Raw genomic sequence first — 57,671 nt, 5'->3', positions numbered from 1 at the left:
ACTTCAAGGAGCAGATCATCAACGCCTTTAACGATGGAATGAAGCACCGTCCGGACTCGACCTTTGGCACTGTCAACGACGACGTGCTTGCGCTGAAGGACGTGGGATTCCGTCGAAAGAACTTCTGCAGCATCATTCTTGGGAATGCGTGGAACGATTCGAATTACGCGTGCACTTGCAACGATCCGGCACATAAGCACGGTTGAGCACGCATGCATGACTAACGCGTAGCGCAAGCTTCAAAGCCAAAGTGCCGGCGAGGCGTGTCCCACAACACTCGTCGGCGTTCGTCGGCATCTGGAATCAGGCGCTCGACGAGCGTGAGCAGCGGAGCGTAATCAATCCGCACCGGCGAGCGCAGAAACGGCCAGTCGGAACCCCACACACAACGATCCGGCCCAAACGTGCTGAGAAGCTGCGTCGCGAAGGTCTGCGCGTCTTCATATGGGTATTCGAGCTGCGAAAATTTTTGCAACCCGGAGATTTTGACGACGATGCGATCCGTATCGGCCAGTCGGAGAAGCGTCTGGAAGCCCCGCTGCTTCATGCCGGCCGCAATGTCCGGCCGACCGCAGTGGTCGATCAGTATTCGCGTCTCCGTACATTCGATTAGCGGCTCCAGTGCGACCAACTGATCGCCCGTTACCTGAATCTGCGCGAACATATCGAGGTCGGCCAGGATATTGAAGAGCGCGTGGGCATCACGCATGGCATCGACGCCCAGCATCGCCGGATTAAAGGCCGCGCCAACCACGCCCGCGCGTTTCATCTCGATCATGTCTTCGCGGCTCGCATTGTGGTCCACCACGGCGATGCCTTTGAAACGGGTGCCATAACGCGCCAGCGCATCCAGCATGCAGCGATTGTCGGTGCCATAGCCACTGGTCGGTCCGACGAGCAACGCGTGTTGCACACCGCATGCGTCCATCACATGGGCAAACTGTGCAGCGGTGCCGATTTCCTGCATCGACGGCCTGTACGCGGTGTCGGCGCGATAGGGAAAGCGAGCGGGATCGAAAATATGGTTGTGACAGTCGATCTTTTTTTCGTCGAAGATAGTCATTGACGAGACGCTCCGCGAGATTCGCGCCGAAGGCGCGCGGCATCGAGCATGGTGCGTGTGCTTCGATACGCGAGTTTGAGGCGATCTCTCGCAGGCAGCGACGGCAACGGCATTTCCACACTAAAAGCGGTATCGGCAGGCAGCGCGTCCAGCAATTCGCTTAGCGGCAGCGCCCCTTCGCCTGGCGGCAAGCGGCCCGTGCGCGCTTCGAGAATCGTCGCGTCGACTCCTACCGGATCGTTCGGCGAGGCGTCGCACAGTTGCACCGCGCGCACCATGCCGGCGGGCAATGCGCGGACGTCGTCCGGATTGCCGCCCGAGCGCGTGAGATGCAATGCGTCGACGAGAACAGCGAGGTTTGCGCTCCCCACGTTCTCCACGATCGACCGCGCCTGCTGCAAGGTGGCGACGTGGCGCCAGCGCATGAATTCCAGATCGACACGCAAGCCATATCGCGCCGCGAGTTCGCAAAGAGCCGCCAGGTTGGCGGCGAGCCGCGACGCGTTGGGGTCGTCGCCCGAAACTGTCACGCACCGGGCACCCAGGTCGGCCGCCGCATCGAACATGGGCGCATACGATGCCACGTCGATATCGGGCAGCATTGGAATGAACTCGACGTCATGCACCGTCATACCTTCGTCGACAAGTACACGCCGCAGATCGAGATGCGCCGGGCTGCCCACAGGCGAGGCATAGGCAATCGCACCTGGTGAAGTCGGATGGAACCTGAGCCCAACTGCGTCGAACCCGGCGCGAGCGGCTTCGACCACCCATTCCATAGGCCCAAGTTCAAGTGCGGTGAGATGCGCGACTGCAAGCTTCGGTGCTGCAATGATGGCGTTCAATACGTGGCCCTCCCACCTGTCAGATCAAAGGTAAAGCCGCTCGTAAAGCTGCATTCGGGGCTGGCGATCCAGCTTACCATCGCACCGACCTCGTCAATCTGCAGGAAACGGCCCATTGGAATCTTGGCCTTGCTCGCCTCGATATGAGCGTTGGACATCTCGCTCAAAAGCTCGGTTTCGACCATTGCGGGCGCGACACAATTGATGAGCACATTGTCCTTTGCCAGTTCTTTAGCGGCCGCCTTGGTGAACGCTATGACACCTGCTTTCGCCGCCGAGTAGCCTGAGATGAACTGAACGCCTTCTTTGCCGGCAATCGATGCCACATTGACAATGCGGCCGCCGCCGCGCGCGCGCATGTGCGGAATCGCGACCCGGCAGCAATAGAACACGCTGTTCAAATCCACTGCTATCACGCGCTGCCAGGCGTCCACTGGATACTCCCAACACGGCGCTACCGGCCCATTGATCCCTGCGTTATTGACGAGGATATCCACCTGCCCAAGCGTACCGAGCGTGGCCGCGAAAGCCTGTTCGACTGAACTGATGGAGGCGACGTCCACCTGTTGAATGTGATCAGGCTCAAACTGTAGCCGTTGCGCGCCGCAGTCGCTCACATCGAGGTCCCACACCGCCACGCGCGCGCCGTCCGCTTTCAGTTTTTGCGCGATGCCGAGCCCGATGCCGCGCGCGGCGCCTGTGACGATGGCGACTTTCCCGTTGAGAGAGCGAGTCATATGGGGTTCTTTCCTTTGCTGAAAAATGTTGTTCACAACTCGATGCGTTTGATATCGCCAACCACGAAGATGTACGAAAGCGCCCCGGCTAGCGTGACGGCTGAGATGAAGCCCAACGCATAAACGAACGAACCTGTTGCGTTGACAATCAGTCCGATTACGAGCGGCGTGACGATGCCCGCCGCATTCGCGAAGAGATTGAAAATGCCGCCGCTCAAACCAAGCAATCCCTTTGGCGCAATGTCGGAAACGATCATCCAGGCGAGTGCGGACATGCCCTGTGCAAAGTAGGCGACGCAAAGAATCGCAATAACCGTTGCCGTCGATTCCACGTAGTTCGCGAGGACTATGCTCGACGCGGCGAGCAGACCGGCGATAACGGGCAGTTTGCGCGACCAGTTGAGGGAAATACCCCGCCGCAACATGGAGTCGGAGATCCAGCCGCCTGCAAGTGTGCCCACCGATGCGGCGATGAACGGAAGCACGGCAATCAGCCCGACCTTCAACCACGGCATATGGCGCTCTGTCACGAGGTAAGTCGGGAACCATGTGAGAAAGAACACGTTGGTCGAATTGCAAGCGAACTGGCCCACACAAATGCCGAGCATGCTTCGCCGTTTCAGGAGTGCACCAATGTCGGCCCAGCGGAAATGAGTAGCTTTCTGGCTGCCGTCTACGACGCCGCCTCCGTTCGCGATGTAGTCCAGCTCGGCCCGATTTGCGCTTTTCGATTGATGCGGCTCGTGAAAACGCATCAGCCAGATGCCGCCGAACAGCACTCCGACCGTTCCGACAATGCCGAAGAGCGCACGCCATCCATATTGCTGTTCGAGCCAGAACAGCAAGGGACTCAGGAAGGCCAGCCCGACGTATTCCGCGAATGTATAAATGCCGGTTGCGCGGGCCCGCTCGCTTTGCGGGAACCAGATAGCGACTACCCGGCTGTTAGTCGGAAAGCACGGCGCTTCAGCAACGCCGATCAGTAGACGCATGATCAGCAGCGATATGAAGCCGGTCGCCAAACCCTGCAATCCCGTGAAGAGAGACCAGAGCGTGAGCGCGAAGAAATAGGTCCACCGTGTGCCGACGCGGTCCAGCATCACGCCGCCGGGAATCTGTGATGCCGTGTATGTCCAGGAGAACGCCGAAAAGATCACGCCCATTAGCGCCGGATTAAGGCCGAGTTCGTGACTCATGCTCGGCGCGGCAATTCCGGCGACGCTACGGTCCAGATAGTTGATCATTGTGCCGATCGCGAGCAGCGCAAGTATCTGGAAGCGGGCTCGGGTTCTCCGCGTCGCGGTGGCAACGTTGATCGTCGCGTCTGCGGACTGGGTTGCGTGATTCATCGTGTCTCCATCCTGTTCTCTTTGGTGCGTTCTTCGCGGCGCCCGTTTCCGCTGCGTGCGGCTTGCAGACTGCGGGCGTTATGCGTGTCGCGCAATGCGGGGAGTCAGGCTCCCGTTGAACAGATACTAGGGATTTACCGCAGGCCTGTCGTATGCCGAGTTTCAGCTACCCTATAACTTTTTGTTAATAGGCCGGCTACGCGGCACGGAGAACGCATGCGGTTCAAGCTCAGGCAGATGGAGGTATTTCGTGCGGTCATGCTGACGGGGTCCATCAACGCCGCAGCAAAAATGCTCTACGTGTCGCAGCCTGCTGTGAGTAAGCTCATCTCTCACACGGAGACGAACCTCGGCCTGCGGCTTTTCGAGCGGGCGAAAGGCCGGCTGATACCCACTGCGGAGGCGCAGGCGCTATTCAGGGAAGTCGAGCAGGTCTACCAAGCGGCACTCTCAGTCGACGAATTCGCGCGGGCGCTGTCGCTCGGGCCCGCTAGTTTGTTGCGGGTGTCCTGCAGCCCGTCGTTGGCGACGTCGATCGTTGCACCCGCGATCGTCGAATTGAAACGGCAATTGCCAGGCTTGAGCGTGGACTGGCATACCACGCTTATGGCGGACATGCCGCTCGAGGTGCTGAGTAAGGCCGTGGATGTGGCGGTGACATCGATGCCGATCGAACATGAACACCTCGACGTCGTGCCGTTCATGCGTGGCAGGATGGTCTGCGTCGTGCCGCCTCGTCATCGTCTGGCCGAAGCGGAGCCCATTGCGCTCGCCGATCTCGTTGGTGAGCCGATGATTCTTTTCAGGCGCGATATTCCGTTCGGCACGATGATCGCGCGCGCATGCCAGCAAGCCAATGTAGAACTGCAATCCGTCGTAGATGTGACGCGCGCAGACCAGGCGCTGGCGCTGGTGAAGGGCGGTCTCGGATTAGCCATTGTCGACGAGTTCGCCGCAGACGATCACGGCCTCGTCATACGTCCGTTGATCGAGGAGCTGGAGCTCGTTGCAACCTTTGTCTATTCGAAGTTCTCCCCTCCGTCACGCAACACGACGCTGCTAATGCACGCGGTTTATAAGCAGGCGCAACGCCTTAGCCGCCATATTGCCGGTGTGCCGCTGCCGGCGTAGTCAAATGTTCGGCTTTGGCTTGGGAGATCTGGCATTCGCTGGGGTGCGCTCACACGCACGATTGACGAAACGGTAGTTCAGATAGAGCTCCGGTCTTTCGGCAACGGCACTAGAAAGAGACGCGGAGAACTGAAGTCCGCGCGAAGCGAACCTCAGTTCTTTTGAAACGAGCCAATCAGCAGCCGGACAACTTGCCGGGCTGCTGCGGCCCATAAACGGCTTACTGCTTCGTCACCTGGCCGTAGGCAATCACCGAGTTATCGGCTGCCTTGATCAGATAGACGATCGAACGTTGATACAGCGTCGTGCTGCCGGTAACGGGCAGGAACGTGATAGCGGCGTTACCGGAGTAAGTCGTTCCGGAAGCCAGCAAGCAGGTACTCGTGGTGCCGCTCACCGTCATCGTGTAGAGGTTCTTGTTCGAACCCGGCGTCGTCAATGTCAGCGTCCCAGTGACGGCGCAGCCGGAGAGGTTGCCGGTGAAGCCGCCGGCGGCGTCAATGGTCAGCGTCGTCCCACTTTGCGCCCACGTTCCCGTTACGCTCGATTGCGTGACGGCAAGCGCGTTCGCCGGATCGTAGTTCAATGCCAGGTTCACCGTTTGGCCGTTGGCGACATAGCTGCCGTTCAAGGTTTGCTTCGCGCTGTACGTTCCGCTTCCCGACGAGGCCGTATAGCGGAAGCCACCTGTGCTCTCGAAACCGCTCGTCAATGTCCAGTTCGGCTCCGCGGGTGCCGCGATGCCGAAGAAGGTCGATGTGACGACCGTGAAGATGCCGCTCAGGTAGGAGATGTTGTTCGCCGGGTCCACCATGGCGGTCGTCCGCGAGGACGAGGAAGTCGTCCAGATGCCCTCGAAGCCATTGCCCGTGGCGGCAGTCGAGCCGGCCTGCGGGGACGTCAGGCTGGGCAGCGACTCGCCCGCCACGACGGGCGCCGACGAGGGCGCCGGTGCGCTGGCACTCGTGGCCGGCGCAGCGGTTTGAGCAGGCGGCGAACTGTCGCCTCCGCCACCGCCGCACGCAGCGAGCGTAAATGAACCGAACGCGGCAATGACTAAAGGTAGTTTTTCTTTCATTTTCATTATGATATTTAGCGTGCGGACCGTAGTTTCCGCAAAATGATTGTTGAACTCTCGATATGCCCGCGCAGAATCGCGCACCGATTTAAACGGCAGCAAAAGGGAAATCTTTAGTATTTTTTGAAGAAGCGTCTTTCAACTTCGAATGCGTTATTCGCCGTAGGTCGGTATGTGCGCGCTTTGAATGCAATGCGCATAAAACGAACGCCAAACGTCTCGCTGTTCGGAAGAGAAGCGACTCGTGCCGCGCGCCAATTGAGTTTGTTTTCCGACGGAGATGAATGCCTCGACTTCAGGCATTCATTCGTCATTCATTGGGGACGCAATAGTCCGCGCAAGCTTCGCAAAGCTATTGGGCGCCGGGACGCATATCGCTAATGCGATGTTCCCGGAGCCGCCAGTTTTTTGACGTCGGAGTGCCGGTGCAGGCGGGGTAGCGATCTGATCGACCGCTTGAAGGAAGGGTTGCTTGCGCTGAAACGAATATTAGATGCAGTCGTCATGCTAACGGCTAAAGAGTTCATCTGAACTCTGTTTGCGAGACGCAGGCATTCGCGGCCAGTGTCGCCGCGCTAAATGTGCGTCAACCGCGTGTATCGACCCACTCGTGCGCCCAACGCGCGGAGTGCTGCAATGCCTGCTCTTCGTCGGTGAAGTAGTCGAGCGAATAGAACTGGTAAAGCCCTTCAGCGCGTGCGCTGTCGGCGCGCTCGAGCAAAAGGTTGGACGAGAATGTACCGTCGGGCAAGCGATGCGCCGATGGTTTGATGGCATAGCCGTTGTAAAGGTGAATTTGTTGGTTTTGCATTTTATATTTTAATAATGTGCGAGTGCGCCTGCCGTGCGAACTTCTATTGAGTCGCGCGGACGAGTCGATTCAAAGCCATTGCGAGCCGAATCAGAACGCAGTCGGGAAGCTAAAGAGGGCGTTCAAGCCGAGGGGAGAATGAGGAGCAACGAGGCGATTGGCGCTTGAGCGAGCTGCCTGATACATGCAACTCAAAGCGATTCGCGCCAACTGTGGGAGACAAAGCTCCGCGAGGATGTTGCTGCAGCCTGATGTCCGTTGCCGGACACCGAGCCCTTCAAACTAGCTTACAGCGGCGTGATGTTGGCCGCTTGCAGACCCTTCGGGCCTTGCTTCGTTTCGAAGCTCACCTTCTGATTTTCAGCGAGCGTCTTGAAGCCGTTGCCGCTGATTTCGGAGAAGTGCGCGAACAGGTCGTCGCCGCCCTTGTCCGGGGTGATGAAGCCAAAGCCTTTGCTGTCGTTGAACCACTTAACGGTACCGGTATCCATGAAGAATCCTTGAGGAAATAAAATTGAAAATGTGCTCTGTGAAGGAGCGTTAGAAGCGTCAAGGAGGGAGAGGACAACGAATACCGCTGAGAGAGCGAGACATTGATGAACAGCAATCGAACTTCTTGAACTTCGGGTGCCACAGTAACCGCTCCGGCACAGCAGCGTCAACAGTTAACTTGTAACTGTTCTGTTGGGCGGCTCCATTAAGCGCGGCGAAGGCGCCGCAATGCGGCCCCGCTAGCGGCTTGCCCTTGTCTTCATCCTGTCGCCGCGACCATCGGTACGCGGCTGACGCGAGGATAATTTAGATGCCGACCTTGTGCGCGGTCACAATCAGACGCAAGCCAAGCGCGGCCACTGCGCTTGCGGCGACACGATCGATCCACGCCTTCCATTGCAGATAGATCTCGCGCGGACGCCTGCTCGAAAAGCACAGCGCGACGACTGTGTACCAGCCTGCTTCGATGGCGAAGATCGCGGGCGGTAATGCGAAGTAACACCATAGCGGCGGATGTTGCGGCAACAGCGCCGCGAAGATACTGCCGTAATAGACCGCCGTCTTCGGATTGCTCAGTTGGGTACTAAGGCCGATCCAGAACGATTTGCGCGGATTCGTGGTAACGGTTTGCGTGGCGTCGAACGCGAGCGGTTTGGCGGCGCCGCGCCAGATCTTCGAGGCCAGATAGATCAGATAAAGCCCGCCGGCTACTTTGAGCCCGATGTAAAGCCATTCGACGGTAGCGAGCAACGTATATAAGCCGAGCAGTGCAATGCCGCTAAAGAAGACTCCGCCAATGCCCATGCCGAGCGCCGTTGCAAGACCGTCGCCGCGAGACAGACCGATCGCATTGCGCGCGACGATGACAAAGCTCGGTCCCGGACTCATTGCGCCTAATAACAGCGCGGCGAGAATGGTGAGAATAGCGGTCGATGCTGGCATGGCAGTGTCTCCGTCGGTTGCATATGAATAGCGCGTGTTGTCCAAACATAGCATGAGAGCGCGGCTCTCATCTAACAAGCAGTACAAGCAGTGTAAAGACATACGCATTCGCTGCAAGCAACATTATGCGAATGCTAGAATCGGCTTCGATATGTTGAAGCTGCCTTAGAACACTGAGGCAGGCGGACGCAATTCCTGCTATCGCGACGAATTCCGCTTCATACAGGCGCCTTTGATCGCGCAAGCGATCTTCCATGATATCTACGAGTCGTTGTTGACTGTGCGCCAATTCCGTTCTCCGAATAACCGGCGCACGCGGCACAGAACCTGAAGTTGCATGCCATACCGCCCACAAACTCCTACATTTGCTTTTGGTTCTTCTGCCTGGCTCCGCTATATCGCGATATTTGGCCTCTTGTGGCTGAGCATCGGCTGGACATTCGGCGCGACTCACGAGTCTCCACGGCACTCTTCACTTGGCTATGCGCGTAACGTGAAAAAAGTCACGACTGGCGAGACGCGGCGGCGCGTCACACGCAGGCGCAAGCATGTCACCGACGACGAGCGTTCACAGCACGCGAGCAAGCTCACGCCCAAGTCGCGCCGTCAGGCATCGCGCACCGCACGCGAGCCGCGCGCTTCCAGACACCCTGCCAGACTGGCGGCTCATCGCAACCGGCGGCCTGCGTCGGCCGCACGCGTAATCGCTAATGCAACGCTTTCGGCTCGCACGAAGCATGCGGGCCTTCGTCTTTTGCCTCGCTGCGGATATACGCCCAGGTCGCGCGCGTTGCTACGGTCGCGTTCAGTCTTCGTTGTCGATGAAAGAACGCACACGGTGCTCGCAGAAAAGCAGGCCGATCGCGTCATGCCAATTGCTTCGATATCCAAACTAATGACAGCCGTCGTGTCGCTCGATGCAAGGCGCTCACTGAATGAGCCGCTCAACGTTACTGTTCAGGATCAGGACTTCGACAAGTTCACCGGATCACGGCTTGGCGTTGGTTCGGTGCTGCCGCGCGATGACATGCTGCATATCGCGCTGATGTCGTCGGAGAATCGCGCTGCCGCGGCGTTGAGCCGCGATTACGCCGCTGGCCGGCCGAGCTTTGTCGCCGCGATGAATGCGAAGGCGCGCGCACTCGGCATGCAGCACACGCGGTTCGTAAATGGCACGGGGCTGTCACCGCAAAACGTATCGACGGCGCGAGATCTTGCTCGCCTCGTGGCTGCCGCGAGCCGCTATCCGTTGATCCGCGCTTATTCGACCGACCGGGATGAATTAGTGTTTCCCGGCGGACCGCGCACGCGTTTGAGTTATCACAACTCGAATGCGCTCGTGCGGGGCGGCGACCGGTCGATCGTATTGCAGAAAACAGGGTTCATTAACGAAGCGGGGCACTGCGTCGTCGTGCGAATGATCGTGCATGGCAGGCCGATCGACATTGTCGTGCTGGGTGCGCCAGGCCCGCGCGATCATATCGCGGACGTGATCATGATTCGCCGCTGGCTTCGTTGCTCATTGCACTGACTAATGACTCATGCCCGCGCTTTTCTGCAGGCGAAAAAAAAGCCCGCGCAAGGCGGGCTCAACTACTCGGAGTTTCGCGATCCAGTCGCTAGACGGATCACTTTCAGTCTAGGTGAAAGCTTTACGAAAGTGTAGGGGAATCGCGTTATAGGTCGAAAAAAACCGTTTCCTTGTCGCCTTGCATGTAGATGTCGAAGCGATACACATTGGCGGTGTTCGGCTCGCGGCGCGCGATCAGGGTTTCACGCCGGTCGGCCGGAACTGCCGTCAGCACGGGGTCGCGCTCGTTGGCTTGCGCTTCGTCCTCGAAATAAATGCGCGTGAACGTGTGAAGCAGCATGCCGCGCATCGTCACGATGACGTTTAAATGGGGCGCCTCGTCGGGGCTCACGCGGCCCGGTTTGACCGTCTCGACGACAAAGCGCTTTTGCGGGTCCGTGCCCGTGCCGACGCGTGCAAAGCCGCGAAAGCCGGTCTTGAGAATTTCCTCGCGCGATTCGGGGTAGTGGCCGTCGGCATCGACCTGTGACACTTCCAGCATGGCGTCGCCGATCACTTTGCCGTCACCGTCGAACACCTGTCCCACGATCGTAATGTGCTCGCCCGCCGCTTCGCGGTCGGCCACCACTGGCGTGAACAGGCTCTTGAAGTCGAAATCGTACTGCTGCGGGCACAGGCCGTACGCGAAATACGGTCCGACCGTCTGCGAGGGCGTTTGCTTGAGAGTGGTCATGGCTTAGCGCTCCATCGGAGTTTCGTTACGGCCGCGCAGCACGATGTCGAAGTCGTAGCCGAGCGCGTAGGCCTCTTGCGTGGTATCGAGCGAAAATTTCGCAATCAGTCGATCACGAGCCTGCTCAGGCGTGCCCTGGAAAATCGGATCGAACGCCAGCAGCGGGTCACCGGGAAAATACATCTGCGTTACGAGGCGCGAACCGAAATGCTCGCCGAACAGCGAGAAGTGAATGTGATTCGGACGCCACGCGTTCGGATGATTGCCCCATGGATATGCTCCCGGCTTGATCGTCAGAAAGCGATAGCGGCCTTCGTTGTCCGTGATGCAGCGGCCTGCGCCCAGGAAGTTCGGATCGAGCGGCGCGTCGTGCTGATCCATTTTATGCACGTAGCGGCCAGCCGCATTCGCCTGCCAGATTTCCACGAGCGTGTTGCGCACCGGGCGTCCGCCCTCGTCCAGCACACGCCCCGTCACGATGATGCGTTCGCCAAGCGGTTCGCCGTTACGGACCGCGTTGCGCGTGAGATCGCTGTCGAGCGCGCCGAGGTCTTCGGTGCCGTAGACGGGCACGCGCTGATCGCGCAGCTTTTCCTTCAGCGGAATCAGCGGACGTGTCGGGCCGCGTTTAACCGAGGAACCGTAGCCGGGATAGATGTATTCGGGATGCGACGCGAAATCGCGCGCGCTGAGAAAGGAATCGTCCATCAGTGTCTCCTTCGGGATTTGTGGGATAGGGCTTATCAACGGACTTTATCCAAACTGGACGGTTATGAAAAATGACGTTTTGGCGCTTTTCGTATAACCTTCCGTTATGCAACGCAGTCTCGCGGACAGCCGCGTCAAATTCCGTCATCTACAGTGCTTTCTGGCCGTAGCCCAGTTCGGCAGCGTCCAGCGGGCCGCTGACAGCCTTTCTATTACGCAGCCGGCCGTCTCCAAGACAGTCGCGGAACTCGAAACCATTCTGGGCGTAAAACTCTTTGAGCGTGGCCGTCACGGGGCAGTGCCCACGCGGGAGGGGCAACTCTTCATGCCCCATGCAAGCGCGTGCGTCAGTGCGTTGCGGCAGGGCGTCGATCTGCTCGCGCGCGCGGAAGGCGCGGCCGCGGCCACGCTTGAAGTCGGGATTCTGCCGACCGTCGCGGCGGCGCTGATACCGCCCGTGCTCAAGCGTTTCGCGTCTCTGTGGCCGCGCGTGATCGTGCGCCTTGCAACCGGCGCAAATCCCGAATTGCTCGAGCGCCTGAAAGCGGGCACGATCGAATTAGCCATCGGGCGACTAGCCGATCCCGAACGAATGGTGGGGCTGAGCTTCGAGCAGTTGTTCACCGAACCGCTGATTGCAGTCGTGCGCGCGGGGCATCCGCTCGATGCAGCGCCCGGTTTACCCTCGGCCGCATTACAGGATTTCACAGTCGTGTTGCCGCCGTTCGGAACGCTGATCCGGCAGTCGGCGGAAAGTCTGTTGAGCGCGTGGGGTGTGCCGCCGCTGTCGGCGTTCGTGGAAGTGCTGTCGGTCTCGACCGGCCGTGCGCTGACGCTCGAGAACGACGCCGTGTGGTTTGTGCCGCTCAGCGCGGTGGAGTACGAACTGGCGCACGGCATGCTTGTGCGTCTGCCGTTACCGTTCGCGGGCACCGGCGAGCCGGTTGGCTTGATCCGGCGCTCGGACACGCAGCCGTCAGCAGTCGGAAGGGCTTTTATCGACGCTGTGCGAGAAGTTGCTCAGTTGCGAATGGCCGCGAGCGCGAGCAGGCCCGCGGGCAACGCTGCACGCAAGCGTGCGCGCCGCACAACGCCGACAACTTGATGCGCAAAGCGCAGCGAACGGTGCTGCGCAATGAGCTGCGCGCGCGGACCGGCTGCGGCTCTGTGAACCAGTCAGTACAAAATGAAGTTGCGAACGTCACGCTAGCCGGTGTACAAACACGTTGCAAAAGCCGTCGCCGACCGCGTGATGCAGCGCCGCGCTGCGAGTCGAGACGGGTTGCAAAGACATCGGAAACACTGGAAACAGCGTCGTAAGACAGTACAAGGAGATTGCCATGCCTAGCGACTTGCCCACTCCAGACGCCGCGCTTCGCGCCGTGTCGGCGCCTGAGCACAATCCGCTCGGCACGGCCGGGCTGGAATTCGTGGAGTTTGCCTCGCGCGATCCGCAGGCGCTGGGCGAGACTTTCACCAAGCTCGGCTTCAAGGCAATCGCACGCCACATCAGCAAGGACGTCACCCTGTTCCGGCAGGGCGAAATGAATTTTCTGATCAACGCGGAGCCCGATTCGTTTGCTGCGCGCTATGCCGAAGAGTACGGCGCGGGCATTTGCGCGATCGGCATTCGCGTGGCCGACGCGCAACGCGCTTTCGACCGCGCAATCGAACTCGGCGCGTGGGCTTTCGAAGGCGAGAGGATCGGCGCCGGCGAGTTGCTGATCCCGGCGATTCAAGGCATTGGCGATTCGCATATCTACTTTGTCGACCGTTGGCGTGGACGAGGCGGGCAACGCGGCGGCCTTGGCGATATTTCGATCTTCGACATCGATTTCCGTCCGATCCATATCGACACTGCGCACGCCGACCTCAGCCATGCAGGCACGGGTCTCGTCGCCGTGGACCATCTGACGCAAACGGTCGGCGAGGGTCGCATGCAGGAATGGCTCGACTTTTACCGCGACCTGCTCAACTTCCGCGAGATTCATGAGCTGCACGCGAACTGGCATGTGTCGGCCGAATCGCGCGTGATGGTGTCGCCGTGCGGTGCGATCCGCATCCCGCTGTACGAAGAGGGCACGCGCCGGACCGACCTGATGCACGAGTACTTGCCGGATCATCCGGGCGAGGGCGTGCAACACCTGGCGCTTGCGACAGACGATATTTTCGCGTGCGTCGAGCAGTTGCTTGCAAACGGCGTGGAATTCGTCGAGCCGCCTCCGCGCTATTACGAGCAGCTGGACGCGCGCTTGCCCGGACACGGCCTCGACGTCGAGCGGCTAAAGCGCACGCACGTTCTGGTGGATGGCGAGATCGGCACGGACGGTGTGCCGCTGCTGTTTTTTCAGACCTTTGTGCGTCGCGGTGCCGGCGAGATTTTCTTCGAGATCGTGCAACGCCAGGGACATCATGGATTCGGTGAAGGTAACCTCAGCGCGCTCGCGCGGGCGCGCGAGCAGGCCGGCGCCTGAAGTCAGATTTCGCGCTGCTTTTTCGGCGATTCGTTGACGGCCGGTGCTTGCGGAATGTCGGCGCTGGTCGCCATCCATAATACTTCGGCATCCTCTTCACTTGTCGAGACCGCGGCGTGGCCGGTGCGGCTGTCGAAGTACAGGCTGTCGCCGGCGTTCAGATGTGTCGGGGCGTACAACTCGGAGTGAAGGCACACGCTGCCGCTGATCACGTACAAAAACTCCTCGCCTTCATGACGGCCCCAGTCGTCGAACGCGTCCAGCGTGTGCGCCGAGATGCGGATTCGGAACGGCAGCATTGCTTTGTGCGCGAGGTCGGTCGCAAGCAACTCCATCTGATAGCCGCGATACGCGTGACGTTGCCCTTCGCCCTTGCGCGTCAGCGCGCGACGTCCGCTTGCGCTCACTTTGGGCATCGAGCCGAACAACTCGCCGATTTCGATCTTCAACCCGAGGACGATCTTTTGCAGGACGTCGAAAGTGGGGGACATGAGGCCGTTTTCCACTTTGGATAAAGTCGAGCGGGAAACGCCGCAAAGGCGGCTCGCCGTTTCGAGCGTCAAATCCTGCGACTGGCGGGCAGCGCGGACGCGACGGCCAAGATCGGTCGTCGAGGGTTCAGCGGGCTTGGTGATCTGGGTGTCCATGAGGTCTGCTGCTTTCGTTGCTATCTGAGCGGTAGTTTGCTGTTTCCGATAATAACATTTGGCGCGGATCGTGAAGTTACCGTCTCGGCTGCCGATTCGGCTGCCGGTGCAATTGCAGATGATGGTTGGACTTTCTGATTGGAAACAGGGAGTATGCGTGCATTCAGCGTTTAATAGGCTCCGCGCTTCGGCATTTCGGCCGCTGTCGTTGCCAAAAGGCTGTTTAAAACCTTTCGATGACATAAAACTGACTCAACGCAATTTGATATGCCCGTCGTCATGTGCATTAACTTAGGTTAAAAAACGCGTGCGTGGATTGATTTATTGCTGCAATGTATTACGATGCTCAAACTAAAAATAGCATCAAGAAGATAAACCTTCATGTCGCAGAATCGGAAGAAACGCCAATCGGGGAATAAGGCACGCAGAAGGCCCTTGGGAAAAGCGCAGCTATTACCGCATGCGGCCGCGTACGTGCGTGAACAGTCGCTCTGCTGGCATCTGGCGTTGGCCGCTTTCAAAACCGGAAACGGTAATGGGGATTTGCTTGCCAAAATCGTCAAGGCGCTTTATCTCGCCTGGTACCTTCAGGAGGCAGGTTTTGGTGCTGTGGAGCGCGAGGTTTATCTCGATGCTGAACGTATTCTCGATGTCGCAGCTTCGTGCGCAAGTCAGGGTGTTTGGGTTATCGAAAGCGCGGATTGTCCGCCTATTATCCAGATTCTCGATCTACATGAACGGCAATTGCTTTGTGCGCCTGTGTTCGCTGTCGCCGAGGCGGAATCATGCGTAGTGCGTTTTGGCAAAAGCGAGAAAAGGGCGCCGTGGTGATGCAGTCCTGTAAATTGGTTGGTTCATCGCGACAATCCATCTGCTCGAAGCGCTCCTAACTGCCCGAAGCGGCAGAGGACCAGCCGTAGCCAGGCGCGCTGCTTGCTCATACAGTGCAGACCCAAATGCGTGGAGCGCGAAAATGGCGAACAACGATTCAAACGAAATGGACGACCAGGGCAACGCTTCGAAGGCTACCGGAGCTTCAGGAGGCGGCTCGTTCGGCAATCAGCGCGGCGCACCAGTCACTGGTGGCGCGCCGGAGAACGGACAGAGAGCCGAAGGCGAGGTGCATCCTGCGCCAGATACCAATCCGCGAGGCAATCGCGCCCACGAAGCAACCAAGGGGCAGGACAACGGGCAAGACAAGGCATAAGCCAAAGCACACGCAGAGCGTTGACGGCGATATGCATATCAACACGGTCGGCGGCGTTGCCGCGCAGCAGGGCAACTCCCGGATAGGCGACAGCGCCCGGCCGTACGGTTAGACGTCGAGCTGTAGCAACTGCCGCGGTACAACGCGTGGTTCGTGACGGCGGTGTGCGGACGTAATGGGTGCTGGAAACCTCGAACGGGGGTCAACAATGACAGAAGCACGGACACGATTCAATTCCCGACGACGGCTCTGAACGATTCTGGCCAACACGAGTTGGCACGCTGACAAGTGGCCCGACGCAACGCTTCGCTCTTTGCGAAGCAACGAAGGGTAGATCCGCACTGGAAAGTCGACGGTCATTGGGACTGGCAGTCTTCCCGATCGCCTGGGAGACGTCTATGAACCGCAACATGTATCCGCACAAATGTGCGCTGTCCTGGCGCCGGGTAGTGTCGACCGGCCTGCTTGCCATCTTCTGTATCGCCTGTAGCGGCGGCTCGGGCGGCGACTCCAGCACGAGCAGTACGAGCGGCGGAAGTGGGTCCGGCGGAACGGGCACCGGCGGGACCGGCTCCGGTGGATCGGGTGGTTCGGGCTCGGGTGCAACGTCTTCTGCGAGCGACGTTCTGACGTATCACAACGACCTCGCCCGTACCGGACAGTACCTTGCAGAGACTACGCTGACGCCCGCCAACGTTAACCCGACCGGATTTGGCAAGGTTGCGTTCCTCGCGGCAGACGGCAAGGTCGATGCTCAACCGCTCTACGTCAGCAATCTCCCCATTGGCGGCACGGCGCACAACGTCGTCTACGTCGTGACCGAGCACGCCAGCGTCTACGCATTCGACGCCGACACCAACACACAACTGTGGCAGCGCTCCCTGCTTGGCTCCGGCGAGACGACGAGCGACGATCGTCATTGCGGCCAGATCACACCTGAAATCGGCATCACGTCCACACCGGTGATCGACCGCACGCGCGGCACCGCGGGCGTCCTGTACGCGGTCGCAATGAGTAAAGATGCGAGCGGAGGCATTCATCAACGCCTGCACGCAATAGATCTCGTGACAGGATCGGAGGCCCTCGGTGGTCCCACCGAGATCACGGCCACCTACCCTGGAACCGGCGCGAACAGCAGCAACGGTGTCACCGCGTTCGATCCTCAGCAATACGCGGAGCGCCAGGCGCTAACCCTCGTCAACGGCAATGTCTATCTTGCATGGACGTCGCATTGCGACCAGGGCACTTACGGCGGTTGGGTGATGGCCTACAGCGCGGATACGCTTTCGCAGACAAGCGCGCTGAACCTCACTCCAAACGGAAGTGAGGGCTCGGTCTGGATGAGCGGTGCGGGTATGGCATCCGACGGCGCATTCCTGTACCTCCTCGACGCGAACGGCACTTTCGACGCAACGCTGAATGCGCAGGGTTTCCCTATTGCAGGCGACTATGGGAACGCCTTCCTCAAGCTGTCGACTTCGCCGAGGCTTGGTGTGGCCGACTATTTCGCGACTTTCGACACTGTCGTGCAATCAGCAAGGGACGCGGATCTCGGATCGGGCGGTGCATTGGTACTGCCGGACCAGGCAGACGCAAGCGGCACGACCCGGCATCTCGCCTTGGGAGCGGGCAAGGATTCGAAGATCTACGTGGTCAATCGCGATTCGATGGGCAAGTTCAACACGAGCGCCAACCAGATCTGGCAGGAGATCGACGGGCAACTGCCAGGAGGCGTTTTCGGCATGCCCGCCTATTACAACCATGTCGTGTATTTCGGCTCCGTGGGCGACAATCTCAAGGCGTTTCCGGTGACCGCTGCGCTGCTGGCAACGAGCCCCGCATCGCGCAGTCCCGGCACTTTCCCTTACCCAGGCGCCACACCCAGCGTTTCGGCGAATGGCGCGTCGAATGGGATTGTCTGGGCCGCCGAGAACGGCGCCGTTGGCGCGCTGCATGCCTTTAACGCCGGCGATCTGAGCCAGGAACTCTACAACAGTAACCAGTCCGGGACGCGAGACCCATTCGGCGCGGGAAACAAGTTCATTACGCCAATGATCGCGCACGGGCACGTGTACGTGGGCACGACCAACGGCGTGGCGGTATTCGGTTTGTTGAAATAGAAAAGAAGCTGAAGCTCGCGGCACCCGCCAAGCGCGGCGAGCTTCAACTGCCGATCACCCTCTTTGCCCGTTTTTTTCTGACTCCGGGCTCGACTCCCACGCGCAGATCTCGCCGCTTAACCGCATCGACAACAGCGCGAGCGACCTGCTCGAATTCCTCCTCCCGCTGCGACAAATAAAGCCATTTGCCGAGCACGGGATGCGGCGCGAGCTGCACAAACTCGGCAGTGAGATCTGCATGCCGATCACGCGACGTGCACACCAGCAGTCCATTCCAGGGCTCCTCGCCGTCGCCGACCGCAAGACAGAGCAAGCCATCTACATAAGCCGCTTCGAAGCCGAATAAGCGCTTCCTCAGAAAGCCGGGATCGTCTTCGAAAGGCTCGAAGATCCACAGCAAAGAATTCTTAACGGATGAACCCATGACCGCTCCTGTTTGCGAGCGATCATCTTAAGGCGAAGAGACTGCTTAAAGGAGACGCACAGTCCCACAAGGCCTTGCGCAATAGCAACTCAGGCCGGCAACCGGCCATTGCGCAGAATGCCCAACGCTCACTTGGCCGGCGCGGCAGCCCCTGCTTGCGACGAACCCGTCGCCGTAGAACCGTAGCCGGTGGTGTCGCTCTGAGCCATCGCATTTTGCGCAGCAATGCGAGCTTCGGCTGCTTGAATGTCCGCGGGATAAGTCGCATCCACAGCAACGGCCGGGTTGTATCCCGCCTGCTCGATCTGCTTCAGCTGAGCCTTCACTTCCGCGCGCGTGAGCGGCTGCTCCGACTGTGCAAACGAGACAACTGGCGCGGCCAGAACAACAACCAGCGCGACTGTTTTGATAAGCGATTTCATGATGCTTCCCTCCGGGAATGATGTACTCCGATGCCGCAGCGGATCGTCGGCACCATTCGCGGATTTTAGGAAGCCCTTATTCCAGGGAAAACCCCCAATGCTGTAATTCACTCTTGCAGCAAATGACAAGTCGGCGTGCTGTAATGGACGGCGTAAACAATGAAGGCACTTCGTCAAACGCCGTGGCGCACGTCGACCTTGTACGCGGTGACTTGCCGGTAGGTGTCTCCTGCCCGAACGATTACATCGCTCTGTTCCGCCGGCATGTTCACCTGGTTCGGAAAACCGCCAGCTTCGAGGCAAAGCCCTGCATGTGCCTGATAAACCACACCGCCGCGTCCCGCGTCTCCTCTCAACCAGTTGCCGCTGTAAAACTGCAAGCCACGCTGGTCGGTTGACACGGTCAATTCCCGTCCGCTCCCCGGATCGTAAAGACACGCGACTTCGCGCATATGACCGGCTTGATTGGCGCCAGCAGCCGCGTCGCGCAGCACGTAGCAATGATCGAAACCGCCCGCTTGCACGAGTTGTCCGTGCGGCCAGTCGAGGCGAGCGCCAATCGGCGCGCTCTGCCGGAAGTCAAATGCATTGCCCGCTACATCCGCGAGCCTGCATGGAATCATTGCTGCATCGACTTCGAAGAATTGATCGGCGTCGATCGACAGCATGTGTCCGCGAATATCCGCGCCTGCGCGGCCAGTCAGATTGAAGTACGCATGGCTCGTCAGATTCAGCGGCGTGGCGGCGTCGGTGATGGCTTCGTATTCGATGGTCAACGTGCCGTCATCGTCGAGCGTATAGCGCACCTGCGTGGTGACGTTGCCTGGAAAGCCCGCGTCGCCTTCCGGCGACTCGAGCCGCATGAGCAGCGATCCGTTGTCCTCGCTGACATCCCACATCGCACGGTGGAAGCCCACGCTTCCCCCATGCAGCAGGTTCGCGCCCTCGTTGCGATCGAGCGTGTACTTGATGCCATCGAGCGTAAAACGGGCGTCGGCAATGCGATTCGCCCAGCGGCCGATCAGCCCGCCCATATAGGTCGTGGCCGCGACGTAATCGGCCGGCGTGTCATGCCCGAGCAGAATATCGCCGAGACGTCCGGTGCGATCCGGCGCATGCCACGAAACGAGCGTCGCGCCCAGGTCGCTGATGGCGACCTTCATGCCGTGCGCGTTGCGCAGCGTGAAGAGCCGTACCGGATCGCCGCCATTGAGCGCGCCCCACGGCTCGGATGAAAGTTGTGCGATGCTGATCATGTCGTCGATAAAAATTTGAGAAGTAAAGGCATGCTCAGCCTGGCGTGGAAGCCTGAGTCGAGTTCACGCGATCCTGGTACTCGCGCGGCGTGCAACCGAGTTCACGCCGGAAAACCGCATACATGTATTGCAGCGACGTGAAGCCGCAACGTATCGCCACTTCCGCACTCGATGCATCGCGCTTCGCAAGCAGCGCCTTCGCGACATCCAGTTTATGGCGCAAGATTTCCTGATGCACGGTGCATTTGCGTTCGCGTCGAAAGTACTCTTCCAGCGACGAGCGCGACACGCCCACGTAATCGGCCACCTGTTCGGTGCGAATGCCCTGGCACGCGTACTGACGGATGAAGTGCCGCGCGCGCATCACATACGGACTCGCAAGCGGTTCGTGTCTTGTCGACTCGAGCACGTTGATCCCGACGGGCGGCACGAGAATGCGCCGCCCAGGAAAGCGCGCACCGCGCAGCATCTGATGCAAAAGGTGAGCGGCGGTGCGCCCCATTTCTTCGGTGCCCTGTATCACGGAGGAAAGCGGAATGCGCGTGAGCGTCCGCGTTAGCGGGTCGTTGTCGATGCCGATAATCGCGACTTCTTCCGGTACCGGAATGCCCGCAATCAAGCACGCTTGCAGCAAATGGCGCGCGCGCGCATCGGTCACGGCGATAATGCCGACGGGCTTAGGCAACTCGCGCAGCCACGCAGTCAGCTGTTCGGTCGCCTGGTTCCATGAAGGCGCGCTGGTCGACAGCCCACGATAAATCTCGCCCTGAATCTGCTCGGCGCTGTGCCCGTCCGTGCTGCGCAGATGAGCGAACGCAAGTTCGCGCTGCTGCGCCCAGCGGTTCTCTTGCGCTTGCGGCAAGCTGTAAAGCGCAAAGTGTTCGAGGCCGGCGCCAATCAGATGCGTATAAGCCAGTGAAACGAGCTTGCTGTTATCGGTCGCGATATAGGGTAAATCCGGGGGATACTGTGACGGGTCTTCAAACGACGAGCCCACCGCGACGACCGGCAATGGGCAATCGCGCAATGCTTCACTCACGGCAGGATCGTCGAAATCCGCAATGATTCCGTCGCCGTCAAAGCGCTCGATACCCGTCAGGCGACAACGAAAATCTTCTTCCAGAAAGAGGTCCCACGCCACGCGTGTGGACAGCAGATAGTTACCAATGCCGGTAATGATCTCGCGATCGTAGACCTTGTTCGCGTTGAACAGCAGTGCGATCCGATGGGTCGTCTGTGGAGTTTGCGGACGGGTCATGGCGGTGCGCGGCATGCGGATAGTGAAACCCGCAAAGCCTTCGTCTCCTATGTCGACAGAGTAGGCGCTGCAGCGTCTATCTCCGGTTCGATGTTTTTAAGCGTCCGGTTATTCTAGGCCGCGAATCGCGCACTAGTGCAAAACAAATGGCGGGCGGTGAGAAACATCAAGCACGCTGCGCAATTTCGCAATTGCCGATGCTTGCGGCAAGCGGCAGCATGGCGTCACCTTATTGACCGGCGCGGCCACGTCCGCACGGGTTGCAGTGCAACAAATACTGGAGACGCTGATGTCCTATTTCGAACACATTCCCGAGATCCGTTATGAAGGCCCGCAGTCGGACAACCCGCTTGCGTACCGTCACTACGACAAGAACAGGAAAGTACTCGGTAAAACGCTCGAAGAACATCTGCGCATTGCGGTGTGCTACTGGCATACGTTTGTCTGGCCTGGTGTCGATATTTTCGGTCAGGGCACATTCAAGCGCCCATGGCAGCAGTCCGGCGACGCAATGGAAATGGCGCATCTGAAAGCGGATGCCGCGTTCGAATTTTTCTCGAAGCTGAGCACGCCGTATTACACGTTTCACGATACCGACGTGGCGCCCGAAGGCAGCAACCTGAAAGAGTACAGCGAGAACTTTTCCCGCATAGTGGATTACCTCGCACGCAAACAGCAGGACACCGGTATCAAGCTGCTGTGGGGCACGGCCAACCTGTTCTCGCATCCGCGTTATGCTGCGGGCGCGGCCACGAGCCCCAATCCAGAAGTATTCGCATTTGCCGCGACACAGGTACGTCATGCACTCGACGCCACACAACGGCTAGGCGGCGAGAACTACGTGTTGTGGGGCGGACGCGAAGGCTACGACACGTTGCTCAATACCGATCTCGTGCGCGAACGCGATCAACTCGCGCGCTTCCTGCATATGGTCGTGGACCACGCGCATAAGATCGGCTTCAAAGGCTCGCTGCTGATCGAGCCAAAACCGCAGGAGCCGACCAAGCATCAATACGATTACGATGTCGCGACCGTGCACGGATTCCTGCTGCAATACGGGCTTGCGAAAGACATTCGCGTGAACATCGAGGCGAATCATGCAACCCTTGCCGGCCACTCGTTTCATCACGAGATCGCAACGGCTTTTGCGCTCGATATCTTCGGCAGCGTGGATGCGAACCGCGGCGACCCGCAAAACGGCTGGGATACCGATCAATTCCCAAATAGTGTGGAAGAACTGACGCTCGCGTTTTATGAAATCCTCAAGCACGGCGGGTTCACCACGGGCGGCATGAACTTCGACTCGAAAGTGCGTCGGCAAAGTGTCGATCCGGAGGATCTGTTTTACGGTCACATTGGCGCCATCGACAACCTCGCGCTCGCAGTGGAACGCGCGGCTGTGCTGATCGAAAACGACCGTCTCGACCAGTTCAAACGCCAGCGTTATGCAGGCTGGGACGCCGAGCTTGGACGCAAGATCCTGTCGGGCGACTTCTCGCTGTCGGCGCTCGCCGCCGAAGCGCTGTCGCGCGATCTGAACCCGCGCCACGCGAGCGGCCAGCAGGAGCGCATGGAAAACATCGTCAATCAGGCGATTTATAGCGGACGCTGACGAGCACTGTTGCACGTGAATAAAACGCGCGGACATATACCGCGCGAATAAAAAAGCTTTGGGTTGTCGCTTGTCCGGACCTGCGGCTCGCAGCGCAGGCCGTCCAATCCGGAATTCCGGCTATCAAAAGAAGGAGACAGAAATGAAATTCGCAACACGTCGTACTGTACTGGGTTCGCTCGTATGTGGAGCGGTGCTGGCCAGCCTGTCACTGGCGGCGCCGCTTGCGCATGCCAGCAAGGATCATCCGGAGATCGGCTTCTGTATCGACGACCTGCGCGTCGAACGTTGGTCACGCGACCGTGACTATTTCGTCGCGGCTGCGGAAAAACTCGGCGCGAAAGTATCCGTTCAATCTGCCGATGCCAGCGAGGCGCGGCAAATCTCGCAGATTGAAAACCTGATCTCGCGCGGCGTCGATGTCATCGTGATCGTGCCGTTCAATTCCAAGACGCTCGGCAACGTGGTCGCCGAAGCCAGAAAGGCAGGCATCAAGGTCGTTTCATATGACCGCCTGATTCTCGACGCCGACGTTGACGCCTACATCTCGTTCGACAACGAGAAGGTGGGAGAACTGCAGGCGGAAGGTGTTTATAAAGCGCAACCGAAGGGCAACTACTTCCTGCTTGGCGGCGCGCCGACCGACAACAACGCGAAGATGCTGCGCGAAGGACAGCTCAAAGTACTGAAGCCCGCCATTGACAAGGGCGATATCAAGCTGGTCGGGCAGCAATGGGTGCCGGAGTGGAGCGCATCCACCGCGCTGCGCATCGTGGAAGACGCGCTAACCGCCAACAACAACAAGATCGACGCAATCGTTGCGTCGAACGACGGAACCGCCGGCGGCGCGATCCAGGCACTGGCCGCTCAGCACATGGCCGGGAAAGTGCCCGTATCGGGTCAGGACGCCGACCTCGCAGCAGTCAAGCGGCTGATTGCGGGCACGCAGACCATGACCGTCTACAAACCGCTGAAGCTGATTGCTGGCGAAGCGGCAAAGCTCTCGGTCGCGCTGGCGAAGGGTGAGAAGCCCGCCTTCAATGCGCAATACGATAACGGAAAGAAGAAGGTCGACACGGTGCTGCTGCAGCCTACGTTGCTCACGAAGAGCAACGTGGATGTAGTCATCAAGGACGGCTTCTACACCCAGGCCCAGCTCGCGAGCCAATGAGCGTAACGTGCGCGCCGTTCACCTCGATACATGCAGCAGCGTATCGGCATGAACGCGCGCCCTGCAGCGAGGCATAGCGAATGACGCAACCGTTACTGACGATGCGCGGCATCGTCAAAGCGTTTTCAGGTGTGAAAGCACTCGACGGCATCGACCTGACGGTCTCGCCGGGCGAGTGCGTCGGCTTGTGCGGCGAGAACGGCGCAGGCAAATCCACGCTGATGAAAGTACTGTCCGGCGTGTATCCGCACGGTACCTGGGATGGCGAAATAACCTGGGAAGGCAAGCCGCTCAAGGCAACGAGCATACGCGACACCGAACGCGCGGGCATCATCATCATTCACCAGGAGTTGATGCTGGTGCCCGAGTTGTCGGTAGCGGAGAACATCTTTCTCGGCAATGAAATCACCCTGCCGGGCGGCCGCATGAACTACGCGGCGATGTACCAGCGCGCTGACGAATTGCTGCGCGAACTCGGCATTAGCGGAATCAACGCGGCGCAACCCGTCATGAATTATGGCGGCGGCCATCAGCAGTTGATCGAGATTGCCAAGGCGCTGAACAAGCAGGCGAAGCTGCTCATTCTCGATGAACCGTCCTCTTCGCTAACTTCGTCCGAGATTGCGATTTTGCTCGACATCGTGCGCGATCTGAAGCGGCGCGGCGTGGCCTGCGTCTACATCTCGCACAAGCTCGACGAGGTCGCTGCAGTTTGCGACACGATTAGCGTGATTCGCGACGGACGGCATGTCGCCACCGAACCAATGCACGCGCTCACCACCGACCGCATTATTTCGTTGATGGTTGGCCGCGAGATCAAGAACCTGTTTCCCCGCGAGCCGCATCCGATAGGCGACGTCGTTTTCGAAGCGCGCAACGTAACCTGTTTCGACGTAACGAATCCGCGCCGCAAGCGCGTAAGCGATGTGTCGTTCGAACTGCGGCGCGGCGAGATTCTCGGCGTGGCAGGTCTGGTCGGCGCTGGTCGCACGGAATTGATGCAAGCGATCTTCGGCGCTTATCCTGGCGTGAGCGAGGCAACGGTTGTGATGGAAGGCAAGACCGTAAAGATTCGCGCGCCGATCGACGCGATTCGCGCGGGTATCGGCATGGTGCCTGAAGACCGGAAGCGGCATGGCATCGTGCCTGGTTTAAGTGTCGGCCACAACATTACTCTCGCGGTTCTGCAGCGCTTTTCTTCTGGAGGACGTATCGATTCGGCCGCCGAACTCGACACGATTCACACGGAAATGAAGCGGCTCTCCGTGCGCGCCGCGCATCCGATGTTGTCGATCGCGAGTCTCTCGGGCGGCAATCAGCAAAAGGCGGTACTCACGCGAATGCTGCTGACCGACCCGAAAGTACTGATCCTCGACGAACCCACGCGCGGGGTCGATGTCGGCGCTAAATTCGAAATCTACAAACTCATCTTTCAATTGGCGCAGCGCGGCATGTCGATCGTGATGGTGTCGTCCGAATTGCCGGAAGTACTCGGCATCAGCGATCGTGTGCTGGTGATCGGCGAGGGCGAGTTGCGTGGCGACTTCGTCAACGACGGCCTCACGCAGGAAGACATCCTCAGCGCCGCTATCCGTCCCGTGCAGCGAGTCCCGAACCCAACCGCAGCGAGTGCCGCATGACGCCCGACGTTACTTCACAACGCGCCGACGATACCGCGCCGCGAGGCGCATTCGGCGGCTCACAGCGTATCCAGCAACTGTTCGCGCGTTACAAGATTCTCGCGTTGCTGATCGCCGTGGCCGCGATCTGGATTTTCTTTTCGGTTCTAACGCATGGCGCCTTCGTGACGCCGCGCAATCTGTCGAACCTGCTGCGGCAAATGTCGATTACCGGCATGCTCGCATGCGGCATGGTCTTCGTGATCATTGCGGGCGAGATCGATCTGTCGGTGGGTTCGTTGCTCGGTTTGCTCGGCGGCGTGGCTGCGATACTCGACGTGAACCGCCATTGGCCGATAGGCGTCACGTTGCCGGTGGTGATGCTGCTCGGCGTGCTCGTCGGCGTTTTCAACGGATGGTGGTCCACATACCGGCGCGTACCTTCGTTCATTGTCGGCCTGGGCGGCATGCTCGCCTATCGCGGCATTCTGCTCGGCGTGACCGGCGGCTCGACCATCGCGCCGGTGTCCGACGGTTTTGTGTTCGTTGGACAAGGCTATTTGCCGACGCTTGCAGGCGACACGCTCGCCGTGGTGTTGTTCGTACTGCTCGCGTTTTTGACCATACGTCAACGCCGCAATCGCGAGCGCTACCAGTTGAGCGTGGTGCCGGTCTGGCAGGACGTCGCGAAGGTGATCGGCGCAGGTGTGATCCTGGCGGGCTTCGTTGCGACGCTCGATCGTTACGGCGGCATTCCGGTGCCCGTTCTGTTGCTGCTTGCGCTACTCGGCATTTTTACGTGGATTGCCACGCAGACCGTGTTCGGACGACGCATCTATGCGGTCGGATCGAACCTCGAAGCGACGCGTCTTTCCGGCGTCAACACGAATCGCGTAAAGCTGGCTATTTTCGCGTTGATGGGCCTGATGTGCGCGTTCGCGGGGATTGTGAACACGGCGCGGCTCGCGGCAGGTTCGCCATCGGCGGGCTCGATGGGCGAACTCGACGCGATTGCGGCGTGCTTTATCGGCGGCACGTCGATGCGCGGCGGTTCCGGCACCGTGTACGGCGCGTTGATCGGCGCGCTCGTGATGGCAAGCCTCGACAACGGCATGTCGATGCTCGACGTCGATGCCTATTGGCAGATGATCGTGAAAGGCAGCATTCTCGTGCTGGCCGTCTGGATCGATGTGGTGTCAGGTTCGAACAGGCGGTGAAGTGGTTGGCTATGGGGCGGCCCCGCCCCAAGTCGCCACCGGTCACCCACAATTAATGAAGCACCCCACGACTCCCGGCCAACCCCTTGCCATGACGAAAGCCGCGAGTCGGCGCCTCCATCGCTTCATCCGACGAATTTAAGTTCGCGCCCGCTCCCCCGTCTTACTACTATTGCGGGGAACGCAGGGCGCGAAGTGGCGCCTTCACAGCTTGTTACCGGCGGCAAGCGGATAGGCAATCGTCATGAAGCGCAGAACCTTCCTTGTTGACGGCGCGGGTGCATTCGGCGCGTTGCTGGTCGGCTGGTCTGTGCTGCCCGCGCGGCAACGTCTCACCACCGCCGTGCCGCTGCCCGTCGAGGGCACGCAAGCGGCGCTCAACGGCTGGGTCAAGATCGCGTCGGACAATACCGTCACGGTCATGATGTGCAAAGCGGAAATGGGCCAGGGCGTCCATACCGGCCTCGCGATGGTCCTCGCGGAAGAACTGGACGCCGACTGGTCGCGCGTGCGAGTCGAAGACGCGCCGATCGACAACATCTACAACAGCGTGCAGAGCGTCATTGACGATCTGCCGTTTCGTCCCGATCACGACAGCATCACGAAGCGCACGATCGTCTGGTACACGCGCAAACTGATGCGCGAGGCCGGCACGATGATGACGGGCGGATCATCGAGCATTAACGACCTGTGGACACCGATGCGCGAAGCGGGCGCCTCGGCGCGCGCGATGCTGATCGCGGCTGCGGCGGCGCAATGGCACGTGCCGGCTGGCGAGTGCGTCGCGCAGAGCGGATACGTGAGTCATCCGTCGGGCCGTAAGGCGAGCTTTGGCGAGTTGTCGTCGATGGCGGCTCAGCAAGCTTTGCCCCACAAGGTTACGTTGAAAGACCCCGCCGGTTTCAGGCTGATCGGCAAGCCGCTGCCTCGTATCGAGGCCGCTTCGAAACTGAACGGCACCGCGCGTTTCGGCATTGACGCGTTGCCCGACGGCCTGCTCTACGCGAGCGCCGTCATGTGTCCCACGCTCGGCGGCACGGTCGCGAGCTTTGACGCCGCGTCGGCGGCGAAAATGCCGGGCTGCATCAAGGCTCTCGCCTTCCCGCCGTATAACGGCGGCACGGGTGGCGTTGCCGTGATTGCAAACAACCCGTTTCGCGCGATGAACGCGGTCGACGCCATCAACGTAACGTGGAAGCACGGCGCCGCGGCATCACTGTCGAGCGCGGAAGTGGAGCACCGCCTCGCGCTCGCACTCGACGACGGCGACGGCCACGCGTACTACCATCGCGGCGACATTAACGACGCATTGAGCCGCGCGGCCCACACCGTCAGCGCCGAATATCACGCGCCGTATCTCGCGCACGGCGCAGTCGAACCGCTCAATTGCACGGTGCAGGTCGCGGACGGCGCGGCGACCGTATGGGTGTCGACGCAAGTGCCGGCGCTCGCGCGGCATCACGTAGCCAAGGTTTTGCATATCGACGACGACAAGGTCACCGTGCATGCGCAGTTGCTGGGCGGCGCGTTCGGGCGGCGTCTCGAACTCGATTACATTGCACAGGCCGCGGTGATTGCACGCGAGGCGGACGGCCATCCCGTTCAAACGTTGTGGTCGCGCGCGCAAGACTTCACGCATGATTTCTATAGGCCGGCATGCGTTGCCCGGTTGAGGGCCGGTCTCGACAACAACGGCAAACTGATTGCGTGGCACAGCGCATCCGCGAGTCAGGCGATCGTGCCCGAAGCGCTCTCGCGCTATTACGGCGTGCCGCGCATTCCGATCGACAAAACCACTTCTGAAGGCGCATTCGATCAGCCATACGAATGGCCCGTCGTGCGAGTGGCGCACAAGATCGTGGAATTGCCGGTGCCTGTCGGCTTCTGGCGCTCGGTCGGGCACTCGCATCAAGCCTTCTTCACCGAGAGCTTCACCGACGAACTCGCTGCCGCCGCAGGCCAGGATCCCGTGGCGTTTCGCGCTGCGTTGCTGGCGCAGCACCCGAGGCATCTGGCGGTGCTGCAGCGCGTGGCCGCGCTGTCGGACTGGCACGAGCCGTTGACCCATGCCGCCGATGGCGCGCCGCGTGCGCGCGGCGTCGCGCTTCACGAGGCGTTCGGCAGTGTGGTGGCGCAGGTCGCGGAAGTGTCGATCGGACCGCGCGGGCGAATCCGCGTGCATCGCGTGGTGTGTGTGATCGATTGCGGCTTGCCTGTGAACCCCAATCTGATTCGTCAGCAGATGGAGAGCGGAATCGTATTCGGTCTGTCCGCCGCATTGCAGGACGAGATCACGATTGTGAATGGGCAAGTGGAACAGAAGAACTTCGTCGACTTTCCGGTGGTGCGGATCAACGATTGCCCGGTAATCGAAACTGACATCATGCCGAGTCGCCTGCATCCGCAGGGTGTCGGCGAACCGGGTGTGCCGCCGGTCGCGCCCGCCGTAGCAAACGCGGTGTTCGCGCTGACCGGCAAGCGGCTGCGCACATTGCCCTTGAAGCTCACGTAACGCGGGAGACACGCATGCGATCGCTGAACATCAACGGCCGCGCGGTGGCGGTGCAAGCGGAACCCGATATGCCGCTATTGTGGGTGCTGCGTTGCGAACTCGGCATGACCGGCACCAAGTTCGGCTGCGGTGTCGGCATTTGCGGGGCGTGCACGGTGCACCTGAACGACAAGCCGTGCCTGTCGTGTCAGACGCCCATGTCGACCCTGAATACACAGAAGATAACGACCATTGAAGGGATGCAAGGCGCCGAAGCCCAAGCGTTAAAGGCCGCTTGGATCGATCTCGATGTGGTGCAGTGCGGCTATTGCCAGAGCGCGCAGCTGATGGCCGCCTGCGCGCTGCTGAAACAGAAGCCGCGCCCGACTGACGCCGACATCGACGCGGCAATGAGCAACATCGTATGTCGCTGTGGCACGTATCCCCGCGTGCGCGCCGCGATTCACGAAGCGGCGAAGCGCCGGCCTGTGTGATAGCCGGCGCTTCGTGGGCGATGGAGTTAGCCTGCCAGCAACTCGACCACGGCCACGACGGCCGTGAAGATGCCAATGCATCCGCCCAGTGCTGCTGCGCTTTTCATGAACGACGACATAGCTTGGCCTCGTAACGTGTTGTGGTTGGTGGCACGTATTTAACCGCAATTGAAAGGCAAAAGAAATGTCACCAAAAATAAATCGTAAGCTTGAGCGCCGGTATTACGGCGCTTGGGTCACCGGGGTTGCCTGCTCTGATCTGACGGGAGTCGCCCCCGATGGTGTCGGCATATGCGGTGCCGCTGCCTGTGTCTCCTCCCAGCCGCCGCCGAGAGCAAGGAACAGATTGACCTGGTCAATGGCCACCTGACCTTCCGCGACCGCTACCTGAGATTTCGTCGACGTTAGCGTGCGGGTAGCGTCCAGATCCGAGATGAACGACTCGCGGCCTGCGCGATAGAGCCGATGCGTTTCGTCAGCGGATTGCGTCGCCGACTGCAGCGCGGCGCGCAATGCGTCAGCGCGAGCGTAGTCGGAGGCATAGGTGGCGAGGCTCGTTTCGGTTTCGCGCAATGCGGTCAGCACGACGCCGTCGAAGCGCGCGAGCGCGACCTGACTCGACGCCTGCGCTTCGCGTACGCGGCCGCGCGCACCGTTCGCCGGGAACGTCCAGCTGATCAGCGGACCGAAACCCCAGCGCGCGGTCGGCGAGGTGCCGAGGTCTTCCAGAACGCCCGTCACACCCGCCGATGCGCCGATGCTCACAGTCGGGTACAGCGCGCCCGTGGCGACGCCAATGCGCGCCGTGGATGCCGCCAACTGACGCTCGGCCTCGCGCACGTCGGGTCGACGCTTGAGCAGCGCAGCGCCGTCGCCCACCGGAATCGGCTGACGGATCTGCGGCAGCTTCTCGCAAGCGAGAACAGCGGGCGGCAGGTCCGACGGCGCACGCGCGAGCAAAGCCGCGAGCCGGTACTGCGCAATCTTGCGGCGCGCGGTGTAGCGCGGAATATCCGCGAACAACGTATCGACCTGCGTCTGACCGCGCGTGACTTCCGTTTGATTGCCACGGCCGGCATCGCGCAGACGGCGCGATACATCCACGCGTTGTCTCTGCAATGCGAGCGACTGCTGCGCGATTTCCAGTTCCTCGGCCGCCGAGCATTGTTCGACGTAGGCGCGCACCACGTCGGCGACCACCGTGATTCGCGCGAGATCGGCCGCGGCCTGCACGGCCTCGGTGTCGGCTTGCGCCGCTTCCACGCCGCGCCGAAGCTTGCCGAACAGATCGATTTCGTACGCGACGCTGATGCCGATGTCGCCTTCATTCACGACCGGCAGTTTTTCAGTCAGCAAGTATTTTTCGGCCGATTCCTGCGCGCGTTCGATCACCGCCGAGGCGTTGCCGGAAAACCCGCCCTGCGCCTGCGCGACGCCTAGCGCCTCGCGCGAGCGCGCGAGATTGGCGGCGGCCACGCGCAAGTCGGTGTTCGATTGAAGCGCTTGGTCGACGAGACCGTTCAGCACGGGATCGTCGTACAGTTTCCACCACACAGCCGGCACGTTGCCGCGTGAGGTGAGCGTTGCGTCCGCGCCCTCGATCTGCGCATTCGCGAGCGGCGCGTTGACGAGTGCGTCTTTCGGCAGCGAGTAGTTGGGGCCGACGTTCATGCAGCCATTGAGCGCCGCCGTCAAAGGCAGCAGCGGCAGTAATGGCAACAGCGGCAACAGCGGCAACAGCCGCAGTTGTCGTTGCAATTGCGGTCGCGGCAGCCCGAGCGAACGCAGAAACGGCACGGTGCGCGACAGTTTCATTGCGAGGCGCCCGAAGTGGCCGCGGCACTCGCAGGCGTTGCGGCGGATGCGCTCGACGCTCCCGTGACATGCGAAGCGCGCGCATTCGCCAGGTCGCGCACCGACACGGTAGCAGTACGCCCGGCGATCATGCGGAAGTCTGCGGGCACTTCATCGAGCGCGACGCGCACCGGAATGCGCTGCGCGAGACGTACCCAACTGAAGGCGGGATTCACGTTCGGCAGCAGATTGGAGCCTTGCGTGCGGTCGCGATCTTCAATGCCCGCGACGATGCTTTGCACGTGGCCGCGCAGCAAATTCGGCTCGCCCATCACGTTGATGTCAACCGGCTGGCCGATGTCGATACCGCCCAACTTGGTTTCCTCGAAGTAGCCGTCGACACGAAACGAATGCATATCGACAACCGAGACCACCGCCCGCCCGGCGGCAACGAATTCGCCGGCACGCGGCGCGCGGTCGTTCAGGTAACCGTCCACCGGGCTCATGATCGTCGCGCGTTGCAGGTTCAGTTTTGCGGTGTCGATTGCGACGTTCGCGTCCGCGAGCGCCGCTTCCGCCTGGTCCACGCGCGAGCGGCTTTCTTCCGCGACTTCGGCGGCGACCAGATTGCCGAGTTTGCGATTGCGCACGTCCTCGCGGCGCGCCTGATCGAGCGTGGCGCGGCGTTGCTGCGCGGTGGCCTGGGCCTGACGAAGCGCGAGCGTGTAACGCGCCTGGTCGATGACGAACAGCACCTGGCCTTGCCTGACCTGCTGGTTGTCCAGTACTTGAACCGATGAGATCAGCCCCGACACGTCCGGCGCGACCTGGATCACGTCGGCGCGCACGTGCCCGTCGCGGGTCCACGGCGCGAACATGTAGTAGTCGACCAGCTTCCACAGCACGAGTGCCGCGGCCACGACGACGATCAGGGTCAGCACGATCTGACCGACGGAGAACCAGGTTTTTTTCACGTTGATTTCACGAAACGAGTCTGTGCGAAACGACGACGACAAGGCCCAGCACCAGCACATAGATGCCGAGGTCGAAAATGGAGCGATGCCACACGAAGCGGTAAAAGCCGACGCGCGCGAGCGCCGTGCGAATGGCGAGGTTGATCAGATAGGCGACCAGCATCAACACGAGCACGGCCGGCACGAACACGCCGAAGATATCTATTTCACCGATCATCGCGGGAAGGGAGCAGAGTGTTGAGCGGCGGCATTACGCGTTCGCCTCAGTTGCGGGCGGCGTGGGTGTTTGCAGCGTGGCTGGAAATAGCGAAAGACGCAAGCCGACAAGCGCATGAAGCGCTTCGCGCAAATGACGTGCCGAAGCTTGCGAGTTCGCGCCCGGCGCGCCGGCATTGGCGAGCCCTTGTGCAATGACGCGCGCTACAGCCGAATCGATCGACGACATCAGGCTGTCCGGCACCGGTTCGCGCGAGCGACGGTTCACGCAGTTTTCATAATAGGCGCGCACGCCGTCGAGCGCGCCGTCGATCGCAGCGGGCGCTTCGCCGCCGAGCTTACGTGTGAGACGTCGCAGATCGAGTGCATTGAACGCAATGCGCAGGTCGCGAAAGCTTTCGATGGACGGATGACGATGGTCGTCGGTCGCCGCAAGCCGCGGGATCAATTGCATCAAACGGTCGAGCATGCGGGCCGCGTGATTGCGCGGGTCTTCAATTGTCCGCGTGGACGCGGTTAACGCAACGTCGGTCCAGCTCGAACGCAACAGGCGCGCTGCCGCAAGTTCCGCGCCGAACGGGCGCGTGACCCGTGTCCACAGATACGCATACAGCAGCCCCGCGAGGCCCGCGAAATTGCTGTTCAGGAAGGTCAGAAAGTTGGCGTCGTACGCGTCCTGAATGCTGATGAACGTGGCGGTGTTCACGGCGACGAGCACCGTGGCCAGGTTGAACTGCGGGCGCGGAATCAGCGTGCCCACGAGAATGAACGGCGCGGCGAACAGGACCACCAGCATCGGAAAGTCATGCACGTGCGGCAGTACCGCGAACAGATAGACGCCTGCCGCCACCACGGCGATAGCCGTAGCGACAAAAAAGCGGAAGACCATTGGCGCGGGCTCGTCGAGCGCGGCAAAAAAGCAGCAGGCTACCGCGGCAAGTGTCACGGCGCTGGCGCCGTCTGCCCAACCCGATTCGATCCACAGACTGCACGCGAGAATGACAGCCGCGGCTGCCGAGCCGGTGGAGAACAACATCATGCCGCGATCGTAGAAGCGCTCGGTGCCACCGAGCCGCCAATGACGAAAACGAGGCCGCCATGAGCCCTCTTCACGCGTGATGATGATGCGCAGCGAGCGGCAGTCTTGCCATACGTCGATGACCTGCCTCATGCGCCATAACGCATTCGACAGCAGCGCGCCGTCCCATGTCGCGAGCGCGGCGGGCGGCGGCTGCATCGCCGCGATGCGCTCACGCAGCGCATCTGCGGCGGCGTCCGGATGATAGCCCGCGCTGGCTGCCGGCAGAGGCGCGTTGAACCACTTGATGACGTCGGCGAGCAGCGCCTCGAGCCCGTCCGGCCACTTGTGACTGCCACTGTTGTACAGCGCGAGCAGCGGATCGGCGAGCGACGACATGATCGGCAGCAGCAATTGCATGCGTCCGCGAAGTTCCTGCGCGCGCGTGAGAATGTCGGGGCGTGTGTGGTCGTAGGCCAGTTGGCTCAACAGCAATTCCAGGCCGTTGATGGTGGTCGCGAGCCGCTGCCGCGCGGCGGAAATCGCCGTGCCCGCGATGCGGCCCGACAGCGTTTCGGTCGCGTAGAACGCGGCGTCGCGAAACCAGGCGTCGGTCCGTTCGATGATGGTCGGCGCGAGCCGGCTCGGAAACAGCACGCTGCCCACGATGCTCGCGCACACGATGCCGAGAGTGATCTCTTCTGTGCGGCTAACGGCAAGATCGAACACGCCGGCCGGATTCGTGACCGCGGGCAGCGCGATGATCGGCATCGTATAGCTCGCGAGCAGGAACACGTAGCTGCGCGCAGTCCGGTCCGATACGGCGAGATAGAGCAGGGTGCCGACCCATAGCGCGAGAATCACGCTGAACAGATACGGAGATTCGACGAAGGGCGGCACGAGCAGTACAGCCGCCGACGCGCCGAGCGCGGTGCCGAGCGCGCGATAGATCGCCTTGGAACGCGTTGCGCCGACGAACGGATTCGACACGATATAGACGGTCGCCATTGCCCAGTAGGGCCGTGGTAACTGGAGCGCCAGGCCGATGTACAGCGCGATCATCGCGGCGGCAAACGTCTTGACCGAGAACAGCCAGTCGCGAACGGAGGGGTAGATCATGACGCGTTACGCCGATCTGTTGACGTTGCGTGGCGCAGTTGTGCGGCTGGGGCGGCTTGTATTTTTGGCCGGGCTCGTGGACCGCGTCGACTTCGTGGCACTGGCGCTTTCGGACTCTTCCGCGGAATCGGCTGTGAACGCGGCAAGCACGCGCAAGGTTGCTTCGAGATCGCTGCGTGAAACACCCTTGAGCGCCTGCGCGCGCAGTGTGACCAGTTCTTCTTCCATTTTCTCGGTCACCGCGCGGCCCGCTTTTGTCAGCACCACCGTTTTAGCGCGGCGGTCTTCGGGATCTTCGTCGCGACGCATCAGGCCCGCAGCACACAGTTGGTCCAGCAGGCGCACGAGCGAAGGTCCTTCGATGCCGATGTAATCGGCCAGCGTGACCTGACGAACCGCCTCGCCGAGCCGGCTCGCGGTGAGCAGCGGCGTGGCGCAGGCCTCGGAGACGTTGAACGCGGACAGCACGCCATGACTCGTGCGCCGCCACTTTCTGGCAGCGATCACGAGTGTGCTGCTCACTTTGCGGCGTAAGGCGTCGAGATTCGTCATGGCCGGTATTGTATTTCCAAAACAATCGTTAGCAAACTATCGAATTGGAATTTTTAGCGGCGCATGGCGACGCACGAGCGTCACGCGACCAGTCCGAGTCTGATCGTCCTCGCGAGATCGTCGAGCTGAAAAGGTTTGCGCAGTACCGTGCAGCGTTCTACCGCAAGACCGGAAATGTCGATGTCGGCATAACCGGTTGCGAGAATCACCGGCAAATCGCTGCGCATCTTGCGCGCCTCGGCGATCACGTCGATGCCGTTCATGCCCGGCATCGCGAAGTCGACCATCAGCAGGTCGGGGTTGTCGTCCCGCAGGCGGTTGAGTCCGGCTCGCCCGTCAGCGGCTTCCGTCACGTGGTAGCCGAGCATTTTCAGCGACTCGACGAGCATGGCGCGTACTTCGCTGTCGTCTTCGATCACCAGCACGCGCTTTTCGCCCACGGCGTTCGCTTCGATATTGGACGCCTCCGCAGCCTGCGGCGCGACGGGGTCGCGTAGCGGCAACCACACCTCGACCGTCGTACCGGCGCCTTCTTCGCTGAAGAGTCTCGCGGTGCCACCGGCTTGCCGCGCGATGCCGTACACCTGGCTGAGGCCGAGTCCCGTCCCTTTGCCGATCGGCTTAGTCGTGAAGAACGGATCGAACACGCGCGACACGATATCGGGCGGTATGCCCGAGCCCGTATCGGTGACTTCGATCACGACATAGCGGCCTTCGGCAAGCGTCTGATCAGGCGCTGTGCGCTGCTTCACGCGGACACTGAGCTGGCCGCCGCCGGGCATTGCGTCGCGCGCGTTGATCGCGAGGTTGAGCACGGCCAGTTCCAGCTGATTGGCGTCGGCCTGCGTCCACATCTCGTCGCTTTCGAAGTCGTTGCTGTAGCTGATACCCGATCCCAGCGACACGGTGATGATGTCGCGCATGCCTTGCAGCAACGCGACGACGTCGACGGCCTTCAGATCGAGGTTGCTATTGCGCGAGAACGTCAGCAACTGGCCGGTCAGTTTCGCGCCGCGTTCGGTTGCGCGCTTGACCGTCGCCGCCATACCGCGAATGCGCTCGTCACTGCTCACCCGGGAGATCAGTTCCGAGTTGACCATGATGACGTTCAGCAGATTGTTGAAGTCGTGTGCGATGCCGCCGGTGAGTTGCCCGAGCGCTTCCATCTTCTGCGATTGCACGAGCACGGCCTGCACTTTTGCGCGCTCGTGAATCTCCATCATCAGCCGGTTGTTGGCTGAAGCGAGCTCATGCGTACGTTCGGCGATGCGGCCTTCGAGCGAGTCGTTCAGTTGCACCAGCGCTTCCTGCGCTTCGATCCGCTCAGCCAGATGGCGGCGCGATTCATATTGCCGCGCACGGGCGCGCAGCGCCGAGGCCACCGCGCGGCGCAGCGTCTCGGAGTTCAGCGGACGCTCCAGGACGACTACGTTGCCCAGGCGCTCCAGCACTTCGATCCCGCGCGCCGAGCGATGCCCCACGCGCGTGGCCGCAAGCAGAATGAACGGAAAGTCGGACCACGCCGGCTGCTGCTCCAGCCAGCGGAATAGACGCGTCGCATGTTCGCCGGCGAGCGCTTCTTCAGCGATGAGCGCGCTACCCGCGCCGGCGTCGAGCGCCTCGGTGAGGGCGTCCGCGTCGCGGCACGGCACGCATAGACGTTGATCCTTGTGCAGAACCTCGGCAATAACATCGGCGTCGCGGCCAAAAGGCGCGAGAATCAGGACCCGTTGCTCCATGACGTTACTGCCGCGACGTGTCGATGACACGCTCCGTCGAGCCAAGTAGCGCCGTGGTGCCGCGATAAGACGGCAAGCCGGAAAGCACGCCTTCGAAGTCGCGCAGCGCTTCACCCACTTCGACGCCATGGCTCGTGAGCCGGAACTGGCGGATCGAACGTTCATGGGCATTAGCGCGGCTCTTTACTGCCGTCACGGCGGTCAGCACTTCACCGTGGTGTTCGAAATAGCGGAACAGAATGACGACGTCGCTCAGGTAGCTGATATCGATATCGCTCTGAACCTCGCCGATAATCCCATGCTGTCCCAGCACGAGCATCGTCATGACGCCTTGCTGGTTCAGATACCCGAGCAGTTCGTGCATCTGCAACAGCAGATAGCGCTCACCGGGCATTGCTTGCAGGTAAGCGTTGAGACTGTCGATCGCCACATATTTCACGCCTCTTTTCTCGACGGAGGTGCGAACGTCGCTCGCGAACTCGCCGGGCGAGATCTCGGCGGGATCGATCTGACGCAGCGTCAATAGTCCGTTGTCCACATAGGGCTGCAGATTCATGCCGACCGTCGCGCAACGCGCGACAAGGGTGACCAGCGTTTCGTCGAAGACATAGTAGACGCAGCGTTCGCCACGTTCGAGAGCCGCAATCAGGCACGAAACCACGGTGGTGGTTTTGCCGACACCCGAAGGGCCGATCAGGAGCGCGTTGGTGCCAGGTATCAGTCCGCCGCCCAGCAGCGCGTCGAGACCTCCAGTGCCCGTGCTCACCACATGTGTATCGAATTTGGCGTGATGCTCGGCCGCGACGAGGCGCGGATAGACATGGATGCCGCCGGTGTCGAGCGTGAAGTCGTGGTATCCCTCGCGGAACTTGATGCCGCGCATCTTGGCAATGCGCAGGCGCCGGCGATTGCCGCCGTAGTCGTGCACGACGTTGTCGAGCGCGATCACGCCGTGAGCGATGCTGTGCAATTGCACGTCGCCCGGGTCGGACGTATTGTCGTCGAGCAGCAAGACCGTGCATGCGCGCGTGGCGAAATAGCGTTTCAACGCGAGGATTTGCCGCCGGTAGCGCAGTGCGTTCTGCGACAGCAGGCGCAACTCGGACAGACTGTCGAGCACGATCCGCACAGGCTTGATCTCGTCGACCTGCTGGATGACGTTTCGCACCGTTTCGCCGAGTTCGACCTCAGCCGGATGCAGCACCGTCTGCTCGAATTGCGGATCCAGACCTTCGTCGGAGACCAGTTCCAGGATATGGAACTGGCTCAAATCCCAGCCATGGCTGTCAGCTACCGAGATGAGCTCCGAACGAGTCTCGGAGAGCGTAATGTACAGACCTGCCTGCCCTTCCTCAGCGCCCTGAAGTAAAAATTGCAACGCCAGGGTGGTTTTACCCGTTCCCGGCGCGCCCTCCACCAGGTACATGCGGTGTGGGGTGAGGCCGCCTCCCAGGATGTTATCGATTCCCTCGATTCCTGAGCAAAGGCGGGTAGGCTTGTGAGTGGCAGCGTCTTTTGACATAGCGTGGTTATAGCATCGAATAATTGGCCTGGTCCGTCAGCCGGTATCGCCAGAATGCAAGTTGCATGCCTATTGCGAAAAGACCGTGGTTGGCGCGTGTGCGCCGGCGGAGAAGCGTGATCAGCGCCGTGTTAGTTCGTGTGGGCGGCGCGGCTGTCGGTATCGGACGAATAAGCCTTGGTTGTTCCGGCAAGGTCACGACGACGTCGGCCGCCATGTCCAGTCCCGTCGTTGCGAGCGCTGCAGTTCGACGACCGCGAGCGGTGGGATTTCAATGCGCGAAAACACCGCTGGCGGTGTGCCCAACACATGGACGATCGCCGCGCGGACCAGCGGCGCATGCGTCACGGCGACCACATCGTGGACAGCGTGCGACGCGCCATCCGGCGCGACGTCTATTGCGTCGAGCCATTCGCCGATCCGCTTCACCACCTGGCTGAATGATTCGCCGCCGTGAGGAGCGGCGTCGGGGTCGTGCGTCCAGGCTGCCAGTGCGTCTGGCGCGTGCGCGGCGAGATCGTTGAGCCGTTGGCCGCGCCACTGGCCGTAGTCGACATCCGAAAGCGCGGTGTCCACCTTCGCAGCGAGGCCGAGCGCCAGGGCCGTTTCGCGCGCGCAGGCGGCGGGGCTGACGAATGCGCTTGCATTATCGGCAAACGACAGGCGCGCTCGCGCTGCTTGCGCTTCGCCGAGGCCGCGAGCGTCGAGCGGATCGTCGGCCGGAAAGCGGCCCGCGCGCATGGCCGCGGTTGGCGCATGGCTGACCAGTAACAGCCGCAGGTTCATTTTTGAGTTCCCGTCAATATGCGCTCGTGTCGCTGCGTGGTAGCTGGCGCGGAAGTTTAGCGCGTAGAATAGCCGCACTGCGAAGCGCGGAAGCCGGTGAAAGCCCGGCGCGGTCGCGCCACTGTAATCGGCATCACAAGCCGAAAGCCAGACCTGAGCTTCGCATCATTCCTCTGCAATCGACTACGGGGCGCGCTACCCCAGGAGATGTCCATCATGACTGAAGCTGTTTTCGATACCGCCGGCCAGCCCGCCATTCAGCCCACGCCGATTCCGTTGCGTGAACTGCTGCCTTGGGCCGTGTTCGGAGGATTGCTGCTGCTGCTCGCGCTGTATTTCGTCGGTGCGGAACAGGGCGCCACGTCTTTAGTGCCTGGCATGTACGTGCATGAGTTCGTGCACGACGGCCGCCATCTGCTCGGCTTTCCCTGCCACTAACGGAGCAGAACATGGTCGGTAAGTTGTTGTTGCGCGGGATGCTTGCAGGCATCGCCGCGGGGCTGCTCACGTTCGCGTTTGCGCGAGTGGCGGGCGAGCCGCAGGTCAATCAGGCGATTGCCTTCGAAGAGAAAGCCGGGGACGGAGCCGGCGCAATGCATGAGCATGAGCACGCCGGTGCGGGTGCGGGTGCGGACGCGCACGAGCACGAGCACGAGCACGAGCACGAGCACGAGCACGAGCACGAGCACGAGCACGCGCATGAGCAGGAGTTGGTCAGTCGCGATACGCAAGCCGGATTGGGATTGCTCACCGGCGTAGTGACCTACGGCGCGGCATTCGGCGGACTGTTCTCTCTGGTGTTTGCCTATGCGTACGGGCGAGTGGGGGCGATGAGCGCACGTGCGTTGTCGGCGTGGCTTGCCCTCGGCGCTTTCGTCGCACTGGTGATCGTTCCTAACATCAAGTATCCGGCGAACCCGCCAGCGGTCGGCGACCCGGAGACAATCGGAACGCGCACGGGCCTGTTTTTTCTGATGATCGCCATCTCGCTGACCGCGATGGTTTTTTCGCTGAAGGTCCGGCGCCGCGCGGCAATGAAACTTGGCGCATGGAACGGCTCGATCGTGGCCGGACTTGTGTTCATCGCCATCATTGCCGCGGTGCAGATGTCGATGCCCGTGATCGACGAAACGCCGGCCGGTTTTCCAGCGGCGCTGCTGTGGAAGTTCCGTGTGGCTGCACTCGGCATGCAGGCGATCATGTGGGCGACGATCGGGCTGCTGTTCGGCGCGATCGTTGAGCGGAGTTCGTTTATGCGTGTCGGGAATCGCACAGCGACCCGGTCGGCTTGAGGTCTTCTGGCGGCTTGCGCTGAGCGGCTGGCTGCGTGAGTCGGTTAAGGCTGTGGGTGTTGAGCGCGCGGTGGTATGACACGGGCTGGGAATTGTCGGGTGTGATTTTTTGGCCCTGTCACCGCCGCCAGTCGCGAGCACGCTCAACAACTACATGTTGACCACGCCATCGGACGACGACGCCATCGCATCATGAAAAATAACTCCTAACGTATGCCTTTGTCCCGATCTCAAACGGCTCACTCCGTGCCGCAAATTCACGCGATATACGCCACGCGTGCCTTGCACCGGCCGATGATGAACCGCGAACACCACGGCATCTCCCTTGCGCAACGGCACGACTTCCGCGCGTGACTGCATTCGCGGACGCTGCTCGGTCATCACGAATTCGCCGCCGGTGAAATCCTCGCCGGGTTCCGACAGCAGAATTGCAACCTGTAGCGGAAACACGTGCTCGCCGTAAAGATCCTGATGCAGACAGTTATAGTCGTCGGTCATGTACTGCAGCATTAGGGGTGTCGGGCGCGTCTGGCCCGCAGCGTGGCAGCGTTCGATAAACTCGGCGTGTGCGCCCGGATAGCGGATGCCAATGCCCATCACCTCGTTCCAACGATTCGCCACCGGCACGAGATGCGGATACAACTCGCGGCGCAACTGTGCGATTAACGACGGCAACGGATACGAGAAATACTTGTATTCGCCACGGCCGAAGCCATGCCGCGCCATCACTACGCGACTGCGGTACAAGTCCTCTCGGGGATACAGCGCAGTGAGGGCATCGCATTCGCGCGCGTCAAGCAGCCCGTGCAGCATCGCGCAGCCATAGCCGTTCAGTTCTTCTTCGACGTGAAACCAATCAGTCGTCTCGATGCGCCCCGTCAGTGAACTTGCATGATTGCGGCTCTGCAACGGCTTTGATTCAGTTTTTCGATCCTGTTCCGGCGATTGCGCGCGGGCATCTTTCGCCACCGTATTCATCAGAGTCTCCCTAAGCGATTTTCGAACGATGATTGAGTGTAAGCGCGTCTTTCAGGCCGCGCACTCCGACTCTTGCGCTGTAATTCCCCAACGTTGGAGGCGCGCGGACCAACCGGCGATGTGTCCGGCAAAACAGTGAGTTGCGAGCAGGAGAAAGTGACGCCGCCCAACGATAACCTTTGCGAAGCGCGTCGCGTCGTTCATAGTAGGTGCTGTCAACTGGCCGCTCCACCGGAGGCTTGTCCATGTCGGATTCCCACCAGAAACTCGATGATTGGCTCGGCACCGAGCGAGTCGCCAAAGATCTCATTACCGCGTTTCCGCTCGCAGCTCTCGCGGCGACATTCGATCGCGAACAAAGCGGCGACACCGTTCCGCCGCTTTGGCACTGGCTTTACTTCTTGCCGATCGCGCCAATGTCCGAAACTGGGCCGGACGGTCATCCTAAGCGCGGCGATTTTTTGCCGCCGGTGCCGCTGCCGCGCCGCATGTGGGCCGGCGGGCGCATCACTTTCCATTCGCCGCTGAAAGTGGGTGAGCGCGCCAAGCGTACGTCGACCATTGCGAACATTGAAGACAAGACGGGTCGCTCGGGGCGCCTCGTGTTCGTCACGGTGCAGCACTCGATTGAAGTCGGCGGCGAACTGAAGCTCGAAGAAGAGCACGACATCGTCTACCGCGACGCACCGCTAGCAGACGCGCGGCCTCAGCAGCCGCAACTCGCGCCGCAGGGCGAACGTTGGAGCCGCATTATCGAGGCCGATCCCGTCATGCTGTTTCGCTATTCGGCGCTCACCTTCAACAGCCATCGCATTCACTACGACTATCCCTACGCGACGCAAGTCGAGGCTTATCCTGGCCTCGTGGTCCACGGGCCGTTGATTGCCACGCTGCTGGTCGATCTCGTTCGCCGCGAGCGACCCGATGCAACGCTCCAGAGCTTTGCGTTCAAAGCGCTTCGCCCGACGTTTTCGGGCCAGGCTTTCACGGTGTGCGGCGCGCCCGCGGCGGATGGAAAATCGATCGACCTATGGGCAAAAGATCACGATGGCTATCTGACGATGCGAGCGACCGCAGCGATTGAATAATTCCGCGAACGCGAGGCGTCGACGATTATGTCCAGGTAAAAACATAACGCTCAAGCGGTGAAAAATGCGGTCGTCTTACAGTTGCGTCGCGCAAATAGAAGTAATGTTTCTCTGAATCTGTAGGAGCAAGTCCCGCATTAACAGGTGATCTCGCGGGACCTCGGTTGTTTATGCGCATAATGCATCGCCGCTTGCCTGCGTGAGTGTATCCGGACGCCGCTCGAATTGGCTTGCGAGTCGCATGTGACTACGCGGGGGCCCGCGCATACTGACGCTCAGCGGTATAGCGCCGGAACGAACGTTCTTTAATCGCGGTGACAGAAAAAATCATTAACCTCTTTCGACGCATTAATCAAGCGCAACTTGTGGTCAACAAGCACCTGAAACCTCTCTAATTGTTAAATGCAATGTCGGGTGGTTTGCTGTTAAAAATATCGGTTATCATCGCTGCCTTCAGCGATAGGTCACGGCGGCTTAATCCGGCCGGCATCAACGTTAATATCGTCGCATCGAACCAGAAAAACTCAGATGAAGATGTCGCGTAAAAAGATTGCAATCCTCGTGGCCGCGCTTCTGATCGTGGCCGGCATCGTCATTCAGGCCGTGTGGCGTCCGTTCGCACATCGCAAGGCGACCAACGCGGGCGAAGTCGTTCTGGACATTCATCATCCCGACGCGGTGATCGACAGCGAAGCGCTGGCGCGTTTACCGCGCGACATGCTGCGCGTGCCGCTGCTTCACGACGTGCTCACGCAAGACTTCGTCGACTATTACGAATCGGCGAATACGCGCCTTTCCGCTGAAGGTGCATTGCGGCGTCTCGCGTTCGAACATCAGCTTGACTGGCGCGACGAACTGATCCGCCGCGTGTTCGACGAACCCGCGCACGTGTTGCTCTGGCGTTCGCCGGATGGCCGCCTCGGCTATTGGATCATGTCCGTGCGCCGCAACGGTCTTGCGAAGCTGTTGCAGGGCTTGGGCAACGTCGCCGCAAGCGACACACAACTGAGTCAGGTCGCCAGGCTCTCCGGCGATGTTCCGGTCTACGCGCTGAAGCTCGCAGTTGGCCGAACGCTGCTTTTCGCGACGAAAGACGATCGGCTCGTCGTGCTGTCCGCGCCCGGCGTTCTGCTCGACGAAAAGGGTGGCCTGTTGGGCGAACGCGCCGATGCTGTGTCCGACATGCTGTCGTCCGGTCGCGACGCCGCCGCTCGCGCATATCAACTGGACGCTTCGGGAGACGCGCCGAAGGGGCATCGTCTGGTGGTGTCGGCGAATTACCTGTCGTTCGGTTATCAGGCGTTCTTTTCGGGCATCGACGCGCTGCGGTTCGACTTCTCGCCGAACGGCAGCGCGTCGGCGACCTGGCGGACCTCGGCCTTGATCGAGCCGGGCAAACTGCCGCAGCAGTGGAACAGCGCGGCCTTGTGGCACGCATTGCCGGCGAACGCCGCAGCGTGCGCGAGCCTGCCCGCGGACTGGAAGGAGGCATCGGCACTGCTTGGCAAGGTGGCCAATGGGGCGGACGCCGCCGGGGCAATCGGCGATCGTCTGACGGGCCCCGCGGCGGTGTGCTGGTATGCGAAATCCACGCTGGTTGCGCCGGTTTTCATCGCTCAAGTTAAAACGCAGGACAAGACACAGGACGCGGCCTCGCTCGTTGCGCTGAAGACCGCGCTCGACAAAACATTCGGTGACGTGATTGGCGCATATGAGGCAAAGGCCGCGAAGACGGACGCCAACGACGCTGACTACACTAACTATCGCCGTTTGCCGGTCACGAGGCGCGACCTGGGTGCGGACGTCACCGTCTGGCAGAGGCCGGTCAGCGCGCGCTCGGGCACGGCGTCGAGCAGTAGGGCGTCGTTCGCGTCGCAGCTATCGGCGGAGCGCTATTTCCCGGTGACGCTCGCGCTCGCGCACGGCTATCTGATTTTCTCGCCCGACTCACGTCTCGTCGACGACACGCTGGCAGTGCTCGACAAGCGTTACCCCGCGCTGGCAGACACGCTCGCTCCTGAGCGTTTGCCGCGCACCATTCTGACGCTGACGCCTTCGTCCGCTGCAGCACTGATCGAACGCGAAGCTGGCGCCGCACTGCCCGCCGATCAGGAAGCCGTGTTCCGCAACGCCTCGCGTACGCATCTCACACCAAAGCTGCGCGCGCTCGCACACTATCCACCGGTTTCGTTGACGCTGCCGCAAACCTTGCCAGGCTCGACCGGCTGGGTGCCGGTAGAGTGGTGGTTCGATCGCGCGAAAGGCGATGCGGGTTCGGCTAACGGCTCGCCGCAAGCATCCGCAGATCAGCCCGGCACAGAGGGCGATTAATGCGTCGCCTTCGCTTAGCCGGCGCGTTGCGCGCGCCTCGCCAGGCGCCCTCGCGCGCGACGCCTCAACTCCGTGCGGAGTTTGTCGCGCATCCCACCCGTGAAGTCGCGACTTCACGCGTCGTGGCGGTTTCACGCCGCGCATGGCTGTTGCGCATCACCGCGACGTTTGCAGCGGCGAGCGTCGCGCCTTATGCCCACGCGCTGAGTCCTGGTGCTTCCGGTCCCGAGCCCGACACGCTCACCGCGCAGCAATCGGCTGTGTTTCGCGCGTGGTTCACCCGCATCGTCGATCAGCAGATGCGCCGCGGCCCGACGCCGCGCTGGACGCAACGCGATTGCGCGGGACTAGTGCGCTTTGCCGTCGGCGAGACGCTGCGACCACACGACAGCAAATGGCTGCACGCCAACGGCATGACCGGCCTTGCCGACACGAGCAGTCTGCCGCCCGAACTGCAGTTGTCCACGGCGCAGCGAATGATCGCGAATCGCTGGACGCAACTCGACGGTTCCACTGGCGCATACGCTTCCGCCATCGCACTGATTCAACGCAATAGCCGCTTCGTTTCGAAAGACGTCAACCAGGCGCTGCCCGGCGACCTGCTGTTCTTCGACCAGGGCGACGACCAGCATCTGATGATCTGGCTCGATCGCTACATCGCTTATCACACAGGCACCGTCACGCCGATCGATACCGGTCTGCGCGCGGTCGCCGTTTCCGACCTGATGCAATGGAAAGATTCCCGCTGGCAGCCGCTCGACGGCAATCCGAACTTTGTCGGCGTGTTTCGTTTGGACTTTTTGACACCATGACCCGAATGAGCTCTGTGATCGCGACTTGCAAATGGTTGAACCCTATGCGCGATCGCGCGACCGTTGCCATGGCCGCGCTGTTTGTGTGGATTGCGCTGATCACCGTAAGCGGCACCGCGCAGGCGGGCGACGACGCGTCGGCAGCGTCGGCGGCATCGGCAGACGCCAGCATCGCCGCGAATCCGACGCTCAATCCGGCGCCGTCGAGCAACTTCGCTTCGCAGAAAGTGGACGGTCAACCCTTCTTCCTCCTCTCGGATGCGAGCTTCGGCAGTAATCAACTCGCGCAGGTCCGGCTTGAGGCGCCCGGCCGCGATTTCAAGGACGCGTTGCAGGCATACGGCGGCGCGGACATCGTCGTGTATCGGGTGCCGAAGCCGCTCGAGTTTCTGAAGGCACAGAAGAATCTGCATCGGCTGAATGTCGCGCCGAATTATCAGGGCGACGGCCTCGCGAACACGCTGGCTTATCTGTGGGACCGCTGGTTCACCGAGGCGCGCCGCGCATGGCAGCGCGTGCTCTCGTTCGCCACCCGCAGCAAGGCAACGGAGGCCGCGCCGCAATTCAAGCTCGGCGAACAGACCGGCAAGCAGACGCAGTTCGCGCAGAACTCCCAGTTCGCCCCGCTGAAAGGCTATGACATGGTCGCGCGTTTTCGCTATCCGATCTGGGACGCGAAAGTGATCGAGCCGCCCAAGGGCGTGAACCTCGCGGGCAGCAGCAGTAACTTTATCGAGGCAAGCTCCGGCAACGTGATGATCCCGGTAGGCAAGCTGCCGCCGGGCCTCTATATCGTCGAGGCGGTGATCGGCAACTATCGCGCGCACACGTTGTTGTTCGTGTCGGATACGGTGGCGGTCGTGAAAGCAGCATCGAGCGGAATGCTGGTGTGGACTACGCGGCGCGATAGCGGCAAGCCGGTCGCTAACACGGAGGTGAACTGGACCGACGGCGTAGGTGTGTTGCAAAGCGGTACGACGGGCAACGACGGCGCGCTCGTGCTGCAACACGTGAGCCCCGAGCGCAGCTATGTGCTCGGTGTCGATCCGCAGGGCGGCGTGTTCGTGTCGGAGAATTTCTATTACGACAGCGAGATCTACAACACGAAAATCTACGCCGTCACCGATCGGCCGATGTACCGGCCGGGCGATCAGGTCCACGTAAAGTTTATTGGCCGTACGTTTCAGAACGCGACTCAATCGTCGGCGCCTGCCGAGGCCGACATCAAGCTTGAAGTGCTCGACCCGAACGGCTCGCCGGTTGCAACGGCGAAGACGCATTTCGCTTCGGATACCGGCGCTGACACGTCGTTTTCGCTGCCCGCAGACGCAAGCGCTGGCGGCTACACGCTGCGGTTCGACTACAACGGCGATGTGTATGGCAGCGCGTTTCGCGTTGCCGAATATGTGAAGCCGCACTTCGACGTCAATCTTTCAATGGACAAAGCCGACTATGCGACCGGCGAGCCGTTGAAGGGCAAAATCCAGCTGCGCTATCCGGACGGCAAGCCGGTGCGCGACAGCAAGATTTCGGTCACGCTGCGCGCGCAGAAAGTGACGATTGTCGACGGCGAACTGCACTATGCGGGACTCTTCCCGGTCAAGCTCGAACAACAGGAACTCAAGACGGATAGCGACGGCAACGCCAGCCTGACGCTGCCCGCAGCGACCGAACCGAGCCGGTATGCGCTGACGCTGTTCGCGCAGGACGGCGCCGCATACAAGGTCCGCGTGACGCGCGAAGTGTTGATCGCGCGCGGCGCGACGCCGTACCGGTTGACTACGTCGAAGTCGTTCTCGCAGCCGAAGGAATCGGTGAGCTTCGACTTGCAGGCGCTGGCCGCGGTCGACCCAACCGCGCATGCGCCGGCGAAATGGGAATGGACGCGCCTCGAATCGCAGACGCACGCCGAAGGTGCGTTGAAAAGTGCGCCGAACGGCGCTGGCGGCAAGCTCTCATTCGCGGTGCTATTCGATCAGCCGGGTTCGTACATGTTGTCGGTCAAAGACGACGCGGGCAACCTGCTCGCCGCCGTCAGCCATTGGGTCGCGGGCGACGGCCTGAAGGCGATCCCAGGCAGCGTCGAGATCGTGTTCGATCGCGACCGGTACAAGATTGGCGACACGGCGGAAGCGCTGATCACATTTCCGCTGCCCGTCGACGATGCGTTGCTGACGCTCGAACGCGACAACGTCGAACGACGCGCGCTGTTGAGCGCGGGCGGCGACTGGTTGCAACTGCAGCGCGTGACGCCGTCGCAATGGAAGGCGCGTATCAAGGTCGGCGAAGACTTCGCGCCCAACATGACCTTCTCGGTGCTGTACGTGCATGCGGGCGAATACGCGTTCCAGAACGCGGGCATCGTCGTGGCACAGCCGCAAATCGAATTGAACGTGAAGAGCGACAAGCCGGTGTACGGTCCAGGCGATACCGTCACCCTGAATTTCGACAGCACGTTGAACGGCAAACCGGAAGCGGCGAATCTGACGGTGAGCGTGGTCGATGAAATGGTCTATGTGCTGCAGCCGGAGATTGCGCCGAACATCGTCGACTTTTTCTATCATCCGCGGCGCAATAACGTGCGGACGTCGTCAAGTCTGTCGTTCATCACTTACGACCTCGCGCGTTCGCCGCTCAAGGGTGCGCCGGGCGGGCCGCAACGGGCGAATTACAACGAGCGCGGCGTGAAAGTGCTCGAACGCCCGCGCCGCGACGATCAGGATACGGCTGCGTGGGAAGGCAGCCTGAAGACCGACGCCAATGGTCACGCCACCATGACGTTCAAAATGCCCGACTCGCTAGCGCGCTGGCGCGTCACCGTGCGCGCGGCCGCGCCCGATGGCATGGTCGGCCAGCGCACCGCATACGTGCGCTCCGACAAGGCGCTGTATCTGAAGTGGAGCGGGCCGTCGCATTTCCGCGTCAATGACCAGCCGGCTATCGACATGATCGCCTTCAACCAGACCGACGCGGACATGGACGCGCAGTGGTTGGTGGAGGGCGGCGGTCTGTCGCTGAATCAGAAGGTCACGCTTAAGCGCGGCGCGAACTATCTGCGTCTGCCGAGCGGCGCGCTGAAGGCCGGCGCGGTCAACGCGACCTTGCGCAAGGGCGACAGGGATGTGGACCGCTTGCAGACCACGATTCGTCTCGACGCGAGCGGCTGGCTCGATCTTCATCAGAACACTGTCGCGCTTGACGGCGCAGGCAAGCCGCTCAATCTGCCGCAAGACGCCCAGGACGTGAGCGTGCGTTTCGTCGGCAGCGCAGCGAGCCAGTTCATGCGCGTGGCCGACGATCTGATCAACTATCCGTATGGCTGCGCCGAACAGACATCGAGCCGCTTGATTCCGCTCGCACTTGCACACGACGCGATCGGCCGCGGCGACAACGCGAGTTCGACGCAAGGAATCGAAGCGCTGTTGCGTAATCAGCGGCAACGTCTGGCTATGCTCGCGGGTGTCGGCGGCACGTTCGGCTGGTGGGGCGATACGACCGGCGGCAGCGCGCTGATCACGGCCTACGCGTACTACGCGGACTGGCTCGCGAGCCGCAGTCTCGGCATAAGCCTGCCCGCCGCAAACTGGCAACACGCAATGGAGGTTTATCGCGACGCCGGCGCTAAAGAGCCACTGCTTCATCGCGCGTTGGCGCTGTGGTTCATGCAGCAGATGGGCTTGCCGGTCGCGACGCCTGTCTCGGGCGTGGCTGCCGACTTGATGAGCGACGCGGCGGCCACCGCCGCTGCACCGGCTCGCAACGCCGCTAGTGCTACGTATGGCGCGTCGGACAGTATCGTCTTTGCACAGGCCGATTCGCCGCGCGGCAAGCAGATGGCGATGCTGCTGATCGCGAACATGGCGCGCGCGACGGGCGCGCAGACGCCGGACGGTTTCGATGCGGCATCGAGCGCCGCGCGTGTCTCGTTGAGCAACGATCCGGCGCCGCTAGTCCAAAGCCTGCTTGCCATGTCCGGCGAAGGCGCGAGCGTCGATGCATCCGCATTGCTTGCAAGAAGCAGCGCCGATTACCCGACGCTCGACCGCGCACTGACGCTGCTTTGGTTGCGCAAGGCGCTCGGCGGCGATGTGGCGGCTACTTCGTTGCCGTCGCTGCAAGGCGCGGGCTGGACGCGCGCTGCTACGCCGACCGGCACGCCACTCTGGAAATGGACCGCTGCTGGCGTGCCGTCCACGCTCGACGCAGGCGCCGCACGCACGGACGTCAGCGCAATCGTCTCGTTCCGCAGTCATGCGAGCGAAGACAGCCGCTTGAACATCGGCGTCGCCCGCCGCTTCTACAAGCTCGAACCGGTCGAGGTAAAAGCCGATCCGAAAAAGCAGGGCGCGGGCGACAGCAATGTGGGGCGATCTGCGTTCACCGCGCGTCTCGTGAAATCGGGCGACGCGATCGACAGCAATGCACTGTACGTCGACGAAGTCACGCTTACGCCGCGCTCGGGCAACGCGTATCACTACGGTCTGCTCGATGTGCCGCTGCCGCCCGGCGCGAGCGTCGAAGCGACGAGCTGGGGCGTGTCGATCGAGGGCTTGCCTGGCGAGAAGGAAGGCGAGAGCGGCCCACAACCGTTCGCGCGTGCTGCATCGTATGAAATGGGTGAGCTCTCGTATCACCAGCCGGTGCCGTTGCTCGATCGGCCAGTGGCGTTGCGGCAACTGGTGCGCTTCGCGTTGCCGGGCACATTCGCATTGCCACCCGCGCGCTATTTCCGCATGTATCAACCGGACGCGAAGGCGTTCGAAGGCGGCAAGAGCGATCGCGTGACTTCGTTGCGCATCCAGTAAGCGACACAGGCCATGTTCCGCGCGCTTTTTCGGTTTGTCCGCGATCTTCTTGCAGCGATGATGCTGCGGATCGCGTTCGCCGTGGGCGCGGTGTGCATGATCTGCGGCGTCACACTCGATCGCGCGTATGCGGCCGGGCCGGCTTCACTGCAGCCGGCGTCGAAACAGACATTGCGCTTCGCGTGGTTGCGCGACGGGCAAAGCCAGTTTTGGCAAGCCGACGTCGACGGCGCCGTTAGCGGCCTGTCTCCGCAATCCGCGCTGCCGTTGCCCGCCACGCTGGAAACACCGCTTGGCAGCGTGTGGAAGCTGTTTGTCTACGGCTATCTGGTGGATCGAAACATCGCAACGCCAGACTACACGTGCAACGGCGGCGATCCCGAAGAAGTGTATTGCTGCATGACGGGCGGTCATGTCGATCGCGAGCATGCACTCGTGAAATCGTGCGGGCTCTTTTTCGAACCGGGGCGTCTGCAACTCGATCCCGCCGACTGGCGCAAGTATTGGACAGCGGTACACGCTCCTGCCTGGTTGCGCGACCTTCACGCGATGACGCCGACGTATCGTGTGCCCGTCGTGCAACTGCTTGCCGCATTGCAGGCGATGCCCGCACGTCCACGCGAAGCGGCGGCCAGCACGCTGGTCTCCGTGCTGACGAGCGGGCGTGGCGAGGGAACGGTGTCGCTCTACGGCAGCCTGCTGCGCGCCAAAACGTGGACGATGCCCGATGCGGCCCGGCCAGGCGCATCAGTGGGCGGCGCCGCAGGCTGGCTCGCGGATGGCACGCCGGTCTGGCTCGCCGGTCCCGGCGGCAGCGCACGCGTGCTCGCGTTGGCTGCGCCGCGCATTGCGCCGCTTCTCACGCGAGTCACCGTGCCCGATGACGGCGCATGTGTCGTCGTCGATTTCTTCAGCCGCTATCCGATTCGCAAAGTGCTCGGCCAGAAAGGACCCGCGACGGTGGCTGACGGGCCGCTGAACGGCGAGTATCGCATTGGCTTTGTGAACGGCAACTGGACGCGACTGACGAGCCGCGGCGAGTTGCGGCTCGATCGTAACGCTGCGGGAGCGCCGCAAGTGGTCGGCCGCTTTGGCATGAACGACTATGTGGCGCGCGTAGTCGAGCGTGAAGGCGATACGGCGCAGCCGGAAGCGGCCAAGGCGCTCGCCGTGGCGGCGCGCACTTACGTCGTGCAGCACGGCGTACACGATCACGGCTGTTTGCGTATCGACGATAGCAGCAATACGCAGCGCGTTCTGCCTCGCGCGCCGACTGCGGCGGCGCGCCGTGCCGCCGATATGACCGACGCGCTCGTGCTGACCGGCGTGCCTGTCCAGTATCACCACGACAAGGCCGCGGCAGGGCAAATGAGCTGGCTTGCCGCAAAAGCCTCCGCGCAAACTGGCCTGACGTTCGATGCGATCCTTGCACGCACATGGCCGCAAGCCACGCTGACTTCATTTCAAAGCCCCTTGTCCGGCGATTGCATCGCGGTGACCGGCGCGCGCGAGTGGCTGGAGCGCAATGCGCCTTCCTGGGCGCGGCGCATGGATGGCGCGGCCGGATACGAGACGCCCGACCTGCCGGCCGTGTGTGCCGTTCGCGAAGGACGTCCGTACGCGGACGCGCAGCGCAATCGCGTCTATGTGTATCGCTTGCAAACGGAAGAGGATCGCATTGCATTGGCGCATGAATATGTTCACCTCGCGTTTCAGCATCATCCGCGTGGACTCGACGAAGATTTTGTCGAGCGCACCGCCCGCATGCTGATTCGTACCGACAATCCGATCCAATGAACCACGTCACCTCCTTATTTTCGTTGAGCCGGTCTTCCGTGCTGAGGCGGGTTCGCCTGCGCGCCGTGATGCTCGTGGCTGTCGCTGCATGCTGCGTGTCCGGCACAGGCGTTGTGACACAGGCGCGCGCCGCTAGTGCCGATGGTGGCGTCGCCGATCTCACCCGCTCGTTCGGCGGCTGGCGTCATAGCGGGCTGACGAATGAGGGCGAGCAATTCGTCGCGGCGTATCCGCGACCGCCGGTCGATCGCGGCGCGCAGCGTTACCGCACATTGATCGAGGGACACCTGAAGCGTATCGACAAACACGCGCGCAAGCCGCCGACACTCGTGGTCAACGGCAATCCGACGCCGCTCTACACGGACGACGAAGGCGCATTCGCGCGGCCGTGGGCATTCGGTGCAGGCTCGAACAGCATTGAACTCATTTCTGCTGACGGCAGGCAGCGTCAGCGCATGCAGTTCTATGAAGCGGACACTAGCAAGGCGCAGGCGAAGCTGCGCGCAATCGTCACGTGGGACGATCCTCACGCTCAGGTCGATTTGCATGTGATCACGCCGGGCGGGCTGCACGCGTTCTTCGCCAATCCGACGCTCGAAGACGGCAGCGGCTTCGACGTCGACTCGGTGGACGGCGCGGGGCCGGGGATATTTTCATCGGCGGCGCCGGAGCGTGGCACGTGGCTGTTCTTCCTCAACTACTGGGGCAACTTCGATACGACCGGCTACAACTTCGACGCGTCCGCGCACGACCGCGACGTCATCACGGCGACGTTGACGCTGGTCTTCAACGAAAATACGCCGAACGAGCGGCGTGAAACGATGGTTGTGCCGTTGCGCAAGATCGGCGACCTCATGCTCGTGAAGAGCGAGCGACTATGAAAGCGGGACGGGAGCAGTCACGATGAAGCGCAAAACGACGGGATGGATGAACGCTGCTGGCTACAGCTTGCTGGTTCTCGCGTGCTTGCAGGGCGCGCCGGCCGCGCATGCAAGCGATATCGACTTCGCCGCGCCGCTGAACGGCTGGCGCAATACGAGCGGCGACAGCGAACGCTATACGCAAGATGTGCACTATCCGGCGGTGTCCGTAGCGACGCCGGAAGGGCAGTCGAAACTTGCACTGATCGAAGGGCAGATTCGTAACGCACCGAAAAGAAAGGGCAAGACCGTGGGTACGCTGGTGGTCGACGGCACGCCGTTGCCGCAGCGGGTAGAGGAGGACGGCAAGTTCTCGCGGCCCTATGCGTTTCCTGCGGGCAGCAATGGCGTTGAATTGCGCGCGCCGGACGGCAGCCGCAAGCGCGTTCAGTTCTATGACGCCTATGGCGGCAAGACGCAGCCGAAGCTGCGCGTATTGCTCGCGTGGGACACGGACGGCACGGATCTCGACCTCCACGTGGTATCGCCGGACGGCGCGCATGCATGGTACGGCGATCGCGTCGTGGCGAACGGCGGCGCGCTCGACGTCGACGTCACGACTGGCTATGGGCCGGAGATCTATTCATCGGCGGCGCCGCTGAAGGGCACCTATCTCGTCTTCGTAAATTACTACGGCAGCGGTAACGACCGAAGCGACATGACTGTCGCTCAAGTGACGATCATCACCAATGAAAACACGCCGAACGAAAAGAGCGAGACGATCCGCGTGCCGATGCGCAAAGCCGGCGAACTGACGCTCGTGAAAACGTTTGTGATGCCTTGAGCGCGGCCTCGTTGCGGTTTGTTTTTTGACTTCAGACTTGCCGCGTGCCGAGGATGAAAACTGTGCGCGCTCAGGTACTTGGACTACTCTTGCGCAGGATATCCACAGCCTTCTGAACAGTTTCTGTGGACAACATGATGTGGGGCGGAACGCGTCGTTGTTGGCACTCGCGTCTGCGCTTACCGTGCCTTACAGGGCGTCAAGTTTCAACCGGTCCCGGTCGATAGAGCCTGTATCCGGCGCTACGCCGAACGCCCTGAAGAAACGAACGGAGGTTGCAATGCAAATCGACAGTGCGTTGCCGTCAACACGACAGGCAACTGACCGCACGACAAGGAGTGCGTCGTCAACTGCCGTCACTGGCGACAATGCCGCCACCGCGCGCTCTGCTACCTCGAATGCGTCGAAGCAGGACGAGGCTGTGCGCATCTCCACGGAAGGCGCTGCTGCTGCGGCTCGCGATACGAATGTAGTCGATGGCACGAGCGCGGCCGGTGCGGACGGCGAGGGCGCGTCGGCGACGGATTCGTCCGCGGTGAAGTCGTTTGCGTATGGCACGCTCGGGCTGGAACGGCCAGATCAGCCGCACGAAGAGCGCAACGCTTTCTACACGGCCGGACGTTGGCTGGCGGCGGGCATCACCCTTGGCGGGATCATCTCGCTGCTTATTTGAGAACGGTGGGATTCTGAAGCTTGAGGCGGGAATTGCGCTTGCCGTGCATGGCGCACGGCAAGCGCGGTGAAGCAGAGTCAGACTGGCTGGATCAACGGTCGAGGAACGACTTGAGTCGATCGGCACGGCTCGGATGCATCAGCTTGCGCATGGCCTTGCTTTCGATCTGGCGGATGCGCTCACGCGTGACGTCGAACTGCTTGCCCACTTCTTCCAGCGTGTGGTCCGACTTCGTGTTGATGCCGTAGCGCATACGCAGCACCTTGGCTTCGCGCGGCGACAGCGAGTCGAGCGCATCGTCAATCGCGGCGCGAAGGTCGGCCTGCATCGCGGCGTCTGCCGGCGACGATGCCGCCGAGTCTTCGATCATGTCGCCGAGCGTGGCGTCGCCGTCGTCGCCAACCGGCGTTTCCATCGACACCGGCTGCTTGGCGATCTTGAGGATGCCGCGCACTTTCTCTTCTGACAGATCCATGCGCTCGGCCAGCACCGACGGGTGCGCTTCCTGACCGGTCTGCTGCAGGATTTCACGCGAGATGCGGTTCAGCTTGTTGATCGTTTCGATCATGTGCACCGGCACGCGGATCGTGCGCGCCTGATCGGCGAGCGAACGCGTCACGGCCTGGCGGACCCACCACGTTGCGTACGTGGAAAACTTCCAGCCGCGGCGGTATTCGAACTTGTCCACCGCTTTCATCAGGCCGATGTTGCCTTCCTGAATCAGGTCGAGGAACAGCATGCCGCGATTCACGTACTTCTTCGCGATGGAAATGACGAGACGCAGGTTCGCCTCGATCATTTCGCTCTTGGCTTTGCGCATCTTCGATTCAGCCGCGACCATCTGGCGGTTGATCTCTTTCAGATGCTTGAGCGGCAGCGAGACGGTGGCTTCGATATCGATCAGCTTTTGCTGTTCCGACTGAATTGCCGGCAGGTGACGCTCGAGCGCGGCGCCATACGAGGTCGTGCCGCGTGCTGCGCGCTCGGTCCAGCCGAGATCGGCTTCATGACCTGCGAACGACTCGATGAACTTCTCGCGCGGCATGCCGCTCTTCGTCACGACGATCTGCAGAATGTTGCGTTCGATCGCGCGAACCTGCGCGACCTGATGCTGCACGTCGCCGCACAGACGGTCGATGGTGCGCGCCGTGAACCGGATTTTCGCGAGATGTTGCTGAATTTCCTCGCGCGCGCGCTGATATGCCTTGGAACTGACGTCGCCGCGGGTGTGCGACGCGTTCATCTGGTCGTACAGAATGCCGACTTGCGCGAAGATTTCGAGGCAGTCGCTCGTGAGCTGCTTCAGACGCGCTTCGTCTGCTGCAGACGAATCGGCCGGGCCGACGTCGTCGTCGCTATCGCTGTCGTCGTCTTCTTCCGTGTCCGAGTCCACGTCGGCTGTCGCTTCGGCGCTCACGATCTCTTCTTCCGCCGCGATGTTGTCTTCGTTGAGGCCGTCGACCAGTTCGTCGATTCGCAGCTCGCCGTCCGCAACCTGCTGGGCGCTTGCCAGGATCGCGGAAATTGCGAGCGGGCATGCGGCGATGGCCTGCACCATTTCGTGCAGACCGTCTTCGATACGCTTTGCAATCGCGATTTCGCCCGCGCGCGTCAGCAACTCGGTCGCGCCCATTTCGCGCATGTACATGCGCACGGGGTCGGTCGTGCGGCCGAACTCGGAATCCACCGTCGACAACGCGACTTCGGTTTCTTCATCCGCCTGATCGTCGGAAACGACTGCGGGAGCGTTCGAATTCAGCAGCAGCGTTTCGGCGTCGGGAGCCTGTTCGTAGACCTGCACGCCCATGTCGTTGAACGCGCTGACGATGCTATCGATCGCCGCGGTTTGCGCGAAGTTATCGGGCAGGTGGTCGTTGATCTGCGCGTGGGTCAGGTAGCCTTGCTCCTTGCCCAGCTGGATCAGCGCGCGCATCTGGCGCTGACGTTCTTCGGCTTGCTGCGGCGGCAGCTCGGCCGCCACGGGGATCGCTTTGCCCGCGCCCTTGCCCTTGGGCGTACGGCCCGACGGAGCTTTCGTGTAGGCTGCGGTTTCGTGTTGCGAATCTTCGCGATCAAAAGGGTTCACGTATTCTCCTCGAGAGGCTTCGCTATGAGACGCAAGACGCGACCGTCAGGCGTTTCGAGCATGGCTCAACATCACCTGAGTGACTCAACGCGGTTATATGGCTGTGTGCTCTAGGGAGCAAAAAGATGAGCCCGCTTTGAGCGGGCCGATAGAAATGTGCGAAATTCGCGCGGCTCGCATTATATACGAGCTTGCGCGTTCGCGCGCATTGTGCGCAGCAATTCGTCGCACGCTGTTGCCGTAGATCCGTTCGCTGTCCGCCCGTGGCGGCACGAAAAAAAAGTTTGTTGCAACAACGGGCAGTTCTCTCGTGACGGACGGCAGACTCCCGACTATAGACCAACTTGTCCGTGTTCACACGCCTGCGTTCCTCTGAGGATCGAAAACCTACTATATGTAGGGCGAACGCTTTGCGCGCCGATTGGCGCTTCTGTGAAAGAAAATTCGTCGAAGGGGGTTGACGACCTGTCACTCGCTCTTCATAATCTCGTTTCTCTGCTGCAGATGCAGCGACGCAGAACGAAGCGGTGCCGGGTAGGTGTGGTAGGGCAGC

49 protein-coding genes and 1 riboswitch (1 of these 50 running past the window's edge) are annotated in these 57,671 nt (G+C 61.4%); of the genes, 24 read left to right on the top strand and 25 right to left on the bottom strand.

Going from position 1 to position 57,671, the window contains the following annotated elements; all coding sequences use genetic code 11:
* Positions 1-206: the final stretch of an HD domain-containing protein gene (locus SB753_RS26215; RefSeq protein ID WP_027778075.1), read on the top strand. The gene continues 478 nt to the left of window position 1, outside the view; 206 of the gene's 684 nt are visible here — the last part of the coding sequence; its start codon lies beyond the left edge, outside the window; it ends in the stop codon at positions 204-206.
* Positions 207-220: 14 nt separating this feature from the next.
* Here SB753_RS26215 and SB753_RS26210 read toward each other — a convergent pair whose 3' ends face one another.
* From SB753_RS26210 to SB753_RS26195, 4 genes are read right to left on the bottom strand one after another with little or no spacing between them, the layout of a single operon-like run.
* Complete coding sequence (locus SB753_RS26210; RefSeq protein WP_410802602.1) at positions 221-1,063, bottom strand: amidohydrolase family protein; 843 nt, start codon at positions 1,061-1,063, stop codon at positions 221-223.
* Positions 1,060-1,908: a sugar phosphate isomerase/epimerase family protein gene (locus SB753_RS26205; protein WP_204523178.1), complete on the bottom strand. Its 849-nt coding sequence runs from the start codon at positions 1,906-1,908 to the stop codon at positions 1,060-1,062. Before SB753_RS26205 ends, SB753_RS26210 begins: the two co-directional genes overlap by 4 nt.
* Positions 1,905-2,645, bottom strand: a complete 741-nt coding sequence (locus SB753_RS26200) for an SDR family NAD(P)-dependent oxidoreductase (RefSeq protein ID WP_410802600.1) — start codon at positions 2,643-2,645, stop codon at positions 1,905-1,907. Before SB753_RS26200 ends, SB753_RS26205 begins: the two co-directional genes overlap by 4 nt.
* Before the next feature lie 32 nt (positions 2,646-2,677).
* Positions 2,678-3,994 (bottom strand): MFS transporter, encoded by a 1,317-nt coding sequence (locus SB753_RS26195; RefSeq protein WP_020068909.1) that lies wholly within the window; start codon positions 3,992-3,994, stop codon positions 2,678-2,680.
* Between the two features lie 216 nt (positions 3,995-4,210).
* Between SB753_RS26195 and SB753_RS26190 the strand changes: the two genes are divergently transcribed.
* Complete coding sequence (locus SB753_RS26190) at positions 4,211-5,125, top strand: LysR family transcriptional regulator (protein ID WP_087753108.1); 915 nt, start codon at positions 4,211-4,213, stop codon at positions 5,123-5,125.
* Positions 5,126-5,345: 220 nt separating this feature from the next.
* On the opposite strand, the gene SB753_RS26185 is transcribed toward SB753_RS26190, so the two are convergent.
* From SB753_RS26185 to SB753_RS26170, 4 genes are all read right to left on the bottom strand, one after another.
* A complete protein-coding gene (locus tag SB753_RS26185; protein ID WP_027804773.1) occupies positions 5,346-6,209 on the bottom strand; it encodes a hypothetical protein in 864 nt (287 codons plus the stop codon).
* A gap of 580 nt (positions 6,210-6,789) precedes the next feature.
* Positions 6,790-7,014: a hypothetical protein gene (locus tag SB753_RS26180; protein WP_020068912.1), complete on the bottom strand. Its 225-nt coding sequence runs from the start codon at positions 7,012-7,014 to the stop codon at positions 6,790-6,792.
* Positions 7,015-7,301: 287 nt separating this feature from the next.
* The gene (locus SB753_RS26175; protein ID WP_006047703.1) at positions 7,302-7,505 is read right to left on the bottom strand and encodes a cold-shock protein; all 204 of its coding nucleotides are present in this window, start codon (positions 7,503-7,505) and stop codon (positions 7,302-7,304) included.
* Positions 7,506-7,812: 307 nt separating this feature from the next.
* Positions 7,813-8,448, bottom strand: a complete 636-nt coding sequence (locus SB753_RS26170; RefSeq protein ID WP_027804774.1) for a LysE family translocator — start codon at positions 8,446-8,448, stop codon at positions 7,813-7,815.
* A gap of 337 nt (positions 8,449-8,785) precedes the next feature.
* On the opposite strand from SB753_RS26170, the gene SB753_RS26165 reads away from it, so the two are divergent.
* A complete protein-coding gene (locus tag SB753_RS26165) occupies positions 8,786-9,979 on the top strand; it encodes a serine hydrolase (RefSeq protein WP_410802596.1) in 1,194 nt (397 codons plus the stop codon).
* Between the two features lie 145 nt (positions 9,980-10,124).
* On the opposite strand, the gene pcaG is transcribed toward SB753_RS26165, so the two are convergent.
* Positions 10,125-10,712 carry a protocatechuate 3,4-dioxygenase subunit alpha gene (pcaG, locus tag SB753_RS26160; protein WP_131317944.1) on the bottom strand — a complete coding sequence of 196 codons (588 nt, stop codon included), beginning with the start codon at positions 10,710-10,712 and terminating at the stop codon, positions 10,125-10,127.
* Positions 10,713-10,715: 3 nt separating this feature from the next.
* The gene (gene pcaH / locus SB753_RS26155) at positions 10,716-11,420 is read right to left on the bottom strand and encodes a protocatechuate 3,4-dioxygenase subunit beta (RefSeq protein WP_020068917.1); all 705 of its coding nucleotides are present in this window, start codon (positions 11,418-11,420) and stop codon (positions 10,716-10,718) included.
* Between the two features lie 106 nt (positions 11,421-11,526).
* On the opposite strand from pcaH, the gene pcaQ reads away from it, so the two are divergent.
* Both pcaQ and SB753_RS26145 read left to right on the top strand, forming a co-directional pair.
* Entirely contained in the window at positions 11,527-12,525 is a 999-nt protein-coding gene (gene pcaQ, locus SB753_RS26150; RefSeq protein WP_410802594.1) for a pca operon transcription factor PcaQ, read from the top strand.
* A gap of 235 nt (positions 12,526-12,760) precedes the next feature.
* A complete protein-coding gene (locus tag SB753_RS26145; RefSeq protein ID WP_408173875.1) occupies positions 12,761-13,894 on the top strand; it encodes a 4-hydroxyphenylpyruvate dioxygenase family protein in 1,134 nt (377 codons plus the stop codon).
* A 2-nt stretch (positions 13,895-13,896) separates the two neighbouring features.
* Here SB753_RS26145 and SB753_RS26140 read toward each other — a convergent pair whose 3' ends face one another.
* Positions 13,897-14,541 carry a helix-turn-helix domain-containing protein gene (locus SB753_RS26140; RefSeq protein WP_020068920.1) on the bottom strand — a complete coding sequence of 215 codons (645 nt, stop codon included), beginning with the start codon at positions 14,539-14,541 and terminating at the stop codon, positions 13,897-13,899.
* A gap of 435 nt (positions 14,542-14,976) precedes the next feature.
* On the opposite strand from SB753_RS26140, the gene SB753_RS26135 reads away from it, so the two are divergent.
* The 3 genes from SB753_RS26135 to SB753_RS26125 all read left to right on the top strand — a co-directional run bounded on the left by SB753_RS26135 (position 14,977) and on the right by SB753_RS26125 (position 17,868).
* Positions 14,977-15,372 carry a hypothetical protein gene (locus SB753_RS26135; RefSeq protein WP_408492611.1) on the top strand — a complete coding sequence of 132 codons (396 nt, stop codon included), beginning with the start codon at positions 14,977-14,979 and terminating at the stop codon, positions 15,370-15,372.
* A gap of 142 nt (positions 15,373-15,514) precedes the next feature.
* Positions 15,515-15,748 carry a hypothetical protein gene (locus SB753_RS26130; RefSeq protein ID WP_408130323.1) on the top strand — a complete coding sequence of 78 codons (234 nt, stop codon included), beginning with the start codon at positions 15,515-15,517 and terminating at the stop codon, positions 15,746-15,748.
* A 398-nt stretch (positions 15,749-16,146) separates the two neighbouring features.
* Positions 16,147-17,868: a pyrrolo-quinoline quinone gene (locus SB753_RS26125; protein WP_410802592.1), complete on the top strand. Its 1,722-nt coding sequence runs from the start codon at positions 16,147-16,149 to the stop codon at positions 17,866-17,868.
* 43 nt (positions 17,869-17,911) lie between these two features.
* On the opposite strand, the gene SB753_RS26120 is transcribed toward SB753_RS26125, so the two are convergent.
* From SB753_RS26120 to SB753_RS26105, 4 genes are all read right to left on the bottom strand, one after another.
* Complete coding sequence (locus tag SB753_RS26120) at positions 17,912-18,292, bottom strand: hypothetical protein (protein ID WP_408199857.1); 381 nt, start codon at positions 18,290-18,292, stop codon at positions 17,912-17,914.
* Positions 18,293-18,420: 128 nt separating this feature from the next.
* Positions 18,421-18,714: a DUF4148 domain-containing protein gene (locus SB753_RS26115; RefSeq protein ID WP_020068925.1), complete on the bottom strand. Its 294-nt coding sequence runs from the start codon at positions 18,712-18,714 to the stop codon at positions 18,421-18,423.
* Between the two features lie 173 nt (positions 18,715-18,887).
* Positions 18,888-19,970, bottom strand: a complete 1,083-nt coding sequence (locus SB753_RS26110; protein ID WP_410802590.1) for an aldose epimerase family protein — start codon at positions 19,968-19,970, stop codon at positions 18,888-18,890.
* A gap of 34 nt (positions 19,971-20,004) precedes the next feature.
* The gene (locus SB753_RS26105; RefSeq protein ID WP_110404644.1) at positions 20,005-21,228 is read right to left on the bottom strand and encodes a XylR family transcriptional regulator; all 1,224 of its coding nucleotides are present in this window, start codon (positions 21,226-21,228) and stop codon (positions 20,005-20,007) included.
* A 289-nt stretch (positions 21,229-21,517) separates the two neighbouring features.
* Between SB753_RS26105 and xylA the strand changes: the two genes are divergently transcribed.
* The 6 genes from xylA (at position 21,518) to SB753_RS26075 (ending at position 29,832) form a co-directional block, all read left to right on the top strand.
* Complete coding sequence (xylA, locus tag SB753_RS26100) at positions 21,518-22,840, top strand: xylose isomerase (protein ID WP_410802588.1); 1,323 nt, start codon at positions 21,518-21,520, stop codon at positions 22,838-22,840.
* A 142-nt stretch (positions 22,841-22,982) separates the two neighbouring features.
* The gene (gene xylF, locus SB753_RS26095) at positions 22,983-24,011 is read left to right on the top strand and encodes a D-xylose ABC transporter substrate-binding protein (protein ID WP_020068929.1); all 1,029 of its coding nucleotides are present in this window, start codon (positions 22,983-22,985) and stop codon (positions 24,009-24,011) included.
* 80 nt (positions 24,012-24,091) lie between these two features.
* Entirely contained in the window at positions 24,092-25,651 is a 1,560-nt protein-coding gene (xylG, locus tag SB753_RS26090; protein ID WP_410802586.1) for a D-xylose ABC transporter ATP-binding protein, read from the top strand.
* A complete protein-coding gene (locus SB753_RS26085; RefSeq protein ID WP_131317961.1) occupies positions 25,648-26,847 on the top strand; it encodes a sugar ABC transporter permease in 1,200 nt (399 codons plus the stop codon). Before xylG ends, SB753_RS26085 begins: the two co-directional genes overlap by 4 nt.
* Positions 26,848-27,091: 244 nt before the next feature.
* Positions 27,092-29,359, top strand: a complete 2,268-nt coding sequence (locus tag SB753_RS26080) for a molybdopterin cofactor-binding domain-containing protein (protein ID WP_410802584.1) — start codon at positions 27,092-27,094, stop codon at positions 29,357-29,359.
* 14 nt (positions 29,360-29,373) lie between these two features.
* Positions 29,374-29,832: a (2Fe-2S)-binding protein gene (locus SB753_RS26075; protein ID WP_087753124.1), complete on the top strand. Its 459-nt coding sequence runs from the start codon at positions 29,374-29,376 to the stop codon at positions 29,830-29,832.
* A 222-nt stretch (positions 29,833-30,054) separates the two neighbouring features.
* Here SB753_RS26075 and SB753_RS26070 read toward each other — a convergent pair whose 3' ends face one another.
* The 8 genes from SB753_RS26070 to SB753_RS26035 all read right to left on the bottom strand — a co-directional run bounded on the left by SB753_RS26070 (position 30,055) and on the right by SB753_RS26035 (position 39,552).
* Positions 30,055-31,647 (bottom strand): efflux transporter outer membrane subunit, encoded by a 1,593-nt coding sequence (locus SB753_RS26070; RefSeq protein ID WP_410802582.1) that lies wholly within the window; start codon positions 31,645-31,647, stop codon positions 30,055-30,057.
* On the bottom strand, positions 31,644-32,600 hold the full coding sequence (locus SB753_RS26065) for an efflux RND transporter periplasmic adaptor subunit (protein ID WP_410802580.1): 957 nt from the start codon (positions 32,598-32,600) through the stop codon (positions 31,644-31,646). Before SB753_RS26065 ends, SB753_RS26070 begins: the two co-directional genes overlap by 4 nt.
* A 7-nt stretch (positions 32,601-32,607) precedes the next feature.
* Entirely contained in the window at positions 32,608-32,817 is a 210-nt protein-coding gene (locus SB753_RS26060; RefSeq protein ID WP_020068937.1) for a DUF1656 domain-containing protein, read from the bottom strand.
* A 33-nt stretch (positions 32,818-32,850) separates the two neighbouring features.
* Positions 32,851-34,953 carry an FUSC family protein gene (locus SB753_RS26055; RefSeq protein WP_020068938.1) on the bottom strand — a complete coding sequence of 701 codons (2,103 nt, stop codon included), beginning with the start codon at positions 34,951-34,953 and terminating at the stop codon, positions 32,851-32,853.
* A gap of 6 nt (positions 34,954-34,959) precedes the next feature.
* Entirely contained in the window at positions 34,960-35,505 is a 546-nt protein-coding gene (locus tag SB753_RS26050) for a MarR family winged helix-turn-helix transcriptional regulator (protein ID WP_020068939.1), read from the bottom strand.
* A gap of 80 nt (positions 35,506-35,585) precedes the next feature.
* Positions 35,586-37,244 carry an ATP-binding protein gene (locus SB753_RS26045; RefSeq protein ID WP_020068940.1) on the bottom strand — a complete coding sequence of 553 codons (1,659 nt, stop codon included), beginning with the start codon at positions 37,242-37,244 and terminating at the stop codon, positions 35,586-35,588.
* Between the two features lie 4 nt (positions 37,245-37,248).
* On the bottom strand, positions 37,249-38,766 hold the full coding sequence (locus SB753_RS26040; protein WP_410802578.1) for an ATPase domain-containing protein: 1,518 nt from the start codon (positions 38,764-38,766) through the stop codon (positions 37,249-37,251).
* 195 nt (positions 38,767-38,961) lie between these two features.
* Positions 38,962-39,552, bottom strand: a complete 591-nt coding sequence (locus SB753_RS26035; protein ID WP_410802576.1) for a histidine phosphatase family protein — start codon at positions 39,550-39,552, stop codon at positions 38,962-38,964.
* Between the two features lie 37 nt (positions 39,553-39,589).
* A riboswitch (cobalamin riboswitch) is annotated at positions 39,590-39,728 on the top strand.
* A 40-nt stretch (positions 39,729-39,768) separates the two neighbouring features.
* On the opposite strand from SB753_RS26035, the gene SB753_RS26030 reads away from it, so the two are divergent.
* Positions 39,769-39,990: a CbtB domain-containing protein gene (locus tag SB753_RS26030; RefSeq protein WP_131317972.1), complete on the top strand. Its 222-nt coding sequence runs from the start codon at positions 39,769-39,771 to the stop codon at positions 39,988-39,990.
* Between the two features lie 11 nt (positions 39,991-40,001).
* On the top strand, positions 40,002-40,844 hold the full coding sequence (locus SB753_RS26025; RefSeq protein WP_410802574.1) for a CbtA family protein: 843 nt from the start codon (positions 40,002-40,004) through the stop codon (positions 40,842-40,844).
* Between the two features lie 150 nt (positions 40,845-40,994).
* Here the strand turns inward: SB753_RS26025 and SB753_RS26020 are convergent, their stop codons facing one another.
* The gene (locus SB753_RS26020; RefSeq protein ID WP_410802572.1) at positions 40,995-41,822 is read right to left on the bottom strand and encodes a 2OG-Fe(II) oxygenase; all 828 of its coding nucleotides are present in this window, start codon (positions 41,820-41,822) and stop codon (positions 40,995-40,997) included.
* 245 nt (positions 41,823-42,067) lie between these two features.
* Here SB753_RS26020 and SB753_RS26015 point away from each other — a divergent pair, with 245 nt between their 5' ends.
* The 8 genes from SB753_RS26015 to SB753_RS25980 all read left to right on the top strand — a co-directional run bounded on the left by SB753_RS26015 (position 42,068) and on the right by SB753_RS25980 (position 55,032).
* A complete protein-coding gene (locus SB753_RS26015; protein ID WP_410802570.1) occupies positions 42,068-42,910 on the top strand; it encodes a MaoC family dehydratase N-terminal domain-containing protein in 843 nt (280 codons plus the stop codon).
* Positions 42,911-43,438: 528 nt separating this feature from the next.
* Positions 43,439-45,241, top strand: coding sequence for a DUF2138 domain-containing protein (locus tag SB753_RS26010; protein WP_410802568.1), 1,803 nt, complete (start codon positions 43,439-43,441; stop codon positions 45,239-45,241).
* Positions 45,241-46,053: a DUF1175 domain-containing protein gene (locus SB753_RS26005; protein WP_310360314.1), complete on the top strand. Its 813-nt coding sequence runs from the start codon at positions 45,241-45,243 to the stop codon at positions 46,051-46,053. The genes SB753_RS26010 and SB753_RS26005 overlap by 1 nt, the downstream gene beginning before the upstream one ends.
* 44 nt (positions 46,054-46,097) lie before the next feature.
* Positions 46,098-50,858 (top strand): alpha-2-macroglobulin family protein, encoded by a 4,761-nt coding sequence (locus SB753_RS26000; RefSeq protein ID WP_410802566.1) that lies wholly within the window; start codon positions 46,098-46,100, stop codon positions 50,856-50,858.
* Between the two features lie 12 nt (positions 50,859-50,870).
* The gene (locus SB753_RS25995; protein WP_410802564.1) at positions 50,871-52,655 is read left to right on the top strand and encodes a DUF2300 domain-containing protein; all 1,785 of its coding nucleotides are present in this window, start codon (positions 50,871-50,873) and stop codon (positions 52,653-52,655) included.
* Positions 52,652-53,536: a YfaP family protein gene (locus tag SB753_RS25990; RefSeq protein WP_410802562.1), complete on the top strand. Its 885-nt coding sequence runs from the start codon at positions 52,652-52,654 to the stop codon at positions 53,534-53,536. The genes SB753_RS25995 and SB753_RS25990 overlap by 4 nt, the downstream gene beginning before the upstream one ends.
* A gap of 22 nt (positions 53,537-53,558) precedes the next feature.
* Positions 53,559-54,359 carry a YfaP family protein gene (locus SB753_RS25985; RefSeq protein WP_410802560.1) on the top strand — a complete coding sequence of 267 codons (801 nt, stop codon included), beginning with the start codon at positions 53,559-53,561 and terminating at the stop codon, positions 54,357-54,359.
* Between the two features lie 280 nt (positions 54,360-54,639).
* On the top strand, positions 54,640-55,032 hold the full coding sequence (locus SB753_RS25980; protein ID WP_087754785.1) for a hypothetical protein: 393 nt from the start codon (positions 54,640-54,642) through the stop codon (positions 55,030-55,032).
* 91 nt (positions 55,033-55,123) lie between these two features.
* On the opposite strand, the gene rpoD is transcribed toward SB753_RS25980, so the two are convergent.
* A complete protein-coding gene (rpoD, locus tag SB753_RS25975; RefSeq protein ID WP_410802558.1) occupies positions 55,124-57,118 on the bottom strand; it encodes an RNA polymerase sigma factor RpoD in 1,995 nt (664 codons plus the stop codon).
* Between the last annotated feature and the right edge of the window lie 553 nt (positions 57,119-57,671).

Source organism: Paraburkholderia sp. SIMBA_053 (assembly GCF_046534895.1).
GTDB classification, from domain to species: Bacteria; Pseudomonadota; Gammaproteobacteria; order Burkholderiales; family Burkholderiaceae; genus Paraburkholderia; species Paraburkholderia caledonica.
Note: the sequence above shows the minus strand (reverse complement) of the source record. Positions and strands in the feature narration are given on the sequence as shown.

Coding starts and splice junctions, on each gene's coding strand:
- SB753_RS26005 (WP_310360314.1), top strand. CDS start 45,241: ATGCGTCGCCTTCGCTTAGCCGGCGCGTTGCGCGCGCCTCGCCAGGCG.
- SB753_RS26030 (WP_131317972.1), top strand. CDS start 39,769: ATGACTGAAGCTGTTTTCGATACCGCCGGCCAGCCCGCCATTCAGCCC.
- SB753_RS25990 (WP_410802562.1), top strand. CDS start 52,652: ATGAACCACGTCACCTCCTTATTTTCGTTGAGCCGGTCTTCCGTGCTG.
- SB753_RS26200 (WP_410802600.1), bottom strand. CDS start 2,645: ATGACTCGCTCTCTCAACGGGAAAGTCGCCATCGTCACAGGCGCCGCG.
- SB753_RS26060 (WP_020068937.1), bottom strand. CDS start 32,817: ATGATCGGTGAAATAGATATCTTCGGCGTGTTCGTGCCGGCCGTGCTC.
- SB753_RS26035 (WP_410802576.1), bottom strand. CDS start 39,552: ATGAACCTGCGGCTGTTACTGGTCAGCCATGCGCCAACCGCGGCCATG.
- SB753_RS26145 (WP_408173875.1), top strand. CDS start 12,761: ATGCCTAGCGACTTGCCCACTCCAGACGCCGCGCTTCGCGCCGTGTCG.
- SB753_RS26020 (WP_410802572.1), bottom strand. CDS start 41,822: ATGAATACGGTGGCGAAAGATGCCCGCGCGCAATCGCCGGAACAGGAT.
- SB753_RS26080 (WP_410802584.1), top strand. CDS start 27,092: ATGAAGCGCAGAACCTTCCTTGTTGACGGCGCGGGTGCATTCGGCGCG.
- SB753_RS26115 (WP_020068925.1), bottom strand. CDS start 18,714: ATGAAATCGCTTATCAAAACAGTCGCGCTGGTTGTTGTTCTGGCCGCG.
- SB753_RS26210 (WP_410802602.1), bottom strand. CDS start 1,063: ATGACTATCTTCGACGAAAAAAAGATCGACTGTCACAACCATATTTTC.
- SB753_RS26050 (WP_020068939.1), bottom strand. CDS start 35,505: ATGACGAATCTCGACGCCTTACGCCGCAAAGTGAGCAGCACACTCGTG.
- SB753_RS26140 (WP_020068920.1), bottom strand. CDS start 14,541: ATGGACACCCAGATCACCAAGCCCGCTGAACCCTCGACGACCGATCTT.
- SB753_RS26040 (WP_410802578.1), bottom strand. CDS start 38,766: ATGTCAAAAGACGCTGCCACTCACAAGCCTACCCGCCTTTGCTCAGGA.
- SB753_RS26125 (WP_410802592.1), top strand. CDS start 16,147: ATGAACCGCAACATGTATCCGCACAAATGTGCGCTGTCCTGGCGCCGG.
- SB753_RS26185 (WP_027804773.1), bottom strand. CDS start 6,209: ATGAAAATGAAAGAAAAACTACCTTTAGTCATTGCCGCGTTCGGTTCA.
- SB753_RS26110 (WP_410802590.1), bottom strand. CDS start 19,970: ATGATCAGCATCGCACAACTTTCATCCGAGCCGTGGGGCGCGCTCAAT.
- pcaG (WP_131317944.1), bottom strand. CDS start 10,712: ATGACCACTCTCAAGCAAACGCCCTCGCAGACGGTCGGACCGTATTTC.
- SB753_RS26180 (WP_020068912.1), bottom strand. CDS start 7,014: ATGCAAAACCAACAAATTCACCTTTACAACGGCTATGCCATCAAACCA.
- SB753_RS26045 (WP_020068940.1), bottom strand. CDS start 37,244: ATGGAGCAACGGGTCCTGATTCTCGCGCCTTTTGGCCGCGACGCCGAT.
- SB753_RS25980 (WP_087754785.1), top strand. CDS start 54,640: ATGCAAATCGACAGTGCGTTGCCGTCAACACGACAGGCAACTGACCGC.
- SB753_RS25985 (WP_410802560.1), top strand. CDS start 53,559: ATGAAGCGCAAAACGACGGGATGGATGAACGCTGCTGGCTACAGCTTG.
- SB753_RS26085 (WP_131317961.1), top strand. CDS start 25,648: ATGACGCCCGACGTTACTTCACAACGCGCCGACGATACCGCGCCGCGA.
- pcaQ (WP_410802594.1), top strand. CDS start 11,527: ATGCAACGCAGTCTCGCGGACAGCCGCGTCAAATTCCGTCATCTACAG.
- SB753_RS26175 (WP_006047703.1), bottom strand. CDS start 7,505: ATGGATACCGGTACCGTTAAGTGGTTCAACGACAGCAAAGGCTTTGGC.
- xylG (WP_410802586.1), top strand. CDS start 24,092: ATGACGCAACCGTTACTGACGATGCGCGGCATCGTCAAAGCGTTTTCA.
- SB753_RS26055 (WP_020068938.1), bottom strand. CDS start 34,953: ATGATCTACCCCTCCGTTCGCGACTGGCTGTTCTCGGTCAAGACGTTT.
- SB753_RS26120 (WP_408199857.1), bottom strand. CDS start 18,292: ATGGGTTCATCCGTTAAGAATTCTTTGCTGTGGATCTTCGAGCCTTTC.
- SB753_RS26165 (WP_410802596.1), top strand. CDS start 8,786: ATGCCATACCGCCCACAAACTCCTACATTTGCTTTTGGTTCTTCTGCC.
- SB753_RS26170 (WP_027804774.1), bottom strand. CDS start 8,448: ATGCCAGCATCGACCGCTATTCTCACCATTCTCGCCGCGCTGTTATTA.
- SB753_RS26025 (WP_410802574.1), top strand. CDS start 40,002: ATGGTCGGTAAGTTGTTGTTGCGCGGGATGCTTGCAGGCATCGCCGCG.
- xylA (WP_410802588.1), top strand. CDS start 21,518: ATGTCCTATTTCGAACACATTCCCGAGATCCGTTATGAAGGCCCGCAG.
- pcaH (WP_020068917.1), bottom strand. CDS start 11,420: ATGGACGATTCCTTTCTCAGCGCGCGCGATTTCGCGTCGCATCCCGAA.
- SB753_RS26015 (WP_410802570.1), top strand. CDS start 42,068: ATGTCGGATTCCCACCAGAAACTCGATGATTGGCTCGGCACCGAGCGA.
- SB753_RS26075 (WP_087753124.1), top strand. CDS start 29,374: ATGCGATCGCTGAACATCAACGGCCGCGCGGTGGCGGTGCAAGCGGAA.
- SB753_RS26105 (WP_110404644.1), bottom strand. CDS start 21,228: ATGACCCGTCCGCAAACTCCACAGACGACCCATCGGATCGCACTGCTG.
- xylF (WP_020068929.1), top strand. CDS start 22,983: ATGAAATTCGCAACACGTCGTACTGTACTGGGTTCGCTCGTATGTGGA.
- SB753_RS26070 (WP_410802582.1), bottom strand. CDS start 31,647: ATGAAACTGTCGCGCACCGTGCCGTTTCTGCGTTCGCTCGGGCTGCCG.
- SB753_RS26190 (WP_087753108.1), top strand. CDS start 4,211: ATGCGGTTCAAGCTCAGGCAGATGGAGGTATTTCGTGCGGTCATGCTG.
- SB753_RS26010 (WP_410802568.1), top strand. CDS start 43,439: ATGAAGATGTCGCGTAAAAAGATTGCAATCCTCGTGGCCGCGCTTCTG.
- SB753_RS26195 (WP_020068909.1), bottom strand. CDS start 3,994: ATGAATCACGCAACCCAGTCCGCAGACGCGACGATCAACGTTGCCACC.
- SB753_RS26000 (WP_410802566.1), top strand. CDS start 46,098: ATGCGCGATCGCGCGACCGTTGCCATGGCCGCGCTGTTTGTGTGGATT.
- SB753_RS26130 (WP_408130323.1), top strand. CDS start 15,515: ATGGCGAACAACGATTCAAACGAAATGGACGACCAGGGCAACGCTTCG.
- SB753_RS25995 (WP_410802564.1), top strand. CDS start 50,871: ATGTTCCGCGCGCTTTTTCGGTTTGTCCGCGATCTTCTTGCAGCGATG.